Source organism: Achromobacter sp. 18P8.1.1 (assembly GCF_057799415.1).
Map to the genome: position 1 here is coordinate 1 of NZ_JBYOKH010000035.1, position 55556 is coordinate 55556.

Below are 55556 nucleotides of genomic sequence, written 5' to 3' on the forward strand. Positions count from 1 at the left end.
CCGCCGCCAGGCGCCGTCAGACGACGATTGGGAATCTTTCTGATACCGGCGTTGCCGGTGAATAGGTAGGGTATGCGAGGCTATATACAACTTCTGGCGACTGCCGCCATCGCGGTACTGCTGGCCGGCTGCGCAGCGACGGGTCATAACTTCGACCCGGGCAAGTTGTCGACCCTGACGCCGGGTCAGACGACGCTGGAAGAGGCCTCGCGGGCGCTGACTGCGCCGCCGGACAAGTTATACAAGCAGACCGACGGCACGCTTCTGGCCCTCTGGTCCTTCAAGATCACGTTTGTCGCCGACGGCCTGTACAGCCGCAAGGAAGCCCTGCTGCAGTTCGGCCCGGACGGCCGTTTGATGCGGCTGGTCGACAGCACCAATATTCTGCTGGAACCTTGGGAACGCCAGAAGTTGTTGGGGCCGGCACCCGCGCCTGAGTTGAATCAGGCCTGGCCGCCGGCACCCCTGGCCGAGCCCGAGGTGCAAACCATCTACATACCCGGCCCGGGAGAGCCAGCCGGGTTGGCGCCTGCGAACAAATAGGTCTTGTTGTAGTTCGGCAGAGAGCATTGCGGCGCGAGCCGCAATGACCGTCGCCCTGAATGTACACCCCATGTAACAGGGCGTGTCGACAGGGTGGTTTTTCATTTGGTCAGAGCAGTTCCTGAGGGATGGGGAAAAAATATGGAAGCGAGTCTCGAATCCGGCGCGAAGGCCGGCAAAGGCGGCAAGAAAAAGGCCGCGCGCGCGCCTAAGGTGAAGCGCAAGCTCCGGCTGCGCGATGCCCGCGTCGGTACGATGCTGCTGTGGGTCATGGCGTTCTTCGCGATCTTGATCGCGGCGGTAGGCGGGCTGGCGGCGTTTTTCCTGCAGCACAATTACGAATCCATCCGCGAAGTCAACGCACTGACCGAGCGCGCCAAGCAGGTTGAAGTGATCAACAGCGACATGCTGCGCGCCCGCGTGAGCCTGATGGTGGCTGCACGCCACCTCCAGGAATCCGGTTGGGGCAGCGGCGAGAACTCCGCCCGCGACGCGGCTGCCGCCCTGAAGGGCGCAACCGACCTGCTGACGGGCGTGCGCGCTCGCTTCGCGGACTTCCAGAAGAACATGCTGCAGGACGACACGGGCCGCCAGCTGTCGATGAACCTGGTCCGCCGCTATCGCTCGTACATCGACGACGGCGTGGACACCATGGTGGAGGCCCTGCGCAGCGAAGACTATTCGACGTTCTACATGGTTAACAACGAATACGGCACGCCGCGCAGCGCCGCCTTCATCGAGGCGCTGAACGATTTCGGCAAGTACATCGGCGACCAGCAACAAGCGACGATCGACCAGGCCGAGGCGAACTTCAACCGCGCCATGGTGGCGGTGGGTGTTGCGGTCGGCCTGGCGCTGGTGCTGATGGTGTTCTGCCGCATCTTGTTCGGCCGCCTGGTCGTGCGCCCGCTGGTCGAAGCCGGCCAGCATTTCGACAAGATCGCCGCTGGCGACCTGACCAGCCGCGTTGAAGTCCGTTCGCACAACGAAATCGGCCAGTTGATGGCGGCGGTCAAGCGCATGCAGGAAAGCCTGACCCGCACGGTGGCGACGGTGCGCCGCGGCGTGGACGAGATCACGGTGGGCTCGCGGGAAATCGCCGCTGGCAACACGGACCTGTCCAGCCGGACGGAAGAACAGGCCGCGTCCCTTGAAGAGACCGCAGCCTCGATGGAGGAACTGGCCTCCACGGTGAAGCAGAACGCCGACAACGCGCGTCAGGCGAATCAGCTGGCGGCGAGCGCCTCGGACGTGGCCGAGCGCGGCGGTTCGGCGGTGTCTGAAGTGGTCAGCACGATGCAGGGCATTTCCGCCAGCTCGCGCAAGATCTCCGAAATCGTCTCCGTCATCGACGGCATTGCGTTCCAGACCAACATCCTGGCGTTGAACGCCGCAGTGGAAGCTGCACGTGCGGGCGAGCAGGGCAAGGGCTTTGCGGTGGTGGCGGGCGAAGTGCGCTCGTTGGCGCAGCGCAGCGCCCAGGCGGCCAAGGAAATCAAGGGCCTGATCGAAGACTCGGTCACGAAGGTGGGGGCAGGTTCGCAGCAGGTGGAACGCGCGGGCGCGACGATGCAGGAGATCGTGGCGTCAGTGAAGCGCGTGACGGACATCATGGGCGAGATCTCGGCGGCGTCCGAGGAGCAGTCCAGCGGCATCGACCAGGTCAACCGCGCCGTGTCGCAGATGGACGAGGTGACGCAGCAGAACGCAGCCTTGGTGGAAGAAGCGGCCGCTGCCGCAGGTTCGCTGCAAGATCAGGCTCACCGCCTGGCCGAAGCCGTCGCGGTGTTCAAGATCAATGCCGGTGAAGTGATTGAAGTGCCCGCGCATCAACTGGGCGGCTATGCCGCACCGACGTTGACGCAAGGCTGATGGTATCGGTGGTGCCCGGACCTGCCGCGCGATGGGCGCGGCAGGTTGGGCGGCTACCGGGGGCATGACCACGGCCGCGCCTGAGCGCGGCCGTGTTTCTTGTTGCGCAACGCCAATGGATGCGGCGTGCGATTCCTACGCACGTTAAGTTTTCGAAAATTTGGCCGTAAACAAAAATAACGCCTGAAATGGGCGGTGAACAGTGTTTGACGGCAGTGGATCCTGCCCGACAAACCGGGCGGGTACAGGTCGATGCGGGGCGTCAGGTCCGGTTGCTCGCTGCCATTCATTCGCTGCTCTTATGAAGTAACCGGAGACTAGCTGTGCGCGTGAACCTACCCGTCCATGACGTGGAAACCAAGCTGCGTGAAGATCAGTACCTGATCTCCCGCACCGACACCAAGGGCCGCATCGTCTACGCGAACCCGGCGTTCGTCGAAGTTAGCGGCTTCACCCGCGAAGAACTGATCGGCAAGCCGCACAATATCGTGCGCCACCCCGACATGCCGTCCGAAGCCTATGCGGACCTGTGGGACACGCTGGAATCGGGCGAATCGTGGTTGGGGCTGGTCAAGAACCGCCGCAAGGACGGGGGCTATTACTGGGTGCTGGCCAACGCCACGCCGATTGTCGAAAACGGCGAAGTCGTCGCGTATTCGTCGGTGCGCGTGCGTCCGTCGGATGAGCAGGTGGAGATGGCCGAGGAGCTGTACGCCCGCATCCGCGAAGGCAAGGCGCGCGGCGTGCGCATCCACCGCGGCCGCCCCGTGCGCGCGGGCTGGCGGCGCGGTCTGGATCTCGTAGCGTTTCCCTTCAAGCGCAGCGTGCGTAGCCGCATGCTGCGCCATGCGCTGCTGTCTGGCGGCATCGTCGCGGGCGCGGGCGCCTACGGGCTGCATGCCAACTGGGCCACTCTGGATACCCTGGGCGCCAGTCTCGGTTGCGGGGTTATCGCGCTGGGCGTGATCGCCATTTTCGGGATGGGCTGGAGCCTGTCGCGGTCTCTGCTGGATCCGATGGTGGATGCCGCCAACATGGCGCGCCAGGTCGCCGCCGGCAACCTGACCACGCAGATCGTGGCGGATTCCGACGATGAGGTGGGCAGCCTGAAGTTCTCGCTGGAAGTCATGCGCAAGAGCCTGATCGGCATTGCACAGGACGTCTACCGGGGCATCGAGGGCACGACGCACGCGGCCGTGCATATCGCCCGCGGCAACCAGGAACTGGCCGGCCGCACCGAAGGCCAGGCGGCATCGCTGCAGCAGACGGCCGCCAGCATGGAACAGCTGACCTCGACGGTGCGTCAAAACGCCGACAATGCCCGCCAGGCCAATCAGCTGGCCGCCAGCAGCATGGACGTGGCGCGCCGCGGCGGCGTGGCGGTAGGCCAGGTGGTGAATACCATGCACGGCATTTCCGACAGCTCGCGCAAGATCGCGGACATCGTCAGCATCATTGAAGGCATCGCGTTCCAGACCAACATCCTGGCATTGAACGCTGCGGTGGAAGCCGCGCGTGCAGGCGAGTCTGGCAAGGGCTTCGCGGTCGTCGCCGGCGAAGTGCGCAGCCTGGCGCAAAAGAGCGCCCAGGCCGCCAAGGAAATCAAGGGCTTGATCGAAGACTCGGTCGACCGCGTGTCGGAAGGGTCGGCACAGGCCGAGCAAGCCGGCGCCACGATGGAAGAGATCGTGGCCGCCGTGCATCGGGTTACGGACATCATTGGCGAGATCTCCCAAGCCTCGCAAGAGCAGTCCAGCGGTATCGAGCAAGTGGACTCCGCCGTGTCGCAGATGGATGTGATGACGGTGCAGAACACGGCGCTGGTGCAGGAACTGGGTGGGGCGGTGGTGCAGCTGGGCAACCAGTCTGGTGCACTGCGTGAAACGATCCGCGTGTTCCGGTTGACCGGTCAGCCCTGATCTGCCGGGGCGATCAACATCCCGCAAAAGAAGCGGCCGCTGAAAAGCGGCCGTTTTGCATGGTGCTGGCGGGTGGGGCTGGCGAGCCCTGGGTGCTATCGACCCGCCAACGCGTCGACCACCCGGCTCATGGCGCCCAGCCCGGATTCGAACAGCGATTCCAAAAAAGGCCCGGCATGCGGCAGCACCACGGTCAGCACCGTGACGCCGACGATGAGGGTGACCGGAAAGCCCACCGAAAACACGGACAACTGCTGCGCCGCGCGGTTCAGGATGCCCATCGCCAGGTTAATGGTCAGCAGCGCGCAGATCAGCGGCAGGGCCAGCAATAGGCCGGAGACGAAGACCGTCTTGCCCCATTCCACGACCACTCCCCAGCCGTTCTGATGCAGCTGGATCATGGCCACGGGCAATGTGTCGAAAGACCGCACCAAGGCGGCCAGAACGAGCAGATGGCCGTCCAACGCCAGGAAGGTCAGCATTGCGACGATGTTGAACAGGCGCGAGAGCACAGCGGTGTTAGCGCCGGAGCTGGGGTCGAAGAATGACGCGAACGACAGGCCCATCTGCAGGCCCACGAATTCCCCCGCCGTCTGCACGGCGGCGAACACCAGCCGCATTGTGAACCCCATGGCGATGCCGATCAGCACCTGCTGCATCACCATCCACAGGCCCGCGAACGACCCGGGCGCGATCGGCGGCATGGGGTCCAGCGCCGGGCTGACGGCGACGGCCAGCACAAAGGCCAGACCGACCTTGACCTTGACGGGGATGATGGATTCGGAGAACAGGGGGGCCGTGCCCACCAGCGCCAGGATGCGCACGAACGGCCAGAGGAACTGGCCGATCCAGCCGTTGAGCTGTTCGAGCGTGAAGGCGATCATGGGAGGAGCGTCTGGCGTCTGGCGGCGCGGGCCGCTCAGGACACCAGCATGGGGATCTGGCCGATCAATTGCCGGATGTAGTCGACCATGACGCCGATCAGCCACGGGCCCAGCAGCACCAGCACGCCGCACATCGCCAGCAGCTTAGGAATGAACGACAGCGTCATTTCGTTGATCTGCGTGGCGGCCTGGAAAATGCTGATGACGAGACCCACCACCAGCACGACCAGCAGCAGCGGGCCGGCCATTGCCAGGACGATCTTCATCGCCTGGTAGGCCATGGTCATGACGGTTTCGGCTGTCATGGCGATTCTGCTCCGGGCGTTATTGGTAGAAGCTCTGGGCGAGTGAGCCCATGAGCAGGTTCCAGCCGTCGGCCAGCACAAACAGCATCAGCTTGAACGGCAGCGCTACGGTGACGGGCGGCACCATCATCATGCCCAGCGCCATCAGCACGCTGGCGACCACCAGATCGATGATCAGGAACGGGATGAAGATGGTGAAACCGATCTGGAACGCGGTCTTCAGCTCGCTGGTGATGAACGCCGGCACCAGGATGCGCAGCGGCACTTGCGAGGGATCCTCCAGCGCCGGCTGCTTGGCCAGGTTGGCGAAGAGCGACAGGTCGTTCTCGCGGGTCTGGTGCAGCATGAAGGTGCGCAGCGGCCCCGCGGCCCGTTCGACGGCGGTCTCGAACGGGATCGAGCCCTCGGACAGCGGCTTGTAGGCGTCGGCATAGATCTTGTCGAACACCGGCGACATCGTATAGAAGGTCAGGAACAGCGCCAGCCCGATCAGCACGTGGTTGGGCGGCGACATCGCCGTGCCCATTGCGCTGCGCAACAAGCCCAGCACGATGATGATACGGGTGAAGCCGGTCATCATCAGCAGCGCGGCCGGCAGGAACGACAGCGAGGTCATCAGCAGCAGCGTCTGCATGCTGAGCGAGTACGTCTCGGAGCCGTTGGGGCCGGGGGTGGTGGTCAGCGCTGGCAGCGTGGCCTGGGCGACGACGCCGGCGGGAAAGAAGGCCAGGCCCAGCACCGCGGCGGCGGCCAGCAACGGCAGCGCGTTCTGGCGGGCGCGGGTGGAGGTCGTGCGGGTGAGCAAACTCATGGGTATCGCTTGGATCGCGCAGGTGGCGCTAGCGGCGCTTGAGCGCCTGGCCCAGCTTGGCCGCGAATGCTGCGGCGGGCAAGGGCGAACCCTCCGGCAACTGGCCGGCGGGCAGGGTATGCAGGGTGCTGATCTGGTTAGGGCTGACGCCCACCACCAGCCAGGTGTTGTCGATTTCGACGACGACGATGCTTTGGCGCGCACCGACCGGCAGGCTGGCGATCTGCTTGAGCAAGTTGCCGCCGCCGCGCTGGGTCAATCCGGCGCGCTTGGCGAGCCATGCCGAAACCAGGATGGCGGCCACCACCAGCACAAGGCCGATGATGACGCGCAGCAGGGAGGATTCGGTCATGGCGCCGGTGCCGTCAACGACGGTTGTTCAAGCGGTTGATCCGCTCGGACGGGGTGATGATGTCGGTCAGGCGGATGCCATACTTGTCTTCGACGACGACGACTTCGCCCTGGGCGATCAGGTAGCCGTTGACGAAGATGTCCATCGGCTCGCCGGCCAGGCCGTCCAGCTCGACCACCGAGCCCTGGCCCAGCTGGAGCAGGTTCTTGATGGTCAGTCGGGTGCGACCCAGTTCGACCGTCAACTGGACGGGCACGTCCATGATCAGGTCAATGTCGGTGCCGGCGCCGGCGGTGGCGCCGGCCAGGGGCTTGAACACCGACTGGGCCGCGGACTGCGCGGCAGGCTTTGCCGGCGCCGGTGCCGGGGCAGCAGGCGCGGCGGGCGCGGCCTGTGCAGGGGCTGCCGGCGTGGCGGCGGATTGTTCAGCCATCGCGGCTGCCCAGTCGTCCTGCGGCTTCAGGCCATCGGCCTGGGTGGGCGGATTGGCGCGGGATTGTTCGGCGAGCGCGTCGGCCCAGTCGTCGGCCGGGGACGAGCCGGTGCCGGGCTCGTTCTTGTCAGTCATGGTCGGGGGCCTCGTGTGAATCGGTATCGTAGGTAAACATGTTCTGTACGCGAAGCGCGTACTGGCCATTGAAGACGCCGTAGCCGCATTCCATCAGCGGCACGCCATCCACGTTGGCAATGATGGTTTCGGGCACGTCCACGGGAAGGACGTCGCCCACTTTCAAGCTCATCAACTCGCGGATCGACGAGGGGATGCGCGCGAATTCCGCGACCACGTCGATGTCGGCGCTGCGAACCTGGCGCGACAGCTGCTGGGACCAGCGCTGATCCACTTCTTCCAGCGTAGTTTCCTGCAGCGGGCGCGTCAGCAGATCGCGTACCGGCTCGATCATGGAGTAGGGCAGGCAGATGTTCAGGTCGCCGCCCGTCGCGCCGAATTCAATATGGAACGAGGTGACGACCACCACTTCATTGTTGCCGGTGATGCTGGCGAACTTGGTGTGCATCTCCGAACGCACGTACTCGAATTCAATCGGATAGACGGGGTCCCAGGACTTGCCGTAGCTTTCCAGGGTCAGGTTGAGCAGGCGCCGGATGATGCGCTGTTCGGTCGTGGTGAAATCCCGGCCTTCAACGCGAGTGTGATAGCGGCCATCGCCGCCGAACAGGCTGTCGATGACCAGGAACACCAGGTTGGGGTCGTACGTGAAGAGCGCCGTGCCGCGCAAGGGCTTCATCTGAATCATGTTCAGATTGCTCGGCACGGGCAGGTTGCGTTCGAAGTCGGCGTACTTCTGGATCTTGATTGAACCGACCGTGATGTCCGCGCTGCGGCGCATGAAGTTCAACAGCACGTTGCGCATATGGCGCGCAAAACGTTCGTTGATGAGCTCCAGCGTCTGCATGCGGCGGCGCACGACGCGTTCGGGCGAGCTCAGGTCATAGGCGCGCGCGCCGTCGTTGGTACTGGCCGCCGATGTCTTGCTATCGCTCTCGCCGGTGACGCCGGCAAGCAGCGCATCGACTTCGTCCTGTGAAAGGAATGCCTCGTAGGCCATGCTTATTGCACCACGAACGCCGTGAACAGTACGTCGGTGACATACTGGCCGTCCGGCAGGGGCGAGAAGGGACGGTTGACCGCCTGCTTGATCGCGGTGGCCATGTCGGTCTTGCCTTGTTGGGTCTGCACGCCGGTGGGCGATTGCGAGGACAGCACCATCAGAATGCGGCTGCGCACTTCAGGCATGTACTTTTCAAGGCGCGTGCGGGTCTGTTCGTCGCTGACGCGCAGGGTCAAGCCCACGTGCATGATGCGTTCGGTGTCGGCGTTCTGCAACGTGACGGTGAACGCTTCGATCGGCACGAAGATCGGTGCGGGAACGGCGATCGGACCTGCCGGCGGGGCGACGAAGGTCGTCGGCGTGGCTTGCGGGCCCTGGCCGGCTTGACCAGGTTGACCCGGCTGACCGGGTTGGCCAGGCTGGCCGCCCGGGACTTGGCCCACGCCCAGTTGCACTGCGGCGCCGGGTTGCGGCTGCTGCATGCGTTGGGTGATGAACCAGGTTGCGCCGGCGCTGGCGGCCGCGACGAGGAGCAGGACCAGTATGGCCAGGATCGGGCGAAGGATGCGGCCAGCGCCGCCGGAGGTCTTCGCGCCCGACGGCGCGGATAGGGTTTTGGAAGTCGCCATCTCGGTTTCGATGCGTATTGGGCCGCTGGTGAAAACGGATACTTAGTGGATGAAAGCATTCTGCCCCAATTCCCGCCTCGGCTTGGAGGCGAAAAACAGGGCGAAAGCCGCGTATCTCAAGCTATTGCTGCACTGCCCGCATCCATTGGTGGCTGCGGGCCGCCTGTTTGCTACGCGAAGGTGTCGACCAGGGCGTTGGCATTGCGCGGAGAGGGCGCGACGGGCGCGGGGTTGCCGGCCGCCGCATCGGCAACCGCCGATCCGCCGCCTGTCTGGCGTTGCGAGCCATTGCCGCCCTGCTGTTGCGCGAATTCCTGCTGTGCGGCCTGTTCGCCGACGCTGGTCTGGCCCAGTGAAATGCCGGCTTGCGCCAGGGCTTGTTGCAATTGCGGAATGGCGGTTTCGATCGCTTGGCGCACCGACGCGTGAGCCGACACGAACGAGGCGCTAGCCACGCCATCGGCCAGATTCAGACTGACGCGCAAAGGTCCCAGGTCCGGCGGATCCAGGCGCAGCTCGGCGGTTTGCATGCCTTGGCGCGCATTGGTGCTCATCATCACGACCTGCTGGCCCAATTCGGTACCCCAATGGGTGCCGCCCACGGGGGTGGCGATCTGCATCACGATGGGCACGACCGGCGCGGCAACCGCGGCTTGATTCACCACGGGCGTGACTTGGCGTTGGGTGGCGGCGGCCAAAGCTTGGGCCAGATGATCCTGTGCCGAACCGCTGTGTTGCGGGGCCTGGAATTGCTGCGCCGTGCTGGTCAACGCTGCGGTTAGTTCTTCTTCGGTGCGGGCCGGCAGCGTCGTCGTGTGTTCGGTCTCGGCGCGGGCATCGCGCGGTACGCGCGGCAGCGTAAGGTCGGTGGCAAGACGCAGCGACTCGGTCTTCGCCGCAGGCTTCGCGTTGGCGGGCGCGGCTTCCACGGCTGGGGCCACGGCGCTGCCCGGCTTGACGGCGGCGGTCACCACCGGCAAGGCAGCCTGGGCATCGCGCGTGGCAAGCGCGGCGGCCGCTTCGGCCTGTTCAGCCGTTGCTGGAATCGGCGTGCCCCGCGTGACGGCGGCGTTGGCGTTGGCGTTGGCGTCGACGTTGGCTGCGGTGTTGGCGGCGTTCAGCGTGGCGGTCAACACGGCCGCGCCGGAGCCCAGTGCCGCCGCGGCGGCTTCGGCGTTGCCGCGGGCAAGCTGCACCTGTTCGGCAGCCTGGGCGGCGATTTCAAGCGCTTGCTGCGGCAAGACCGGCGCGGCCGGTTGTTGGGTGGCGGCAACCGCCATTGCGCCGGCTTCCGCGGCGGCGGCGGTCTTCACCGCATCGTCGATCGCGCCGGCAGCGGCGTTTTCAGCCTTGCTGGCCGGGTCGTTGGCGGTGGTGTTCTTGCCGGGCGTCTTGGCGCCGTTGTTCGCGGGGCGCGAATCGGCGGACGGCTTCGGACGCTGCTGGGCCAGCACGTCGGAAAAGCTCGGGCCTTTCTTGTTCGCGGCCGCGGACTTGTTGGCGCCAAGCGCGTCAGCAATCGACGTCGGCGCGACGGGTGCGATCGTGGGCAAGGGCAGGGGAGCGGTCATCTTGGGCTTCCTGTGAGGTATTGCTTAATGCAGGCCGGCCTGGCGCTGGACCAGGCGGGCGGAGTATTCATCGTTGGCGCGCTGTTCGCGGCGGGACTCCACGACGGCGTGCGCGCGCATTTCGCGCTGCGCCAGGGCGTCGTAGGAATTGAGTTTGCGTTTTTCCTGCTGCCAGTACTGGCGGCCCTTGGCGAGGTTCTCGTCCGCCTGGCGCAGTACGGTCTGCTGTTGGCTGATCGCGTCGTCCAGGGTGCCGATGAAACGTTGGTAGTTATGGCAATCGCTGGCCGACATTCCCGTCGTCATCGCCTGCTGCAGGCGCTCCAGGTAGTCCTGGCGGTAATCATTCAGCATGCCCAACTGGCGCTCGGCATTGGTGCGCTCGGCACTGAGCCGGCCCAACAGGCGCGCGGCTTCATCCGTGCTTTCCTTGGCCAGGTTGATCAGCATGTCCAAGGGCAATTGGCTAGGCATAGGTGTCCCTTAACTCGAAACTGGCGCGCAACTGGTTGACGGCGTCGTCGTAGCCGACGTTTTCGCCGATATCCTGCTGCAAGAACGCCTCCAGACGGGGGTAGCGGGCGATGGCTTCGTCCAGCTGTGGATCATTGCCGGCGGCGTAGGCGCCCACGGCGATCAGGTCGCGGTTGCGCTGGTAGCGCGACAGGTTCTGCTTGAAGCGGCGCACCACGGCGAACTGCTGCGGCGTGATCAACGAGGTCATCGCGCGGGAAATCGACGCCTCGATGTCGATGGCGGGGTAGTGGCCGGCTTCGGCCAGATGGCGCGACAGCACCACGTGGCCGTCCAGGATCGCGCGCGCCGAATCGGCGATCGGATCCTGCTGGTCGTCGCCTTCAGCCAGCACCGTATAGAACGCGGTGATGGACCCGGCCTTACCCGACGGGCCGGGCGCACCCATCCCGGCGCGTTCGACCAGCATGGGCAGCTTGGCGAACACCGACGGCGGGTAGCCTTTGGTGGCGGGCGGTTCGCCGATGGCCAGCGCGATTTCCCGTTGCGCCATCGCGTAGCGGGTCAGCGAATCCATGATCAGCAGCACATCGAGGCCCTGGTCGCGGAAGTGTTCGGCCAGGCGGGTGGCGTAGGCCGCGCCTTGCAGGCGCAGCAGGGCCGACACGTCGGCGGGCGCCGCCACCACGACCGAGCGCGCCAGGCCTTCGGGGCCCAGATTGTGCTCGATGAATTCCTTGACTTCGCGGCCCCGTTCGCCAATCAGGCCCACGACGATCACGTCGGCCTTGGTGTAGCGGGCCATCATGCCCAGCAACACGGATTTCCCCACGCCCGAACCGGCGAAGAGCCCCATGCGCTGGCCGCGTCCTACGGTCAGCAACCCGTTGATGGCGCGCACGCCGGTGTCCAGCACGGTGTCGATCGGTGCGCGCGACAAGGGGTTGATGGGCAGGGCGGACAGCGGCGCCAGTTCAGCGCCCGTCAACGGACCCAGCCCGTCCAGCGGGCGGCCCGCGCCGTCCAGTACGCGGCCCAGCAGGGCGTTGCCCACGGGCAGGTGGCGGCCAAGCTGAGGCTTGGCGTTGCCGTTCAGTTCAGCCTTGCGTGGCAGCGGGATTTGCCGCTGCACGGGCGGTTCGCCGGGCACGACGCGCGCGCCGGGCGGCAGGCCGGAAATGTCTGCCTGCGGCATCAGGTACAGCGTGTGGCCGTCGAAACCCACGACTTCGGCGTCGGCCCAATGGTCATGGCCACGCGCGATTTCAATGCGGGCGGCCGCGCCGACGGGCAGGCGCAGGCCGGTGGCATGCAGCACCAGGCCGGTCGCGCGGGTGATCTTGCCACTGACCAGCCACGGGTCGGTCGACGCGGCGCGGATCGAGCCGATCTCCAGCTGCGTCTTCCAGCGGTCGATGACCGGGACGGCAGGTGGCGCACCGGCGGGCGCGGACGACGTCGGCGCGGCCGTCTGGCCGGGCTGTACCGGAGCCGGGTGGCTGTTCACGCCGGCTCCTCCCAGGAGACATTGCGGCCCAGCGAGGCCGCCACCCGGCGCCAGCGCGTCTGCAGCGTGGCGTCGATGTCGCCGTAAGGCGTTTCGGCGCGGCAGCCGCCGCGCGCGATGGATTCATCGGCCAGCACGCGCCAATGACCTTCTTTCAGTTCGTCCGCCAGGTGCAGGCGGATCAGCTCGATGTCGTCGGGGTTGGCCCACAAGCGCATCTGGCCGCCGGCCGACGGGTTGATGTGCAGCACGTCGCGCACGGCGGCGGCAACCGTTTCAGGCTGCTCGGCCAGCGTCGTGCGCACGACTTGCTGCGCGATGTCCAGCGCCAGCGTCAGCAGGCTCTGGCCCATCTTTTCTTCCAGCGAACCCAGCGACGCGGCGCACGCTTCGACCAGCGCGTGCAGGCGCTGCGCTTCGGCCGCGCCCTGTTCGCGCGCCTGGGCCAGGCCCTCGGCGAAACCGGCTTCGCGACCCGCGGCGAATCCTGCATCGTGTCCCGTTTGCTGGCCTGCTTCCATGCCGGCCGCGTGGCCGTGCGAGTAGCCTTCCTCGCGCCCTTCGGCCATCGCCTGGGCGCGCAGCTGCGCCATCACCACGGCGGGATCCGGACCCGGATCGGGTTCGGGCTCCGGCTCGACTTCGACGGCCGCCGGCTCGTCGAACGACAGCATCTGCCAGCGCCGCCAGGCGGCGCTGCGCGAGATGAGCGTCGTCGCGCCGTTGTCCGCTTCAGACATACGCATCGTCTCCGGAGTTGCCCAGGACGATCTGGCCGCTTTCGGCCAGGCGGCGGGCGATCTGCAGGATCTTCTTCTGCTCGGCCTCGACCTTCGACATGCGGATCGGGCCTTGCGCTTCCAGGTCCTCGCGCAGCATTTCGGCGGCACGGCTGGACATGTTGCGCAGGAACTTGGCGCGCAGCTCTTCCTGGGCGCCCTTGAGCGCAACCATGAGCGTGTCGTTGTCGATTTCCTTCAAGATGAGCTGGATGGCGCGGTCTTCGACGTCGAGCAGGTTGTCGAACACGAACATCTCGTCGATGATCTTCTGCGCCAGGTCGTTGTCGCGTTCGCGCAGGCTGGCCACGACAGTTTCCTCGTCCGAGGAATTCATCATGTTCAGGATCTCGGCCGCGGTGCGCACGCCGCCCATCTTGCTGCGCTTGGCGCCCTGGCCGGCCAGCACGGAATTCAGCACTTCAGTCAGTTCGGACAGGGCCGCGGGCTGCACGCCGCCGAAGGTGGCGATGCGCAGCATGACGTCGTTGCGCAGGCGATCGGTCAGCAAGGCCAGCACGCCGGCGGCGCGGTCGCGCTCCAGGTGGACCAGGATGGTCGCGATGATCTGCGGGTGTTCGTCGCCGATCAGCTCGGCCACGGTGTTCGGGTCCAGCCAGTTCAGCGCGTCGATACCGCTGCCGCCGTCGCCGGCTTCCAGGATGTCTTCGATCAGGCCGGCTGCGCGGTCGCTGCCCAGCGCCTTGGTCAGGACGCTGCGGATGTAGTCGTCCGAGCCCAGCGTGACGGCCATGAACTGATCGGCTTCCTGGCGGAATTCTTCCAGTACGACAGCCACGTCATTGCGCGTGACCTGCTTCAGGCTGGCCATCGCCGCGCCGACCTGCTGCACTTCACGGGCGCTGAGGTACTTGAAGACCTCGGCTGCCGCGTCCTCGCCCAGCGACATCATCAGGACGGCGCTGCGCGTCATGCCGTCCATCGGAGTGGAATCATTTTTCATCTTTGCTCATCCAGGTGCGCAGAACCATTGCGACGGCGCGCGGATCTTTATTGGCCATCGTGCGGGCGCGTTCCAGGTTGTCTTCGTAGCGGTTGACTTCCTTCGTGCGGGCGGCATCCTGGGCTTCGCGGGCCGCTTCGATGCGCTCGGCTTCAGCCATTTCCGGATCAACCGGCGGATACAGGTACTCGGTGACCGAGCGGCGAACCTTGCGGTACAGCCACAACGCAACCACCAGACCCACCAGCCAGGCCAGGATGGTCTTGAACAGGGCGATCATTTCCGGGTCGCGCCACATCGGCACCGGCGGCGGGCCATCGTTGAACTGGCTGTTCACCAGATTCAGGGAGTCGCCGCGCGTTTCGGAATAGCCCATGGCTTCGCGGACCAGGTTGGTCAGCTTGTTCAGTTCTTCGGGCGGCAGGGCTTGGGGCTCGCCGTCCTTGTCGCGGATGTAGTTCACCACCACGGCGACCGACAGGCGCTTCAGGTTGCCCACCGGTTGCTTGATGTGGCTGATGGTGCGGTCCACTTCATAGTTGGTGGTGGCGTCGCGGCGCTCGTTCAGATTGGTGGCAGCCGTCTGCGTACCCGTCTGCTGTTGCTGCTGTTGCTGCTGGGCATTGGCCGGCTGCTGCGGCTGGCCGGGACGGGGCGGTTGCGGCGCGGGCGGATTGGCGATGGGGGCCTGCGCGTTGGCCGGCGCCTGATTCGACAGCGCGCCGGGCACGCCCTGGGCGGGGTTCACGCCGCGCTGGGTGGAGTCGCTGGTCTGCTGGCTGCGAATGGCGGACTGGCCCGGCTCCTGGTTCGGGCGATAGACTTCGGAGGTCTCTTCGCGGCGGGCGAAGTCGACGTCGGCGCTGGCCTGGGCGTGGACGTTGCCCGGGCCGACCAGCGGATTCAGGATGGTCAGGATGCGTTCGACCGTGCGCTGTTCCATTTCGCGCACAAAGCGCATCTGGTCAGCGTCCATGCCGCGGCCTTCGCCCAGCGGCGCGGACAGCAGGCGTCCGTTCTGGTCGACGATCGATACGTTTTCAGCGGTCAGTTCGGGCACGCTGGAGGCCACCAGCCACGAGATCGCGGACACCTGGGCGTCGCTCAGGCTGCGGCCGGGGTAGACGTTCAGCAGCACCGACGCCGTGGGCGCCTGGCGTTCGCGCACGAACAGCGACTGGCGCGGCATGGCCAGGTGGACGCGGGCGTGCTGCACGGTGTGCATGGCTTCGATCGAACGAGCCAGCTCGCCTTCCAGGCCGCGCTGGTAGTTGATCTGCTCGGCGAACTGGCTGGCGCCGAAGCGGGCGTTGTCCATCAATTCGAAACCGACGGATCCACCGCGCGGCAGCCCCTGGGAGGCCAGTTGCAACCGGGCGTCGTACACGCGGTCGGCCGGAACCAGCAATGCGGTGCCGGTCTCGTTGTAGCGGTAGGGCACGTTCATCGTACCGAGCGCCGTCACGATCGCGCCGCCGTCGCGGTCGTCCAGATTCGAGAACAGCACCTTGTACTTGGGTTCACTGCTCCACATCACCGCGGCGACGATCAGCGCGACGACGGCGGCTGCCGCGCCAAGCAGGATAGGCTTGGGCAGCGCGCGTATCTTTTCCAGGGCGGGGAACTTCGCCAGCAGCGACGAGCTCAGAGTGGCCTGCTGATTCATCGATGGCTCCCGCTGGCTACGCGGAGCAGGGAAAAGGACTTCATGTCTGGGTAGGGCAGATTACACATGCAACGTGCTTCTGGTCTGGGGAGAGCCTGGATTATTGCCGTTGGTACGACAATCCCAATCGATGAAAACAGCCGGTTTTTGGCGTTACTTATCCTCTATGTCGACGGCAAGGCGAAAGCCGCGGCCATGGGCTTGTGCCTGATTGGCGGCATTCGAGGAAATGTCGGGGTTTTTGGTGGTTTTTATCGGCTATGGGCGCGCGCGAACGGCGTTACGCTCTGCTCCACAATGGCGTCACGCCCCACCAGCAAGGAATTAGGTAATGGCTGTATCAGGCTTGTCCGGCATCGAAAGCATGCTCCAGCAGATGCGCACCGTCGTGAGCAAGGCGGAAACCGGCAATCTCGCCGCAGGTGAAATGGTCGGCCAGCCCGACGGCTTTGCCGCCGAGTTGCAGCGCTCGATTCGCCGCGTGACTGCGGCGCAAAATGCATCGTCCGCCCAGGCGAAGGCCTTTGAAATGGGCGCGCCCGACATTTCGCTCAATGATGTGATCATCGATATGCAGAAAGCCAGCCTCGGCTTTCAGACGGCAGTGCAAGTGCGCAACAAACTGGTTGCCGCCTACAAGGAAATCTCTTCGATGGCCGTTTAAGGCCGAAGAAGGAAACGGGGGCTTTCCTGCTGTAGGGAAGGGCCCCCACGCATGCGCAAGCTGCGCATGCTTGCTGCCCGCTCGGGCGGGTCAGTCGCGTTGCGCGCCTTTCTCAAGGCGCCACACCACTTTTTGCAGCCAGTTCTCCTGGCGTGCGTCCAGATTCAGGAACACGGCGCCCACGTGGCTCATCGGCGGTTCGCCGGTCAGCGACACGTGCCTGGGCGCCTCGTCCGCCGGCGTTCCGGGTTGGATCATCGGTTGGCCCGAAATCGGATAGACGTTGCGCACTTCCAGATCGGCGCTGAGTTTGCCCAATTCACCGAAATCCAGTTGCACGGCTTCCATCACCGTGCCGCGCTCTGGCAGCACCGGCACCGCCAGTCCGACCCGCAGGCCCACGCCATCGACCGACAGGTCGCGCACCGTGAAACTGTAGGGCTTTTCTTTGGGCGCGGGTTGCCAGCTGGCTTGGCACAGGTTGGCGCTGCCGGCCAGCGAGGCGCGGAACATCTTTCGCCGCTGGATGCGGGCGAGCCTATCGGGAAAGGGCGACACCAATGCCGCGCTGCCGTCGTCGAACTGGATCACCTCGGGCCGCTGCACGCGGAACCGGATCTGCACGCCGCCATAGGCGGTGGCGTGGAAATGGAAAGTGGTGCCGCTCAATAAGCCCATGCTGTCGGACTGTTCGAAGTCGGCGCCAGCGTAGTCGCGCGGCCGCCAGAAGAACTGGCGGGTGTGCTTGTCCGCGCCCAGGACGAGCACGGCCATCTCGCGGTCGGCGGCATCGCGCACGAGGATGTGGCTGTCGGGGTGCGTCAGTTCAAACAAGGCTGAGCGCATGTCTTCCGGCCGGGTCAGCAGGAATTCCGGGTCGCTGGCATCCAACACGATGGTGGTCCTTAGAGAGTGAGGTCAGGCGGGTGGCGCGGCTTCAGGAAGCTCGCGCGATTCCAGGCGATAGAGCCAGGCCAGCAATTCTGCCACTGCTACGTACAGTTGGGGGGGAATATGTGCGTCCAGGTCCACCTGCATGAGCAGCCCGACGAGTTCGCGGGACTCGTGTACGTACAGGCCGTTCTCTTCGGCGGCACGGACGATCGTGTCGGCCAACTGGCCGTAGCCCTTGGCGACGACGCGCGGAGCGCCGTCCTTGTCGTCATACGAAATGGCGACTGCCGCGTTGCGGTTGGCGTTGGGGCCGTTGTCCTCGGCGTAGGAGGTGGTGCTCATCAGAGGTCGTTCGGGTCGATGGCGCGGGGTTCCGTCACGCTGACCGCCAGGTTGCTCAGGGTCAGGCCCGCGGCCAGGAGGCGCGATCGCAGCTGGTCGGACGAGTCATTGATCTCGGCGGCTGCCAGGGGGGCAACCAGTTGCAGGACGATCTGGTCGCCGGCCAGGTTCAGCCGGGCGTCCACCAGGCCAAGCCGGGGCAGATCGAGCTTCAGGCGCGTGGCCCAGGTGGGCGTCGCGGACTCGGGGTCGCCACCGTAGGGGTCGCGTTCCACTTCCCATTCCATCGGCGTGCCGGGCCAGGCCTCGCCTTGCCAGGTCAGCGATTGGTTGGCCAGCACGTCCAGTTGCTGGCGCACCAGAACGTTCAGGTCCTGGTGGATGCCGGCGACCGGTGCGCCGGGTGCGGAAGTGCTGGGGGCGCCGGAACCGGACGGCGCATCGACGCTACCGCCAGAGCGCACCGTTGCGGACGCTTCTGGCCTGCTTCGGACGACGGCGGCATTTTGGGGGGCGGCGTCCTTGCTCAGCTTGGCCTGCGGCTCGTTTCGGAGTGCTGACGGGTTTGTCCGGCCGAACACCATGTCCGTGAGATGCGATTCGTAGAATAGACCGCTGGTCTGTAGTGCTTGGCGCAACGCCTGACCCAGCAGACGGGCCGACGGCCCACTGGCAGCCATTGATGCGTGGGCGGCCGCCTCGGCGCCGCGACCGGCATTGGCCTGGCCGGAGGGTGCGGCGGCCTTTGCCGCCGGAGCGGACGTACCGGCATCTTCGGCGGCAAGCAAGCTCGCTGCCGTGGCGGTCGGTGTCGGGGCGGGCGCAGGCGTAGTCGCAGCCGTAGCCGTTGATGGGGTGGGCAGCTGGCCGGATGGCGGCACTGGCTGGCTAGCGGCGGGTTGGCCGGCAGGCTGGCCCGGAGCGCCATTGGCATTCCACAGCGGGGCGCGTCCCTGCACGGCGGGGGCGGCCTCCGGAAACTGGGCGAGCAACGCAAGAATGGCACGAGCCGTGGTGCCCAATGTGGTCGGGGCGGAGGCAGTGGTGTCGCTGCTGGTGACCAGCCCGCGCGCGGCCAGCGCCAGGGCGGCGGCAGTCTTGGGGTCGACAACAGTATTCTGGCGGTCACCTCGGGTGCCGCCAGTCTGTATGCCTTGCCGAGGATCGCGGGTGGACCCGTCTGCCGAGCCGGGCTTCTCCAGGCCGCCGGGCTGGCTGACGGCGTCGGGCCGGGCGCCGGAGACCTGATTGGCGTTGGCGGCGGACATCGTCGTGCCAAGCACGGCGTCCAACCGTTGCACCAGGACGTTACCGAGTGCGGCGGGACCTACGCTCATTCTTTAGGCGCCTGATAGCCGTAGGCGGAGAGCAGGGTCTGCTGACGTTTCATGCGTCCCAGCAACTCGCCCAGGCGAGCCAGTTGAGGAAGCGCCAGGTCCCGAGTAAGGGCATCGTTTTCCAGGATGCGGACCAGCAGGTCGTACTTCATCGTGCGTGCGGCTTCGTCCAACGGGACTTTTTGCTCGTACTGGCGCAGAAGTTCGACGCGTTCGCAATATTGTTGTCCATGGACCATCGCCAAGTCCCAATCGCCCGCCTTGGCGGCGGCCAGCATTTCCCCTGTAATAGACGCGATTTCCTGGTAGTTTTCCAGGATGGAGGGGGTGGACTGGGTGAGGGACGTCATGGAAATCTCGGGCGTTCGCAGGCTGACTGCAGGCATATTCTGGGCCATTACGGCTCCAAGCCGCCAGCCGGCCGGTCGATGGAAGTCTGCCAGGCTTCGGCCAAGTCGGCCAGCAGCCGATCGGCAAGGTCGAGCTGCTCGGCATCTGCCTTCAGGTTTGCCGTCAGCAGCGTGCGGATGATGTAGTCATATAGAAGGGCGAGGTTGGCCGCGATGTCGCCTCCTGCTTCCATATTCAGCCCGGTCTTCAGACCTTCATCGACAATCTTGATCGCCTTCGAGATGGCCGCGCCGCGCTCGGCGATACGGCCTTCGTTCAAATGAATGCGGGCCTGCCCGATGGCTGCCCGGGCGCCCAGATAGAGCAACGTGATCAGCCGCTCCGGACTTGCGCCCAGGACTTGCGTTTCCAAGCCGATATCGGCGTAGGAACGAACAGAATAAGACCCTGAGGGCCGTCGGGCGGCATACGTCATTTAATGCATCTTCTATAAGTTACTTGGTGGACTTGTTCAGTGCCTCGAACTGCTGGGTCAGGTAATTACCCGTGCTTTGCATCTTCATGTAGAACGTGTCGAGCGCTACAAACTGCGCACGCATCCGCTCAATTTCCGCGTCGCTGGACGCTTTTGCGCGCGCCTTTTGTGCGTCCAATGCGCTGATCGTCTTGGCCAGGCCGTCCTGGCGCGTCTTCAACGAGCCCGTCGAACCCAGCACGTCTTTCAGGGCGGCGTCGATATTTTTGGCCAGGCCATTCTCGCCGGTCAGCAGCTTGGTGACGTCGCCGGGGTTGTCGGTCAACGCCTTGGTCAGCTTGGTCGTGTCCAGCTTCAATTCGCGGGCGGTGGCGTCAGTCGTGATGCCCAGATCCGCCAGCGAGCGCAGGGTGCCGTCGCCCAAAACGCTTTGCAACGCGCCAGCAAGCGCCGACTGGATCGAGCGCGTGGTGCCGTCGCCCGTCAGGGGCTGGTTGGTGGCAGCTTTTGCGTCGAACGACGTCAGGTTCTTGATCGTGGTTTGCAGCGTCTTGTACTTAGTGACGAAGTCCTGGATTGCCTTGCTGGCGACCGAGGTGTCGGCTTCCAGTTTCAGCGTGATGGGCTTGTCCGTTTCCGTCTTTTCAGCCAGGTTCAGCGTAATGCCGTCGATGGCGGTCGAAATGTTGTTCGAACCGCTCTTGACGGTAATGCCGTTGATAATGACCTCAGCGTCTTGCGCCTTGGTGGCCGCCATGCCGGTCGTGTTGCCGCCTGCGTCCGTGCTGAAGCTCAGGATGTTCTGAAGCGATGCGTCGCCGTTCACGGTGATGGACTTGACCGAGGCCTTTTCGCCGGTGTCCCGTGCCGTCAGCATCAAGTAGTTGTTGCCGTTGCCGTCGTTGATGACGGTGGCGCGCACGCCGCTCTTGTCGTCGGCGTTGATGGCTTTGACGATGCCGTTGAGCGACGTGTCGTTTTTCAGGTCGACCGTGTGCTTGGTGCCGTCGGCCAATTCGATTTCGAACTTGCCGGTCGTGCCGTTCTGGGCGGTACGGTCAGCGACCGCCGTCGATTGCAGGCTTTGTGCCCGCGCCAGGTTTTTCACTTCGATCGTGTATTGGCCCGTCACGGCGCCCTCGGCGGCCACGGTGGCCGTCAAGGCGGAACCGCCCGTGACGCTACCCTTGATGGCCCCCATCGTTTCTGCCTTGCCCAATACGGCGGCCGACGACTGCAGGGCTTCCAGCGCGCTTTGCAGCTGCGAGTAAGCGTCAATGCGGGTCTGATAGCTTTGTGCGCGCGTGGTGTAGACGGACAGCTTTTTCGTCTCGGCGTCTTGCAGGTCAGACAGGATCTTTTCCAGCGGCAAGCCGGAAACTGAGCCGAGGTTAGTGATGGAAGCCATGTGAAATTCCTTTCTTGCGAAGCGATTCTGTCAAAAATACGGTGTCGGCGATTGGCCGGGTAAGGGCATAAGGCGGGCCTAATTCGGCGCTTCCCTCAGGGAATGGCGCCAAAATAAGCGATAAACGCCGTTTTAAGGTCCGTATCAAGCTGTGGTTTTGATGCCATTGCCTTGCATGTTCACGATCATTTTGGCGATTTTCAGCACCGTTTCGCTGGGGATGGTGCGAAGTACGTCACCTGTTTCCGCATCCACCACCGACACCACGACCTGATGCACGTTGGGATCGATCTCAAACTGAAGTTGCGTGGACCAGGCCTTCATCTGGTCGTTGATTTCGTCCAGCGCCTTGTCTAGCGGCAGCTTCTGCGAGTCTGATTGATCCGACGTGGCGCTGTCGGAAGCGCTGCTATTGGTCGCTGCCGCCGCGGGCGTGACGATCACGGCCGGTTCGGCAACGACGTGCGCCTGCGTCATCGCAGCGGGTGCGTACGTAGCGGGTGCTAAGGGGGTTACGGCCATGATCACTCCAGCGGCGATGTGGGCGTCTCGGAGGAACGCGCTGTTTTCAGGGAATTCTCAGCTACCATAACGGCATGCCCGCAGGGAACTTTAGCCCTCGGCGAGGCAGATGTTTCACGTGCTAAATAGTTCGGATCGGGCAATGAGTGTCAAGACGGCGCTGCGAGTTATCGAAATCATCGAAACCTTTGCCCGCGAAAAACGCGCGCTGCCCTTGTCGGAACTGGCCCGGCTGCTTGACGTCCCGGTGTCCAGTTGCCTCGCGCTGATCCGCACCCTGACCGGCCTGGGCTACCTGTACGAAACCGGCCGCCGGCAGGGCTACTACCCCACGGGCCGTCTCTTGGCCATGGCCCAGCGCATTGCCCGGGCCGACCCCGTCCTGGACCGGGTCTATCCCAGCTTGGTCGAATTAAGGGATGCCACGCGCGAGACCGTCGTGTTCGCCAAGCTGACCCAGGACGGGCGCGTCGTGTACCTGGATGTGCTGGATTCCCCACATACCATCCGATATGCGCCCGTTGCCGGCGAGTTCAAAGACGTTCACGCCAATTCGTTGGGCAAGGCGTTGATGTCGCTGATGGACGAATCCGTGCGCGATACGATGCTGGCCGGCATGGCAATGACCCGCTACAACGAGCGCACGCTCGTCACGCCGCAAGCCTTGCAGGACGATATCCAGCGGTCGCGTCAGCGGGGCTGGTTCATGAATAGCGGTGAATCCATCGCGGACGTGGGCGCGATCGCCTGGCCCGTCACCCTGTCGGGCGAACACTACGCGATTTCGGTCGGCGGCCCGATCTACCGGATCGAGCCGCAGCAGGAAGCCTATGCGCGGATCCTGCGGGCGGCCTGCACCGGGCTGGAACAGCAGGCCTGAGGCGCTGCCGCGCCACGCGGCGCGGCGCCGATGGCGTCAGTACGACTTCGGCAGCCCCAGCACCTTTTCCGCGATGAAGCACATGATCAGCTGCGGGCTGACCGGCGCGATGCGCGGGATGAAGCTTTCGCGCAGCAAGCGCTCTACGTGGTATTCCTTGGCGTAGCCCATGCCGCCCAGCGTCATCACGGCGGTCTGGCAGGCGTTGTAGCCGGCCTCGGCCGCCAGGTACTTGGCGGTATTGGCATAGGGCCCGCAAGGCTGGCCGGCGTCGTACAGGCTGGCGGCCTTGAACACCATCAGGTCGGCCGCTTCCAGCTGCATCCAGGCCTGGGCAAGCGGGTGCTGGATGCCCTGGTTCTGTCCGATGGGCCGGCCGAACACGGTGCGTTCGCCGGCGTACTTCACCGCCCGGTCCAGCGCGGCGCGGCCGATGCCCACCGCTTCGGCGGCGATCAGGATGCGTTCCGGGTTCAGGCCATGCAGGATGTATTCAAAGCCGCGGCCTTCCTCGCCGATGCGGTCGGCCACCGGAATCCGCAAACCGTCGATGAACAGCATGTTCGAGTCCACGGCCTTGCGGCCCATTTTCTCGATCTCCCGCACTTCGATCTTCTCGCGATCCAGATCGGTATAGAACAGCGATAGCCCCTGCGTGGGCTTGTCCACCTCGGACAGCGGCGTGGTGCGCGCCAGCAGCAGCATCTTGTTGGCGACCTGCGCCGTCGAGATCCAGATCTTGCGGCCATGCACCACATACTCGTCGCCCTGGCGGACGGCCCGCGTGGACAGCTTGGTGGTGTCCAGCCCGGCGTCCGGCTCGGTCACGGCGAAGCAGGCCTTCTCGCGGCCGGCGATCAGCGGCTCCAGCCAACGCGCACGCTGCTCGTCGCTGCCGAACACGACGACCGGGTTCAGGCCGAAGATATTCATATGGACGGCGGACGCACCGGTAAACCCCGCGCCGGAGGCCGCGATGGTCTGCATCATCAGTGCGGCCTCGGTCATGCCCAGGCCGGCGCCGCCGTATTCCTGCGGCATGGCGATGCCCAGCCAGCCGTCGCGCGCCAGGTCGGCGTGCAGCGGCTCGGGAAAGCCGCCTTCGCGGTCGCGTTCCAGCCAGTATTCATCGGGGTAGCGGTTGCAAATGCGCGCAACGGCGTCGCGCAGCGCCAATTGATCTGGGGTGAAGGCAAAGTCCATCAGTTATTTCCATCTTGGGTAATGCCGCGGTCGACCAGGGCGTCGATCCGGGCGGCGTCATAGCCGGCTTGCTCCAGCACTTCGCGGCTGTGTTCGCCCAGCCTGGGCGCGTGCCGACGCAGGGATGTGGGCGTGCCCTGGTACTGGCCCAGCGGAGCGGTCGTGCGTATCCGGCCTTCGGAGGGGTGGTCCATTTCGCGGATGAAGCCGGTGGCGGCCAGATGCTCGTCCTGCAGCAATCCGTCCACCGTGTACAGCTGAGACGCGGGAATGTCCGCGCGCGCCAGATCGTCCAACCATGCCTGGCTCGGGCGCGAGCTGATCACCTCCGCCACAAAGGCGTAGACCTCGCTGATATGCGCGGCCCGCGCCCCGTGCGTGCAGAAACGGGGATCCTGCTCAAGCTCCGGCCGGCCAATCAGGCCAAAGAAATTGCGCCAGTGCTTATCGTTGTAGATCAGCAGGCAGATATAGCCGTCGGCTGTTGCATAGGGTCGGCGATGCGGCGCCAGCAGGCGCGCGTAGCCCGTCGGGCCCAGCGGCGGCTCGAAGGTGGCGCCGCCCAGGTGGTCCCCCAATACCAGGTGCGCCATGCCTTCGAACATGGGGATCTCCACCTGTTGCCCGCGTCCCGTCGCCCTGGCGTGCAGCACCGCCGACACCAGGGCAATGCCCACGTGCAGGCCTACGGCACGGTCCGCCAGCGTCAGCGGGGCATAACGCGGCACGTCGCCGCTTTGCTGGGCCGACAGCGCGGCGATGCCGGTCTGGCCCTGGATCAGGTCGTCGTAGGCGGGCCGCCCGGCGTACGGGCCGGCCTCGCCGAAACCGTAGGCGCCCAGATAGACGATGCGCGGGTTGCGCGCGGCCACCGCTTCATACGACAAGCCCAGACGGGCCATCGCCTGCGGCCGGATGTTGTAGAGCAGGGCGTCGCAGCTTTCGGCCAGTTTCAGGCAGGCGTCCAGGCCCTCGGGCGTCTTCAGGTCCAGCACGATGGACCGCTTGTTGCGGTTCAGGTGCAGGTACAGGTGGCCCATGCCGGGGTTGCGCATGGGGCCGACGGCCCGCATGTTGTCGCCCGAGGGCGGCTCCACCTTGATCACGTCGGCGCCCAGGTCGGCCAGGATCTGCGTGGCGTAGGGGCCCATCACGACCGAACTCAGGTCCAGGATGCGCACGCCGCTCAGCGGGCCGGCGCCGGATGTCGTCTCAGAGGGGTTGTGCTGCGTCATTGCTGTTCGATTCCCGCGTCGCGGATCAGCTTGCCCCACAGGTCGCGTTGTTCGCTGACGAACTGCGCAAACGCCTCGGGCGTGCTGGAGAAAGCGTCGAAGCCCAGGCCGGCCAGGCGCTTCTTCACTTCCGGTTTGGCCACGACCTGATTGATCGCGGCGTTCAGTTTGGCCACGACGTCGGGCGGCAGTCCGGCCGGGCCGAAGTAGCCGTTCCAGGAATTCAGGTCGAAGTCCTTCACGCCGGACTCGGCCATGGACGGCAGGTCGGGCACGATGGCGCTGCGTTCGGCGGTGGACACGGCCAGCGCGCGCAACTGGCCCGATTGCACGAAGGGCAGGCCGGAAGCCAGGTCGGTGAACATGAAGTCCACCTGCCCGCCCACGACATCGGTCAGGCCTTGCGGCGTGCCCTTGTAAGGCACGTGCAGGATGTCGATCTTGGCGCGGTCGGCCAGCGTGGCGCCCGCGACGATGCCGGTGCTGTTGCCGCTGGCGTAGGTGATGCGTCCCGGGTTCTTCTTGGCGTCCGCCACCAGGTCGGCGACGTTCTTCCAGGGGCGCTTCGGATTCGCGACCAGGATGAAGGGCAGGTTGCCGCCGCGCGCGATGGGGGTGAAGTCCTTGACCGGATCGTAGGGCACGTTCTTCATCAGCCAGGGGGCGGCCGAGTGCGACGTGTTGGTGGTGACGAAAAGGGTGTAGCCGTCAGGCTTGGCACGCGCCACGTAGCTGGCGGCGATGGTGGCGTTGGCGCCGGGTTTGTTCTCGACGACGATCTGCTGGCCCAGGATGGCCGACAGTTCGGATCCGAAGATCCGGCCGACGGCGTCGGTGCCCGAACCCGCGGGGAAAGGCACGATCAGGGTGATGGGTTTGTTGGGATAGTCGGCGGCGTGGGTGGCGGGGGCCGCCATCACGGCCGCTGCGCCAAGTAGGGCCGCGCCCAGCAGGCTCAGGTTTCGCATGGTTTGTCTCCAGTTTTTGTCGGGGCAAGCGCGGCTCTTCGTCCGCTGCCTGTCGCTGCGCCGTCAGGCGGCAGGGGGTGATGCCGGGAAATCGCGGATCACGCGATCGGGGGATTCTTCATAAGGCGGCGTGTAGATCACCAGCAGGCGGGCGGGCTCGTCGCTCGTCACGGTGAAGACATGCGGGATGTCGGGCGGGAAATAGCAGCAATCGCCCGGGCCCATATCGGCCCATTCGTCCTGCACCTGGGCGCGTGCCGTGCCCGAAATCAGATAACAGACCTGTTCGATGCCGGGGTGGGCGTGGGGCAGGGCGCCTTTGCCCTTGTCGATGACGCCCAGCAGCACTTCCACGCCGCGTGCGCCGACGGTCTCGGGGCTGATCAACCGGCGGTTGAGCGTGCCAGTGTGGTTGGCGGGGTGGTAGCCCGGGACGTCGGCCTCGCGGACCAGCCAGTTGGGGGTTTTCGGTTGCGTCATGGTCGTCCGTTTAAATTCTCATACATAAATTTATTTTCACGTATGAAAAAAACATCGGCAAGCGCTTTTTCGGCCGAGATACCGTGCCGCACCCTAGGGGATTAGGGAAAACACCGTGCGCGGACTGCTAAAATCCAAGGCTGATCTCACTTCGCGACCCCGCCATGTCCCCTGTTCGCCCGCCTGACGCCTCCGCCACCCTGTCCGATTGGCTGCGGTACCTGGAGTCCATCCACGCCACCGCGATCGACATGGGCCTGGACCGCGTCCGCGAAGTGGCTGCGCGCATGGGGCTGGAATTGTCCGGCGTGAAATTCGTCGTTGGCGGGACCAACGGCAAGGGTTCCACCTGTGCCATGCTGGAAGCCATCCTGCTGGCGGCCGGCTACAAGGTCGGGCTGTATACCTCCCCGCACCTGATCGACTTTAACGAACGTGCCCGCGTCAACGGCCAGATCGCTTCCGACGCCGCCCTGATCGAACAGTTCCAGGCCGTGGAAGCCGCCCGCGGCGAGGTCTCGCTGACGTACTTCGAATTCACCACGCTGGCCATCCTGCGCCTGTTCTCGCAATCGCGCCTGGACGCCGTCGTACTGGAAGTGGGCCTGGGCGGCCGTCTGGACGCCGTCAACATCGTGGACGCGGATTGCTCCATCGTCACGAGCGTCGACCTCGACCATACCGACTGGCTGGGTGACACCCGTGAAAAAATCGGCTTCGAAAAGGCCCATATCTACCGCGCCGGCCGCCCCGCCATCTGCAGCGACCCCGTGCCGCCGCAATCGCTCCTGGATCACGTCGAGCAGATCGGCGCCGATCTCTGGCTGTTCGGGCGCGATTACAACTATTCCGGCGACCGCCAGCAGTGGGCGTACGGCGGCCGTGAACAGCGCCGCAGCGCGCTGGCCTATCCGGCCCTGCGCGGCGCCAATCAATTGCTGAACGCCTCGGCCGCGCTGGCCGCGCTGGAATCCGTGCGGGACCGCCTCCCGGTGCAACAACAGGCCGTGCGGCTGGGCCTGCTGCAGGCCTCGCTGCCGGGCCGTTTCCAGATCCTGCCGGGCCAGCCTTCGGTGATTCTGGACGTGGCGCACAACCCGCATGCCGCAGCCGTGCTGGCGCAGAACCTGGATAACATGGGCTTCCATCCGTATACCCATGCGGTGTTCGGCATGCTGAACGACAAGGACCTGGCGGGCGTGGTGGCCAAGCTGGGCACCCGTATCGACCACTGGTATTGCGCCGGCCTGCCCGGGCCGCGCGGAACCGCCGGCCAGGCGCTGGCCGAACAGGTGGCCGCAGCCTTGCCACCGTCGCCCGCCGGGGCCGAAAGTCCCAGCATCGCCGCCTATGCGGATCCCGCGCAGGCCTTCGCTGCGGCGCGCGAACGGGCGGGCGAGAATGATAGAATCGTAGTGTTCGGGTCGTTTCTCACCGTGGCCTCGGTTTTGCAGGCTCTGGGTCGCAAGGCATAGGCAAATCGGGTCTTGGCGGCCCGCCGCCATATTGCCGCAAGGCGCCGCAAGGAATTCTCTTCCATGGGTTTTTTCAAACGCAAAGATCCTGCCGATCAGGCGCAGTCCTCCAAACGGGCGGCAGTGCCTAGCGAGGTGCAGGCTGCGGAGCTGCGCGGCCGCGCGCGGCGCAGGTTGGCAGGCGCCGTCGCCCTGGTGCTGGCGGCTGTCATCATTCTTCCCATGGTGCTTGATTCGCAGCCCGTGCCGGTTGCCGACAACATTCCCATCCGCGTGCCGGAACGCAATACGCCGTTCCAGCCGCAGGTAAGCGAGCCGCAGGCCTCCGCGCCTGCCACGCCGGAGTCTGGCACCCCGGGTGCGGCCCCCACGGATCCTGCCGCTGTCCCGACGCCGCCGCCCGTCACATCGGTGCCGCCCGTAGCCGTTGCGCCGACAACGCCGCCCGCCACGCAAGTGACGCCGCCCGCCACGCCGCCCAAGCCCGAAGTCAAGCCGAAGCCCGAACCCAGGCCGGAACCGAAGCCGGCCACGGCGCCCAAGCCCGACACGCGTTCCGACGACGGCGCACGCGCCCTGGCTCTGCTGGAAGGCCGTTCCGCGCCGGCTGCCGCTGCACCGACGCCCAAGCCCGCCGCAGCGAAAGGCAACTTCGTCCTGCAGATCGCGGCCTATACGACATCGGAAGACGCCCAGTCGCGCCGCACCAAGCTGCATCAGGCGGGCGTCACCAACGCATTTGTGGAACAAGCCTCCATCGGAGGCAAACAGCAGTACCGTCTGCGCGTGGGGCCGTTCCCTTCGCGCGAGGCGGCGCAGGCGGCCCAGGCGCGTTTGCGCACCTTGGGCTATGACAATGGTTTCATCGCCGCGCAATAGTGACCGGCTTCGACTTCGTCGTGCTGGCCATCCTGGCGGTCTCGGGTGTGCTGGGCCTGGTGCGTGGCCTGCTCAAAGAGGTGCTGTCGCTGGTCGCCTATCTGCTGGCCTTCGTGGCCGCGATATGGTGGGGCCCTACGGTCTACACGTGGCTGGAGCCCTATATTGAAACGACGCTGCTGCGCATGGGAGTCTCATACGCCGTGGTGTTCATCCTTGTGCTGCTTGGTGTGGGTTTGGTCAACATGACGCTCGCCGCCTTGATCCGCAGTACCGGACTCAGCCCCGCCGATCACGGCCTGGGCGGCATGTTCGGGCTGGCCCGTGGTCTGGTGATCGTCCTGGCGCTGGTCGCCGCCGCCGGCTATACGCCGCTGCCCCAAGAGCCGTGGTGGAAGGACGCCATGTTTTCGCATTCGGCCATCGAGGCCATCAAACATATCAAAACGTGGCTGCCGCCGTCTTTGGCGACATGGCTGCCGTATTGATTAGCTTCAAATCAACCAGGAAATCTCACCATGTGTGGAATCGTAGGGGTCATCGGGCGCGGGCCGGTCAACCAGCTGCTCTATGACAGCTTGCTGCTGTTGCAGCATCGCGGGCAGGACGCCGCGGGCATCGCGACGTCGCAAGGCAACCAATTCAATATGTACAAGGCTCACGGCCTGGTGCGCGACGTCTTCCGTACGCGCAACATGCGCTCGCTGCCGGGTACGTCTGGCGTCGGCCAGGTCCGCTATCCCACCGCGGGCTCCAGCGCCAGCGAGGAAGAGGCCCAGCCGTTCTACGTCAACGCCCCGTTCGGCATCATGTTCGCCCACAACGGCAACCTGACTAACTGGCGTGAACTGCGCGAATCGCTCTACCGGGTCGATCGCCGCCACATCAACACCAATTCGGATTCCGAAGTGCTGCTGAACGTGCTGGCGCACGAGCTGCAATCGTCGGCCAACGGTGTGTCGCTTGACGACGACGCCATCTTCCGCGCGGTGTCGGCCGTGCACAAGCGCGTGCGTGGCGCCTACGCCGTCGTGGCGCAGATTTCCGGCTACGGCCTGCTGGCGTTCCGCGACCCCAACGGCATCCGTCCGCTGTGTATCGGCCGCATGGAAACCGACGAAGGCACCGAATGGATGGTGGCGTCGGAATCCGTGGCGCTGGAAGGCAGCGGTTTCGTCTTCGTGCGCGACGTCGATCCGGGCGAAGCCGTGTTCATCGACCTGGACGGCCGCTTCGTCAGCCGCCAGTGCGCTGACAATCCGCAACTGGTGCCCTGCATTTTCGAATACGTATATTTTGCGCGTCCGGATTCGCTGATCGACGGCGTGTCGGTCTACGACGCCCGCCTGCGCATGGGCGAATACCTGGCCGACAAGGTTGCGCGCAACATGCGCCTGGGCGATATCGACGTCGTGATGCCGATTCCGGATTCGTCGCGTCCTGCCGCCATGCAGTTGGCTGCGCGCCTGAACCTGGACTACCGCGAAGGGCTCATCAAGAACCGCTACGTGGGCCGTACGTTCATCATGCCGGGTCAGGCCGTGCGCCGTAAGTCCGTGCGCCAGAAGCTCAATGCCATCGGCATGGAATTCAAGGGCAAGAACGTGCTGCTGGTCGATGACTCCATCGTCCGCGGCACGACCAGCCGCGAAATCGTCGACATGGCGCGCGCCGCCGGCGCCAACAAGGTGTATTTCGCCTCGGCTGCGCCTCCGGTCCGCTTCCCCAACGTGTACGGCATCGACATGCCCACGCAGTCGGAACTGATCGCCACCGGCCGCACCGACGAGGAAATCGCCCGCGCCATCGGCGCCGACTCGCTGATCTACCAGGACCTGGCAGACATGCAGCAATCGGTGCGTGACCTGAACCCCAAGATGTCGCGTTTCGAAGCCTCGTGCTTCGACGGTGAATACGTCACCGGCGACATCACCGCCGAATACCTGGCCCGCCTGGGCCAGTCGCGCGCGGAGCCGGGCCAGGAGGAAGGCGCCAGCGGCCTGCAGTTCAATATGGGTTACGCCGCTAACGACGCCTGATCCGTTACTGTCAGGCTGATTGAAAATGCCGTCCCGAGGGACGGCATTTTTTTCGCCGGGCCGTTTACCCCTTCGCCTCCCAGAGGGTTTCCCGCGTCGCCTCCAGATGCGTCAGATACAGGCGCAGGTCGAATTCGTATTGGTGATAGTGCGGTTCCATCCGCAGGCACATGTTGTAGAAGGCCTTGTTGTGGTCCTTCTCTTTCAGGTGTGCCAGCTCATGCACCGTGATCATCTTCAGGAATTCGGCAGGTACCGTCTTGAACAGCGTCGCCACGCGGATCTCGTGCTTGGCGCGCAGCTTGCCGCCTTGCACCCGCGAAATGTATGTGTGCTGCCCCAGCGCATGCTGGATCACGTGGATCTTGCTGTCGTAGGCAACCTTGTTGATCAGGTCGCCATTGCGCATATAGGTGTTCTTCAGGTCCGTCACGTATTCATACAGCGCGCGGTCGGTCCGCACGGCATGTGGACCGTCGGGGTAGCGCGACAGCAGTGCGGCGCCCAGCTTGCCTTGGTCTAGCAGTTTCTGGGCCTGGAGCAGCAGGGTTTCCGGGTAGCCGGTCAGGTATTTCAAAATGATCTTGCGCGAGGCGCGCCGCTTACTGGGAGCGGCCCCGCCCGAAGACGACGGGCAGTGCCATGAAGAACAGGATCACGAACAGCGCCAGGCTCCACAGGGCGTACTCGATGCCCAGCACCGGCACCTTGGCGTCCATGCAGGTGGCGAAGATGCCGAACAGCCAGGGAATCGCGCCTTCCAGGCCGATGCCGGTCATGAAGCGGTCGGCAAAGGTCTGGTCGCAGGACAGCATGTTGGCGGCGACGCTGTATTGATACCAGGCGGCGGCTACGCCGCCGAGGGACAGCAGGGCCGCCAGCGCTGCGGCGATGCGCGTCAGCGCGCGTCCGCCGCCGAAACCGCCGATCAGGGCGATTACACCGATCACCAGATAGATCAGGCGCTGCATGACGCACCAGGCGCAGGGCGGCATGTCGAAGACGTGCTGGGAGACGAGGGCCACGCCCACCGCGCCGAAGCAGAATAAGGCGATCAGGCGAAGCAGGCGTTCAGAGCGAGTAGTCATTGTTGTTGCGGATTCGGGTTGTTCGGGGCGGGATCCATGTCCAGCCAGGCTCAGGACTTAGGCCTTGGGAATCGGAATTGGTTGCATGACTTGCGTCAGCACGCCAAGCATCAGGTCGCGCGCGCCTTCCCAGAAGATCTGTACGCCCAGGCACAGCATGATGAACGCCGACAGCCGCATGAACACGGCGGTGCCGTTGTCGCCAAGGCGGTGCAGCATCTGGGCGGCAAAACGCAGGCAGATATAGAGCGTCAGCGACACGGCGATGATGCCCGGAATCGAGCCGCCCAGCCGCACCAGGCTCAGCACGTGGTTTTGGTCGCGCAGCGAAACGCCCACGGTGATGGCCGCCGCGATCGAGCCGGGGCCACAGCTGATGGGGAAGGTCAGCGGATAGAAGGCGCGGGCCTTGGCCATTTCCGGGGTAAAGGATTCGGCCATGCGCGCTACGCGTTCGGTATCGGCGTCAGGGGAATTCACCAGCCGCCAGGCGCTGGCGATCACCAGCATCCCGCCGCCGACGCGCACGATGGACAGCGAAATGCCGAAGAAACTCAGCAGCACGTTGCCGGCCACCATGGCCACGATCAGCATCAGGCAAACGTTGATCGCCACCCGCTTGGCCAGCACCATCCGCGTGGAGGATGACGCGCCTTCCGTCAGCGACAGGAAGATCGGCGCGATGGCCGGCGGGTTCAGGAAGGGCAGGAGCGTGGCCAGCGCGAAGAAAAAGCTGCCACCGAAAACGCGCAAATAGTCATTGAGCTGCATGGAGCGGGCGTCGCCTGGCCGAAAACCCGGATTGTATGCGGTCCGGGGTGGTCTGGCGATGCCTTGCGGTCGGATCAGGCGACGCGCTGCTGCGCCTCTTCGCCGGCCAGCGCGTCCAGGACGTCACGCTCGAACTGCATCTGGCTGCGGGGGCGCGCCAGCGCCGAGCCGTCCACGATGAACACGTCCTCTACGCGGTCGCCCAAGGTCATGATCTTGGCCATCAGCAGGTTGACTTCGTGCTGGGCAAACACGCGCGCCAGCGCGTGCAGCAGGCCGGGGCGGTCAGTCGCGGTGACCGACAGGCGCCACGAGGTGCTGCGCTCGTCGGGCTGCAATTCGGCTTGCGGCATGACGGGAAACACCCGGGACACCCGGGACTGTCGGCTGCGACCGAAATAGCCGCCGCGGCTGGGCTGCGTCTGGGCGGCCGCGTGCGGGTCTTTCAGGCGTTCCGCCAGTTCATGCTCGACCAGCGTGGCTTGCGCGCGCAGGTCGCTGGCGCCTTCGGGCAGAAGCACGATGAAGCTGTCCAGCGCCCAGCCGTGCCGCGTGGTGTGGATCCGCGCGTCCTGAATGGATAGGCTCTTGGCGTCGAAATAGCCGCAAATGGCCACGAACAGGTCGGGCGCATCGCGGGTATAGACCATGATCTGCAGGCCTTCCCCTTGTTCGGTGGGGCGAGCCTTGACGACCGCTTGGGCGGGCGCGACCTGGTGATACAGGTGGCGCGTGTGCCAGGCGATGTCCGAGGCGTCGTGACGCAGGAAATAGGCCACGTCCAGCTGATTCCAGAAGGCCTCGCGGGCATCATCGCGCAAGCCGACCAGCCGGGTCAGGCGGGCGGCTTCTTCCTTGCGTTCCGTCAGCACCGTGTGGGCGTCGGCATGGGCGCCGCCCAGGGCCGCCAGCGTCAGCTTGTACAGGTCTTCCAGCAGCTTGCCCTTCCAGGCGTTCCAGACTTTGGGACTGGTGCCGCGGATGTCGGCCACCGTCAGCAGGTAAAGCGCCGTCAGATGGCGTTCGTCTTTGACGGTGGCGGCAAATTCCTGCACCACGGCCGGGTCCGACAGGTCGCGCTTTTGCGCGACGGCCGACATCAGCAGATGCTGGCGCACCAGGAACTCCGCCAGCTTGGCGTCCTCGGGATCCATGCCATGGTCTTGCGCAAACTTGCGCACTTCCCGAGCGCCAAGCTCGGAGTGATCGCCGCCGCGGCCCTTGGCGATGTCATGGAACAGCGCCGCTACATACAGCACCCAGTGCCGGTCCAGGCCCGCGATCAACTGACTGGCCAGGGGATATTCCTGAGCGTGCTCGGGCATGGTGAAGCGGCGCAGGTTGCGCACGACCGCCAGCGTGTGCTGGTCCACCGTATAGGCATGGAACAGGTCGTGCTGCATCTGGCCCACGATGCGGCGGAACACCGGCAGGTAGCGCGGCAGGATGTTCAGCATGGTCATGCGCCGCAATTCGTGCACGATGCCACGCGGCTGCTGCAGGATCTGCAGGAACAGCTTGCGGTTGACCGGGTTGCGGCGGAACTGCGCGTCGATGCGGTGGCGCGAATGCCAGATGGCCCGCAGCGTGCGGGCCGACATGCCTGTGAGCTCAGGGTGCTGTTGCATCACCAGGAAGGCGCGCAGCAGCAGTGTGGGATTGCGTTCGAAACCGTCGTCCCGAATGATGTCCAGGCGGTCGCGCAGATTGCGAAAATCATCGTCGATGTCGCGCGCATCGCTGTCGGGGCGCGGGAACAGGCGTTCTTCGATGTTCTGCACCAGAATGCCGTTCAACTGCGTGACCAGGCGCGCCGCCCAGTAGTAGCGCTGCATCAGTAGTTCGCTGCCGCGCCGCGTGGCGGTGGCATGAATGCCATAGACCTCGGCCAGCGCCGGCTGCAGGTCGAACAGCACGCGGTCCTCGCGGCGGTTCGACAGCAGATGCAGTTCGATGCGCAGGCGCTTGAAGGCTTGTTCGGCCTTGCGCAAGTCGCGTGCCTCTGACGAGGTCAGCAGGCCCGCCTGGGCCACCGACCGCCAGCTGTCGCCGAAACCGGCCGCGCGCGCCATCCACAGGATGACCTGCAGGTCGCGCAAGCCCCCCGGCGACTCTTTGCAGTTCGGCTCCAGCGCATAGGGCGTGTCGTGATAGCGGGCGTGGCGTTGCTGCATCTCCACGCGCTTGGCGCGGAAGAAGGCGCGCGGGTCCAGTCGGGATTTGGTCGCGGCGTCGAACTTCTTCATCAGGGAGCGGCTGCCGGCCAGCCAGCGCGATTCCAGCAGCGCGGTTTCCACCGTGATGTCGGCGTCGGCTTCGCGTTCGCAGTCTTCGATGGTCCGCACGCTGTGGCCGGGCTCCAGGCCCAGGTCCCACAAGGACGCCACCAGTCGTTCGATGGCGGATTCGTCTTCACGTGTCGGGACGTGCGGCAGCAGGATCAGCAGGTCGACGTCGGAATGCGGAAAGAGTTCGCCGCGGCCATAGCCGCCCACGGCCGCCAGTGTGGCGCCCGCCGGCAGCGGGCAATGCTTGACCAGGTCGCGCAGGGCGGCATCCACGATGCGGCGCAGCTCGGACAACAAGGTGTCCGGCCGTTCGTGTTCCCGGAACTGGGCCACCGCGGCCCGCCGGGATTGCTGGATGCGTTCACGCAGGGAACTCAGGATTTCGGCAGTCATGGCGGCGGGCGGCAGGGCCTCAGACGGCGGGAATGACGATGGGCTCGGTAATGAAGGCAGGCGGGGGAGGCATGCCGGGCGACAGGGTCAGGACTTCGTAACCGGTGTCAGTCACGCAGACAGCATGCTCCCATTGCGCCGACAGGCTGTGATCGCGGGTGACAACCGTCCAGCCGTCGGACAACTGGCGGATCTCGCGGCGGCCAGCGTTGATCATGGGCTCAATGGTGAACAGCATGCCCGTCACCAATTTCACGCCCGTGCCGGGTTTGCCGTAATGCAACACCTGGGGATCTTCATGGAAACGCTGGCCGATGCCATGTCCGCAGAACTCGCGCACCACGGAAAAGCCGTTCGATTCCGCATGCTTCTGGATCGCGTTGCCCACATCGCCCAAGGTGGCCCCGTTTTTCACCTGCTGGATGCCTTTCCACATGCACTCAAAAGTGATGTCCGTCAGGCGGCGCGACAGGATGGATTGCTCGCCCACGGCGTACATGCGGCTCGTGTCGCCAAACCAGCCGTCCTTGATGATGGTGACGTCGATGTTCAGCGAGTCGCCGTTCTTCAGCACCTTGTCGCCGGGAATGCCGTGGCAGACCTGGTGGTTCACGGACGTACAGATGGCGCCGGTGAAGGGAGGGTAGCCGGGCGGGGCGTAGCCCACGGTGGCGGACTTCACGTGTAGGACGTCAGTCAGGTATTCCAGGCAAAGGCGGTCCAGCTCTCCGGTTGTTACACCCGGCTTCACGTAGGGGGTGATGAAATCGAGGACTTTGGCGGCGTCCTGGCAGGCGGCGCGCATCTTGGCCAGGTCGGCCGGGTTGGTAATTGTGCCCATGAAGTAACTTGACGATCTCTCGCTTGAATGTCTGCTTGAAAGAATAGTAGAATTATAGGCTTCCCTAAAATTTTGGGGGAAGCTCGGCTGTGGCGCGGTAGCAATGCCAATCACTGCCGATAGTTGTAAATCGGGTAACGGCAAGAGCCGATCCCGGCGGAAGGTTAGGCTTTTGAAGCCGCTTTCTCAAGGCCGCAGTTGGCCCAAACGATCCTGACGTGTGATCGGCAACAAGCCCTGAAGTTTCACCGCAAGCGAAGGTTGTGGAGCGAAATCGGGCAGGTTGTCAGGTTCTGGAAGGGGCGGGCGGGGCGGCGTCGGTCATGGGGCAGGCGGGTAAAAGGGCTTTATCGAAGCTGGGGCGCGGCGTACTTGCAAACCTGGTCATGTTTTAGAGCGGCGATGCAGGTTCGGTATGGATGTCGGATTAAGTTCTTGAAAACCTTCGGGTTTTTTTTAAGAAATGCCCCGGTGGTCTGATGCGCGTGTCGGCGTTGAGCCGAAGCGCGAAGAGCTGGATTTCGCTGCCAACAAAACAAGTCCGGGGTGCGCTGAGCGGGAAACCGCCGGAAACTTCCAGGAATCTCCTGGAGTGTCCGGGTCAGCGCCAGGCAGGTGTGCGGTGCAAGGCTCTCGTCGTGACGGCCGTCTGGGTTTATCGCGGCAGCGTAGTTTGTTTATTGCGGCAGTGATCGGTCGGCCCGGTTAAAATTTTGTCCATCCCGCGTGTTGCGGGAAATCGCGCGCAACACCACCCAGGGTGTCAGCCAGATGCTGATGCAGGTGCGGCGCAAGAAATCAACCCTTGGAGAATTACATGTCTTTGATGCGCGAAATGCTGGAAGCGGGTGTCCACTTTGGTCACCAAACCCGTTACTGGAACCCCAAGATGGCTCAGTACATCTTCGGTCACCGTAACAAGATTCACATCATCAACCTGGAAAAGACGGTTGATAAGTACCAGGAAGCCACCAAGTTCGTGAAGCAGCTGGCTGCTCGCGGCGGCAACATCCTGTTCGTCGGCACCAAGCGCGCTGCACGCGACCTGGTTGCTTCCGAAGCTGCCCGTTGCGGCATGCCCTACGTCGACGCCCGCTGGCTCGGCGGCATGCTGACCAACTTCAAGACGGTCAAGACCTCGGTCAAGCGCCTGAAGGACATGGAAGTCATCGTCGCCGACGGCGGCGCTGAGCGCATGATCAAGAAGGAAGGCCTGCTGTTCCAACGCGAACTGGACAAGCTGAACAAGTCGATCGGCGGCATCAAGGACATGAACGGCTTGCCCGATGCCATGTTCGTCATCGACGTCGGCTACCACAAGATCGCCATCGCTGAAGCCAAGACCCTGGGCATCCCCGTGGTCGCCGTGGTTGACACCAACCACTCGCCCGACGGCATCGACTACGTCATCCCCGGCAACGACGACTCGGCCAAGGCCATCGCGCTGTACGCCAAGGGCATCGCCGACGCCGTGCTGGAAGGCCGCGAACAGAACCTGAACGGTCTGGTCGAAGAGCAGGGCGAAGGTCAGGAAGAGTTCGTCGAAGTGCAGGACAACCAGGCCTAAAGCCTGCTGTCATGTCCGGCGGTTAGTGTCTGGGAGCGGCTCTGAACAAGGTCCGCTCCCGCCTCGCCGGCACTGCGAAGGTGGGCTCCCATCTTCCGAACCCGCCACTCGCGGGCGTCCCATCGAATCAAATCACTGCCCCGGCGAGCCGGGGCGTGTCTTAGCAAAATTGGAGCAAACATGGCTGAAATTACCGCTGCCCTGGTCAAGGAACTGCGCGAGAAGACCGACGCGCCCATGATGGAGTGCAAGAAGGCCCTGACGGAAGCCGAAGGCGACCTGGTTCGCGCCGAGGAAATCCTGCGCGTCAAGCTGGGCAACAAGGCCAGCAAGGCTGCTGCCCGCGTCACCGCCGAGGGCCTGATCGGTCTGTTCATCTCCGCCGACGCCAAGCAAGGCGCCGTGATCGAAATCAACTGCGAAACCGACTTCGTCGCCAAGAACGACGACTTCGTCGGCTTCGTGAACAAGCTGGCTGAACTGGTCGCTACGCAGAACCCGGCCGACGTGGCCGCTCTGTCGGCACTGCCTTTCGGCGACAGCACGGTTGAAACGACCCGCACCGCCCTGATCGGCAAGATCGGCGAGAACATCTCGATCCGCCGCTTCGAGCGCATCCAGACCCCGAACTCGCTGGCCAGCTACGTGCACGGCGGCAAGATCGGCGTGCTGGTGGAATACACCGGCGCCGAAGAAGTGGGCAAGGACCTGGCGATGCACATCGCCGCCACCAAGCCCAAGGCCCTGAACGCCGACGGCGTGAACCCGGCCGACATCGCCGCCGAGCGCTCGGTTGCCGAGCAGAAGGCCGCCGAGTCGGGCAAGCCCGCCGAAATCGTCGCCAAGATGGTTGAAGGTTCGGTTGCCAAGTACCTGAAGGAAGTAACCCTGTTGTCGCAGCCGTTCGTCAAGAGCGACAAGCACACGGTTGAGCAGCACCTGAAGGAAAAGGGCGCTTCGATCAGCAAGTTCGTGCTGTTCGTTGTCGGCGAAGGTATCGAGAAGAAGACCAGCGACTTCGCCGCTGAGGTTGCCGCAGCCGCCGCCGGCGCAGCCTGACCTCGGGGTAGTGCTTAAAGGCCGGCACTAGATTAAATTCTAGTCCGGCCTTTTTCGCCGCAGGCCGTCCCAAAGCGCAAGCCGCCCAGGGGCAGCAAACCCGAGTAGCGGGTGCGGCGTTGGGGGTCTCCCCCATTCTTGTCTTACACTTTCGTCGGATTGTTCTTCGGGATATCACCTATGAGCAGCAGAGCATACAAACGGGTTCTTCTCAAACTTTCCGGCGAGGCGCTGATGGGCGATGATGCATTTGGCATCAATCGCGCCACCATCGTCCGCATGACCGATGAGATCGCTGAGGTCGCCGCCACGGGCGTCGAACTGGCCATCGTCATCGGCGGAGGTAATATTTTCCGTGGCGTCGCCCCGGGTGCGCAGGGCATGGACCGCGCCACCGCCGACTACATGGGCATGATGGCCACCATCATGAACGCGCTGGCGCTGCAAGACGCGCTCAAGCACAAGGGTATCGACACCCGCGTACAATCCGCCCTGAACATCGATCAGGTCGTTGAGCCCTACATCCGCCCGAAGGCCTTGCGTTACCTCGAAGAGGGCAAGGTAGTCATCTTCGCCGCGGGTACCGGCAACCCCTTCTTCACCACCGATACGGCCGCCGCCCTGCGCGGTGCTGAAATCGGCGCTGAGATCGTGTTGAAGGCCACCAAAGTGGACGGCATCTATAGCGCGGATCCCAACAAGGATCCCACCGCTACGCGTTATGCGCGCATCAGCTTCGATGAAGCGATCGTTCGCCGTCTGGAAGTCATGGACGCCACCGCGTTCGCGCTGTGCCGTGACCAGAAACTGCCGATCAAAGTGTTTTCGATCAATAAGTCCGGCGCGCTCAAGCGAGTCGTCAGCGGCGAAGACGAAGGCACGTTGGTACACGTTTAAAGAAAAGGAAATTCCATGAGCGCCGCAGAAATTCGCAAATCCGCCGAAGACAGGATGTCCAAGTCGCTTGATACCCTCAAGATCAACTTGGGCAAGATCCGTACGGGCCGCGCCCATACCGGCATCCTGGACCACGTGCAGGTCGAGTATTACGGTTCGCCGGTTCCGGTCGGCCAGGTCGCCAACGTGAACCTCGTGGACGCTCGCACCCTGAGCGTGCAGCCCTACGAAAAGCAGATGTCCGGCCCGATCGAAAAGGCCATCCGCGAATCGGATCTGGGTCTGAACCCCATCTCGATGGGCGACACCATCCGCGTGCCGATGCCGGCCCTGACGGAAGAGCGCCGCCGCGACCTGACCAAGGTCGTGCGCAGCGAAGGCGAAGATGCCAAGATCGCCGTGCGCAACCTGCGCCGCGAAGCGAACGAAGCATTGAAGAAGCTGGTCAAGGACAAGGAAATCTCCGAGGACGACGAGCGTCGTTCGCAGGACGATGTCCAAAAGCTGACCGATCGCGCCGTGGCCGACATCGACAAGATGGTCGTCCAGAAAGAAGCGGAAATCATGACCGTATAATTCTGGATCGCCCTGGAGCCAAGCGGCCTGGCCGTCTGGCTCCGGCGTCAGGATTTCTTGCCTATGCGCCGTCCTTTCCATTGCCCCGCAGCACCGTTATGCAGCAGCGATGGAACGACGGCGCAGGTTTTTCTCCCGCATTTTTGATTTTCGCCGGTCTACCGCGCATTTCCCGATCCATGGCAACCAGTTCGACCCAGGCGGTTCCCGATACTCGTGACATCCCCGAGCATGTCGCCATCATCATGGATGGCAATGGCCGGTGGGCAACGCGTCGGTTGCTTCCCCGCACGGCCGGACACGCCAAGGGTGTGCAAGCGGTGCGCCGCGTCGTCGAGGCCTGCGGCCGCGCCGGCGTGCGCTACCTGACCTTGTTCGCGTTCAGTTCCGAGAACTGGCGCCGGCCCGCCGAAGAAGTGTCGCTGCTGATGCGCCTGTTCGTGCAGGCGCTGGAACGCGAGATCGGCAAGCTGCAAGAGCAGGGCGTGCGCCTGCATGTGATTGGCGACCTGAGCGCGTTCGAGCCCCGCTTGCAGGAACTCATCGTCGCGGCCCAGGCGCGTACCGCTCACAATGACCGTCTGCATCTGACGGTGGCCGCCAACTACGGTGGCCGCTGGGATATCCTGCAGGCCACCCGCGCCATGCTGGCGGCTGAGCCGGCGCTTGCCACCCGCCCCGAGCTGGTGGACGAAGAGCGCTTGGCCAAGCACCTGTCCATGTCCTGGGCGCCGGAGCCCGACCTGTTCATCCGCACCGGCGGCGAACAGCGCATTTCCAACTTCCTGATCTGGCAGATGGCCTACGCGGAGTTCTACTTCACGGACCGCTATTGGCCGGATTTCGGCGCCGCGGAGCTGCAAGCGGCTTTTGACTGGTATCGCACCCGCGAACGGCGCTTTGGCCGCACCAGCGCGCAAGTCAGCGAAAACGGCGCGCAATAAGCAGACGGCGACAAGCGCGTCTTTCCAAAGCAGCACACGAGGAGACCGTCATATGTTGGGCCAGCGTATCGTTACCGCCGTCATCCTGTTGGCCATTCTGGCCGCGGCGATGATCAGCGCCAATCCCTGGTGGTTCGTCGCCTTGCTTGCCCTGGCTGCCGCGTGCGCCAATTGGGAGTGGCTGCGCCTGACGCTGCCGCAACCCCCGTCCCCCCTGATTTCCGTCGGCGTCGCCGTGCTGCTGTTCGGCGGCATGCTGGCACTGACTTCGGCCTGGCTGACCGGCGACGGAACCGGTGCGAGCGATCCTGCCTGGGTGCTGTACTACGTGGTGCCGGCCGTGGCCGCCGTGTGGCTGTTCGGCGGCGTGACCGCAGTGGTCCGCGGGCGCTCCGACGCGGCGCCCGCCAGCCTCGGCTGGTCGGTGTTTTCGGTGCCGGCGGCATTTGCGGCATGGGCGGTGCTGGCGCAGATGTTCATGGCGCGCGGTGCGGGCTTCGTCGTATCGCTGCTGGCCTTGGTCTGGGTTGCGGACATCGCAGCCTATTTTGCCGGCCGCGCCTTCGGCAAGCGTAAACTGGCTCCGCGAGTCAGTCCGGGCAAGACCATCGAAGGCGCCATCGCGGGTGTGCTGGGCGCCGTGGTCTGGATTGGTCTGTCCAGCTTGTGGTCGGGCTCGTTCGGCGCTGCCTTGGTCGAGCGATGGAGCTTCTGGCTGGCTTTGCCGATCGCCGCGTTGTTGGGCGTGCTGTCCATTGTGGGAGACCTGTTCGAGTCGCTGCTCAAGCGCCGGGCCGGCCGCAAGGATTCCAGTACGCTGCTGCCCGGCCATGGCGGGGTCTATGACCGTATCGACGCGATTCTTCCCGTCGCGCCGTTCGCGCTACTTTTGTCTGGAGTGTTGTTTTGAGGGCTTTTCAACGCGTCGTCGTGCTGGGGTCGACTGGTTCGATCGGTGAGAGCACGCTGGATGTGATTGCCCGCCATCCCGAACGGCTGGCGGTTTACGCGCTGTCCGCGTACAGCCGCATGGAACGCTTGGCAGAGCAGGCTGAGGCCAGCCGCGCCGCCGTCGTGGTGGTGCCCGACGACGCTGCCCGCAAACGGTTTGTGGCTGCTTGGGCTGGATCCCTGCCCATGCCTGAAATTCGCGTGGGCGCCCAAGCGCTTGCCGATACGGCCGCCGACCCGCAATGCGATTCGGTCATGGCCGCGATTGTCGGCGCTGCCGGCCTGCCGGCGGCGCTTGCCGCCGCCCGCACGGGCAAGCGTGTGCTGTTGGCCAACAAAGAGGCGCTGGTTGCCGCTGGCTCGCTCTTCATGCAGGCAATTCGCGACAACGGCGCAGAATTGCTGCCTATCGACAGTGAACATAACGCTATCTTCCAGTGCATGCCGCATGGCGGGCGGGCCGGCGCGCCCGACGCCCAGGCCCCTGGCGTCCGGCGCCTGCTGCTCACAGCCTCGGGCGGCCCCTTCCGGAACCATGATCTGGAAGACCTGCACGAGGTGACCCCGGACCAGGCGTGCGCCCATCCCAACTGGAGCATGGGCCGCAAGATTTCGGTCGATTCGGCCACCATGCTGAACAAGGGCCTGGAAGTGATCGAGGCGCATTGGCTCTTTGCCATGCCGGCCGAACGCATCGAGGTCGTGGTGCATCCCCAAAGCGTCGTGCATTCGATGGTGGAGTACAGCGACGGATCCATCCTGGCGCAACTGGGCCAACCCGACATGCGCACGCCGATCGCCTACGGGCTGGGGTTTCCCGAGCGGCTCGATAGCGGCGTGGGTCCGTTGGACCTGACCCGTCTGGGTCGCCTGGACTTCGAAAAGCCCGATCTGGCCCGGTTCCCGTGCCTGGCGCTGTCGTTCGCCGCGTTGCGGGCGGGGCAGGCGGCCTGCGTGGCGCTCAATGCCGCCAACGAGGTCGCCGTCGAGGCGTTTTTGGGCGGACGGCTTGCCTACACCTGGATTCCCCGAGTGATCGAGGCCTCCCTGGAGTGGCAGGCACGGCAAGCATCTGTTACGCTCAGCAGTCTTGACGATGTGCTTGCGCTGGATTCCGACGCGCGCCGCTTCGCAGGTAACCTGGGGCTGGCCTGATGGCCGGCCGCGCTTGCTTTCAGATTTTCTAGATCCCGATCCCGATGCTTTTCACCCTGCTGGCCTTTGCGGTTGCGCTTGGCTCCCTCATCATCTTCCATGAGCTGGGACATTACTGGGTAGCCCGCCTGTGCGGGGTGAAAGTGCTGCGTTTTTCGGTGGGCTTCGGCAAGGTCATCCTGCGCCGCACGGATCGCCACGGCACGGAGTGGGCGGTTTCCGCCTTGCCGCTGGGCGGCTACGTCAAGATGCAGGACGATCCCCCTCCGGGCGCCTCGGCTGCCGAGGTGGCCAGCGCGTTCAACAACAAGTCCGTCGGCAAGCGTATCGCCATCGTCGCCGCCGGCCCCATCTTCAACCTGATCCTTGCGGTCTTCCTGTATGCCGGCCTGAACATGGCCGGCACGGATGAGCCGCAAGCCATCCTCGCGCAACCTGCTGCAGACACGCCGGCCTCCCGGGCCGGCCTGCTGCCCGGCGACCGCATCCTGGCGATCGACGGCCAGGAAGTCAGCTCCTGGTCGGATGCCCGTTGGCGCCTGATGGACGTCATGGCCACGGGCGGCCGCGCCCAGATCGAGGTTACGACGCCGGCTGGCGCCGTCCAGCAGCGCGAACTGAATCTACCCGCCAACGCAATGGACCCGTCCGGTGGCGATCCGCTGGCTGCGGCCGGTATCCGCCTGGCCCAGCCCAAGCCTGCCGTGCGCGCCGTCAATGATGGCGGGGAAGGGCAGGCGGCGGGTCTGCGCCAGGGCGACCTCGTCATCGCGGTCAACGGCCAGCCCACGCCGGACACCGGCGCATTGGTCAAGCAGATCCAGGAAAGCGCGGGCAAGACGCTGTCGCTGACCCTGGTGCGCGACGGCGCCAATATCTCGCTGAACGTCACGCCGCGCCCTGAATTGGTCAACGGCCAGGAAATCGGCCGCCTGGGCGTGCAGCTCGGTGGCGATATTCCGATGGTCACCGTGCGCTACGGCATTTTCGAAAGCGTGTGGCGCGGCGCCGTCCGCACCTGGGATACCGCCTGGTTCTCGTTGCGCATGATGGGCCGCATGGTCACGGGCGACGTGTCGTGGCGCAATGTCAGCGGCCCCGTCACGATCGCGGATTACGCCGGGCAGACCGCCAGAATCGGCATTGTTGCGTATATCGCCTATATCGCGTTGATCAGTATCAGTCTGGGCGTACTAAATTTGCTTCCCATTCCTATGCTGGATGGTGGCCATCTGCTGTACTATCTCGTCGAAATTGTGCGGGGTAGCCCGCCGCCAGCGAGGTGGATCGATATCGGACAGCGCGCCGGCATAGGTTTATTGGCAGGCCTTATGGGGCTTGCGCTGTTCAACGATTTCACGCGTTTGTTCACTTAAACGCGATTTAGCATAAAATCCCCCGCCATTTGCACGACCGAGGATACTCAAGGATGTCTTTTCGCCGGATGTTTCATCACAAAAAGGGTGTACTGCCGGGTCTGATCGCCGCATTGCTGCTGCCGGCCATGGCCCAAGCCTTCGACCCTTTTGTCGTGCGGGATATCCGCGTAGAGGGTATTCAACGGACTGACGCCGGCACGGTGTTCGGCTATCTGCCCGTCAAGGTCGGCGAGAAGTTCACGGAAGAAGAAGCGACCGAAGCGATCCGCCGCCTGTACGGCACGGGTTTCTTCACCGACGTGCAGATCCAGACGGACAACAACGTGGTCGTTGTGGTCGTGCAGGAACGCCCGACGATCGCCTCCGTCAACTTCAACGGCATGCGCGAATTCGATTCCAAGGCCATCACCACCTCGCTTGGCCAGGTGGGATTCGCCGAGGGCCGCATTTTCGACCGTTCGATGCTTGAGCGCGCGGAGTACGAACTGAAGCAGCAGTACCTGTCCAAGGGCAAGTACGGCGTCGAAGTGACGTCCACCGTGACCCCGCTGCCGCGTAATCGCGTGGGCGTGAGCTTCGACGTGTTCGAAGGCTCGGTGGCGCGCATTCAGCAAATCCGCTTCGTCGGCAACAAGGCCTTCTCGGAAAGCGATCTGCTGGACGAGTTCAAGCTGACGACGCCGGGCTGGCTGACCTGGTACACCGACACCGACAAGTACTCGCGCGAAAAGCTCGAGGGCGATCTGGAACGCCTGCGTTCGTTCTATCTGGACCAAGGCTACCTGGAATTCTCGGTTGAGCCGCCGCAGGTCACGATCTCGCCGGACCGCAAGGACATCAACATCACGATCACCGTTCACGAAGGCGAACCCTACAAGGTCCGCAGCGTGAAGCTGGCCGGCAACCTGCTGGGCCTGGACAAGGAGATCAACGCCCTGGTGCAGGTCAAGGCGGACGAAACGTTCTCGGCCGCCAAGGCCAACGATTCGGCCAAAGCGATCACCGACTACCTGGGCGAGCTGGGTTACGCGTTCGCCAACGTCAACCCGAACCCGCAGCTGGACCGCGCCAAGCACGAAGCCGATCTGACGTTCTACGTCGACCCGAGCCGCCGCGTTTATGTGCGCCGGATCCAGATCGGCGGCAACACCCGCACGCGCGACGAAGTCGTGCGCCGCGAAATGCGCCAGCAGGAAGCGGCCTGGTACGACGCCAAGGACATCAAGACCTCGCGCGATCGCGTCGATCGCCTGGGTTACTTCAGCGACGTCAACGTCAAGACCGATCCGGTCCCGGGCTCGCCCGACCAGGTCGACGTCAACGTCGACGTGAAGGAAAAGCCCACCGGCATGATCAACCTGGGCGTGGGCTACGGTTCGTCCGAAAAGGCGATTCTGTCGGCCGGTATCAGCGAAGACAACGTATTCGGCAGCGGCACCAACCTGACGCTGCAGTTGAACACCAGCAAGACGAACCGCGCGATCGTGCTGTCGCACACCGATCCGTACTGGACCAAGGACGGCATCAGCCGCACGACGTCCGCGTACTACCGCGTGACCGAACCCTGGAACAACAACGACGGCGATTATCGCGTCAAGGCGATCGGCCTGGGCATGAACTTCGGCATTCCGATTTCGGAATACGACCGTATCTTCCTGGGCGCGAACTTCGAACACAACCAGATCGATTTGTTCTCGAATTCGCCGCAGGCGTACCAGGATTTCGTCAAGCAGTATGGCGATTCGACCAATTCGGTGATCTTCAGCACGGGCTGGTCCAACGACACGCGTGACAGCGCGCTGGCGCCGACCAAGGGTTCGTATACGCGCCTGAAAGCGGACGTGTCCACGGTGGATCTGCAATACACCATGCTGACCGGCCAGCAACAGTACTTCGTGCCGCTGGGCGGTTCCTACACCCTGGCGCTTAACGGCATGGTGGATTGGGGTCGCAGCTACGGCAGCAAGAACTACCCGGTCATCAAGAACGTCTATGCCGGCGGTATCGGCACCGTTCGCGGCTACGAAGGTTCGTCGCTGGGTCCGCGCGATACGCTCACGGGCGATTATCTGGGTGGTACGCGCCGCATTGTCGCCAACGCGCAGTTGTATCTGCCGTTCCCCGGGGCCTCCAAGGACCGCACGCTGCGCTGGTTCATCTTCAGCGACGCGGGCCAGGTCGCGGCAGGCAGCGGCTTGAGCTGCACCCGCGGGCGTGACAACACCGAGATCGAAGATCCTTGCGGCTGGCGCTTCTCGGCCGGTGTGGGCTTGTCGTGGCAGTCGCCGATGGGTCCGCTGCAGCTGTCCTACGCCCGTCCGCTCAATTCCAAGCCGGGTGACGACAAGCAAAGCTTCCAGTTCCAGATCGGGACGGGTTTCTAAGCGCGCCGTTACGCTTGAAAACAAGGGAGGGGCCTGCCGGCCCGGCTCCTTTGCTGTTTAGTGGCACAATACATACTTTGGCTTTGCCTTACTGGAAGGTGAGATTTTCATGATGTCTGATTTCGCACTTAAATCATCGAATACGCCGGGTGCCAAGCGCCGTGGCAAGCTGGGCGGCTCCATTGCCCTGGTGGGTGCGCTCATTCTCGGTTCGGCTGCTGCGATTCCCGCACAAGCTCAAAACACCAAGATCGGCTTCGTCAACACCGAGCGGATCCTGCGTGAGTCGGGCCCGGCGAAGACGGCGCAAAGCAAGATCGAAGCTGAATTCAAGAAGCGCGACGACGAACTCCAGCGCCTGAACAGCAGCCTGCGTTCGCAAGCCGAAAAGTTCGACAAGGACGCGCCTGTCCTGTCGGAGTCGGACCGCGTCAAGCGTCAGCGTGAACTGTCGAACCTGGATACTGACCTGCAGCGCAAGCGCCGCGAATTCCAGGAAGACTTCAATCGTCGCCGCAATGAAGAATTCTCGGGCATCGTGACGAAGGCTAACGAGGCCATCAAGCGCATCGCCGAGCAAGAAAGCTACGACCTGATCATCCAGGACGCCGTGACGGTCAACCCGCGCATCGACATCACCGACAAGGTGATTCAGAGCCTGGGCAAGTAAGCAGTACCCGTCGAGTTATGCCGGTTTTACTGGATCTTGCCCGCGCGCCGACGCTTGAAGCACTGTTGAGCGCTGCCAATACCCAGGGCATGGACTGGCGTATCAGCTCGGCCCCCGGCGCGGACCCCTTGCGGGTCTGCGGCATCGGGACCCTGTCTTCGGCAGGCAGCCAGGAAATCGCTTTCCTGGCGAACCCCCGCTACCAGAGCCAGCTTGGCTCGACGCAGGCAGGGGCGGTTATCGTCTCCGCCGACGTCGCCGAGGCCCTGGAAGCCGAAGGGGCCGCCCGGCCGCCGTTCGCGCTGGTCGTCTGCAAACATCCCTATCTGCTTTACGCGCGTGTGGCGCAGTGGTTCGATGCCGCCCGGCGGCCTGCGGAGCCTGCTGCGACGCATCCTTCGGCGGTCGTCGCGTCCGACGCGGTGATCGAGGAGGGCGTGCGTATCGGCCCCAATTGCGTCGTGGAAGCCGGTGCACGCATCGGCCGCGATACGGTATTGGGGCCGGGTTGCGTCATCGGCGCCGGATCGTCCGTCGGGCCGGGAAGCCGGCTGCATGCGCACGTCACGCTGTACGAAGGTGTGAAGGTGGGCGCGCGGGCGATCATCCACAGTGGTGCCGTGCTGGGCGCGGACGGATTCGGCTTTGCGCCGGATCCCACGCTGGGCAAGGGCGCCTGGGGCAAGATTCCCCAACTGGGCGGAGTGACGGTCGGCGCCGACGTTGAAATCGGGGCCAACACCACGATCGACCGCGGCGCGCTGGACGACACCCTGGTGGCGGACGGCGTCAAGCTGGACAACCAGATCATGGTGGCGCACAACGTGCGCATCGGCGCGCATACCGCTGTGGCGGCGTGCGTCGGGATCGCGGGTTCGACCACCATCGGCGAACGCTGCACCATTGGCGGCGCGGCGATGCTGTCGGGCCACCTGGTCCTGACCGACGACGTCCACATATCGGGTGGCACTGCGGTGACGTCCAGCATTTCGAAGCCTGGCCGCTATACCGGGGTGTTCCCGTATGCGGAACATGGCGAATGGCAGCGCAACGCAGCCGTGATACAACAGTTGGCGCAACTGCGCCGCCGCGTGCGGACGCTGGAAAAAGACTAGGGCGCGCGGTTGCCGCCCTGGCGTGCACGCGCCAAAATTATTTCATTTCGCAGGAAAGCATAGAAAAATGGAACTCGACATCAAGGGGATCATGGAGAGGCTGCCGCATCGTTACCCGATGCTGCTGATTGATCGCGTCGTTGAAATGGTGCCCGGCAAATCCATTGTCGCCATCAAGAATGTCTCGATCAACGAGCCGTTTTTCAACGGTCACTTTCCTCACCACCCGGTGATGCCGGGCGTGCTCATCGTGGAAGCCATGGCGCAAGCCTCGGCTTTGTTTTCGTTTACGGACGAGAACGGCGGCTTGAAGTGCGAAGGCTCCAAGACGGCGTATTACCTGGTTGGCATCGACGGCGCGCGTTTCCGCCGCCCCGTGGTGCCGGGCGACCAGTTGCGCATCGAAGTCGAAGCCGAACGCCTGAGCCGCAGCATCTGTAAATACGCCGCGCGCGCGACAGTCGACGGACAGGAAGTGGCGTCCGCCAAGCTGATGTGCGCGATTCGCAGCCTGGAAGAGTAAATGGCAGGACATATCCATCCTACCGCTGTCGTTGACCCGGCGGCAAAAATCGACCCGACTGCCGTGATCGGACCGTTCGCGGTGGTGGGGCCTGATGTGACCATCGGCGCGGGAACCGAGATCGGCCCGTACTGCATGGTCGACGGTGTCACGACCATCGGGCGCAACAACCGCTTCTACCGCTACTGCTCCATCGGCGGCATGCCGCAGGACAAGAAGTACGCGGGCGAAAAGACGCGCCTGACGATCGGCGATGGCAACACGGTGCGCGAATTCGTCACGCTGAATACCGGTACCGTGCAGGATGGCGGCGAGACGACGCTGGGCAATGACAACTGGATCATGGCCTATGTGCACGTCGCGCATGATTGTCACATCGGCAGCCACACGATCCTGGCCAATTCGGTGCAACTGGGCGGCCACGTTCACGTGGGCGACTGGGCCATCATCGGCGGCTTGACCGGCGTGCACCAGTTCTCGCGCGTGGGCGCGCACACCATGACGGGCGGCAATAGCTCGCTGATGCAGGATTCGCCGCCGTTCGTGCTGGCGGCCGGCAACCCCTGCCGTCCGGTAGGTATCAACGTCGAGGGCCTGAAGCGCCGGGGCTTTACCCCGTTGATGATTTCGGCCCTGCGCGAAGCCTACAAGATCATTTACCGCCGCGGTTTGCCGCTGGATGCGGCGCGCGCCGAATTGCGCAAGCGCCAGCAGGAAATCCCCGAGGCGGCCGAGCATCTGCAAACGCTGCTCGAGTTCCTTGACGTCGCATCGCGCGGCATCATTCGTCCATGAGCACGCGGATCGGCATGGTGGCCGGCGAGCCTTCGGGCGACTTGCTGGCCGGTCGTATCATTGCCGGTCTGCAAGCGCGCGATCCCGGCGTCCACTGCGAAGGCATCGGCGGGCCGCAAATGCAGGCCCGCGAATTCGATACCTGGCATCCGATGCATGCCCTGACGGTGTTCGGCTACGTGGACGCCTTGAAGCGCCTGCCCAGCCTGCTGGCCACCTATCGCGACGTCAAGCGCCGCTGGCTGGCGGAACCGCCGGCCGTATTTGTCGGTATTGACGCGCCCGATTTCAACCTCCGGCTGGAGCATCAACTGCGCCTGGCTGGTACCCCTACGGTGCATTTCGTCGGACCCTCCATCTGGGCCTGGCGCTACGAACGCATCCACAAGATCCGCGAATCGGTGTCGCACATGCTGGTGCTGTTCCCGTTCGAGGAAGAGATCTACCGCAAGGAAGGCATTCCGGTCACGTATGTGGGCCATCCGCTGGCCGGCGCCATTCCGATGGAGCCGGACCGCGCTGCGGCGCGCGCGCGGTTGGGCATCGATCAGGATGCCCGGGTGCTGGCGATTCTGCCCGGCAGCCGCTCGTCCGAGATCCGGCTGTTGGCGCCGCGTTTCCTGCAGGCCGCGCAACGGCTGCTGAAAAAGGATCCGGCCCTGCAATGCGTCGTGCCCATGGTCAATGACCAGCGGCGCGCAGAATTCCAGGCCATCCTGGCCGAGCACCCGGTGCCCGGCCTGCGCTGCATTACAGCGGATGATCTGCATGGCGCGGGCGGCGACCGCAAGGCGCCGGTGGCCTGGTCGGTCATGGAAGCCGCCAACGCGGTGCTCGTCGCCAGCGGCACCGCCACGCTGGAGACGGCGCTGTACAAGCGGCCGATGGTGATTTCCTACGTGCTGTCGCCCTGGATGCGCCGCATCATGTCGTGGAAATCCGGGCAGCAACGGCCGTACCTGCCTTGGGTGGGGCTGCCGAACGTGCTGTTGCGCGACTTCGCGGTGCCCGAGCTGCTGCAGGACGACGCCACGCCCGAAAAACTGGCCGAGGCCACGTGGGCGTCGCTGACCGACGATGCGCTGATTGCGCGCGTCGAGGCCCGCTTTACCGCCATGCACCAGGAGTTGCTGCGCGACACGCCAGCCCTGGCGGCTCAGGCGATCCTGGAGGTGGCCGGTGGAGCAGCCTGACCTGTTCGCGGCCCCCGAACAGCCGGCGATGCTGACGGCCGGCGTCGACGAGGCAGGCCGCGGTCCGTTGGCCGGCGCCGTCTACGCGGCGGCGGTCATTCTGGACCCGGATCGGCCGATCGAGGGGTTGGCGGACTCGAAAGTGCTGAAGGCCGCCCGGCGCGAAGCGCTGGCATTGCAGATCCAGGAGCGCGCGTTGGCCTGGTGTATCGCCAGCGCCAGCGTCGGCGAGATCGATTCCCTGAATATCCTGCGCGCCACCATGCTGGCGATGCAACGGGCCGTCCAGGGCCTGTCCATGCCGGCGCAACTGGCGCTGGTGGACGGCAACCAGGCGCCCAAGCTGGCCTGCACAGTGCAGACCGTGATCAAGGGCGACGCCCTGGTGCCGGCGATTTCCGCTGCATCCATTCTGGCCAAGACCGCGCGCGATGCCGACCTGATGCGCCTGCACGCGCTGTATCCGCAATACGCGTTCGACCAACACAAGGGATACGGCACGGCGCTGCATCTGCAGCTGCTGCGCGAGCATGGGCCCTGCGCCGAGCATCGCCGCAGTTTCGCTCCCATCAAGGCCTTCGGCCTGGTCTCATGAAGCACATCAGTTCCCGCGATAACCCCGCGGTCAAGGCGCTGGCCAAGTTGGCGGGCACAGCGGGCAAGCGCGGCGCGCCTGTGCTGCTGGACGGGGTGCACCTGTGCCAGGCCTGGCTGCAGCATCATGGCGCGCCCGATCAGGCCGTCTTCGATGTTGACCGTCTGTCCCAACCCGATATTGCCGCGCTGGCGGCGGCCGTCCCCGATTCGCGTTGCCTGGCGCTGGACGCCCGGTTGATGCAATCGGTGGCCAGCGTGGAAAGCGGGCAGGGCGTCGCGTTCCTGGTGACGCCGCCGACGCTGGAACTACCGGCGGCGGTCGAAGAAAACTGCGTGCTGTTCGATCGTATTCAGGACCCGGGCAACGTCGGCACGCTGTTGCGCACGTGCGCGGCAGCCGGCGTCAAGCGGGTGTTCCTGGCGACGGGCACCGCCGCCGCCTGGTCGCCCAAAGTGGTGCGTAGCGGCCAAGGCGCGCATTTTGCCCTGGCGATCCACGAGCACGTCGATCTTGCCGGCTTGCTGCCGCGGCTGCGGGTGCCGTTGGTGGCTACCGCGCTGGACGGGGCGCAAAACCTGTATGCCGGGCGCTTGCCCGCGCAATGCGCATGGGTGTTCGGCCATGAAGGGCAAGGCGTCGCGCCGGCGTTGCTGGCCGCGGCGAGACTGAAAGTCTGGATTCCCCACGACGCCGTGGCGGTGGAGTCCTTGAACGTCGGCGCGGCGGCCGCCATCTGCCTGTTCGAGCAACGGCGGCAAGCGTTGGGAGAACGTGCATGAAAGCGTTTGGTTCACTGGTTCCGGCGGCTTGCCTGGCGGCGTTGCTGGGCGCGTGCGCCTCAACGTCGCCGGTGAGCGCCGTATTCGTGCCGGTCGTGGCGAGCGAGGCGTCCAGCGTGTCGCAACTGTCGCGCGACGTCATCGCGCATGTGCCGGATGGCGAGGCCTACACGTTGCCCGAGGGCTCTCGGTGGCGGCGAGTCGGGGCCTTGGTGCAGGGCGACGTCTATCGGCCCCTGGGCGAACCGCTGCGGGTCGGCAAACGCGGCGGGTCGGATGCCTATCTCGTGGCGTCTTCGGGCAAGCTGCTGGGCTTTTATTTGCCTAGCGGCAGCATGTTCATGCCACTCAACAAGCCGGTCGTGCTGCCATTCTCGCAGCGCCAGTGATCAAATAAAAAAGGGCCGCTTCTTATGCGGCCCTTTTTTCATGTGCAGCGTTTGGGTAAGGACGGGGCGTCAGCCGCGGTCCAGGCCCACTTCCTGCAATACCGTCGTCGCGATTTCTTCGATCGACTTGGTGGTGCTGGACAGCCAGGAAATCCCTTCGCGGCGCATCATGCGCTCGGCTTCCGCGACCTCGTAACGGCATTGCTCCAGCTGCGCGTAGCGGCTGTTGGGGCGGCGTTCGTTGCGGACTTCGGCCAGGCGCTCGGGTTGGATCGACAGGCCAAACAGCTTGGCGCGGTGTGGCGCGATGGTCGAGGGCAGGGTGCCGCGCTCGAAATCGTCGGGGGTCAGCGGGAAGTTGGCCGCCTTGATCGCGTATTGCATGGCCAGGTACAGGCTCGTCGGCGTCTTGCCGCAGCGGGATACGCCGACCAGGATCACGTCGGCCTGATCCAGCTGGTTCACGAACTGTCCGTCGTCGTGCGCCAGGCTGAAGTTGATGGCGTCGATCCGGTTGCGGTATTTTTCCGAATTGGCCTGCATGTGCGAACGGCCGATGGAATGGCTGGACTTCAGGCCCAGTGCCTGCTCGATATGGCTGACGAAGGTGCCAAACAGATCCATGAAAATCCCGTTCGCCTGGCGAACACGGGCCAGGATCTCGGGGTTGACCAGGGTGCTGAACACAATGGGGGGAACACCGGCTTCCAGGGCGCTGCGGTCGATGCGCATGGCGACCTCGGCGGCTTTCTCCAGGGTGTCGACGAAAGGCAGGCGGATCGGCTTGAAATCGACCTCTTCGAACTGGGAAAGCACCGACTGGCTGAAGGTCTCAGCGGTGATGCCGGTACTGTCGGAAACGATGTATACCGTGCGTACGATCGGGGGAGATGTCATGTGTAAAAAATTCCAACCAGTCAGATAGCCGAGGGTACTCCACCGAGTACAATCAGGCCCCTATAAGTCACCCCAAGGGCGGTCCAAGGCCAGTTTGGTCAGCGTTTGGAAAGGCGGTTTTCTACGCCTCTTCATGCATTGACCAAACTCGCTTTCATTCCATTGTAAAAGGTGACTTCAATGTCGTACGTTGTTTTGTTCGAGCAGCTCCGCATGACGGACGTGGACTCGGTAGGAGGCAAGAACGCATCACTAGGCGAAATGATCAGCCAGCTGTCTGGCGCGGGTGTCCGCGTACCGGGCGGCTTTGCCACGACCGCTGACGCCTTCCGCGACTTCCTGAAGGCCTCGGGCCTGGACAAGCGCATCGCTGAACGCCTGACCACGCTGAACCCGGAAGACGTCCGCGAGCTGGCCAACGCCGGTGCGGAAATCCGCCAATGGCTGGTCGAGGCCCCGTTCTCGGCCGAATTCGAAGCCCAGATCCGTGAAGCCTTCGCCAAGCTCGACGCTGACGGCAAGGGCTCGTTCGCCGTGCGCTCGTCCGCCACGGCTGAAGACCTGCCCGACGCTTCGTTCGCCGGCCAGCAGGAAACCTACCTGAACGTCGTCGGCATCGATGACGTGCTGGACAAGATCCGCCACGTGTTCGCGTCGCTGTACAACGACCGCGCCATCTCCTATCGCGTGCACAAGGGCTATGCCCACGCCGACGTCGCCTTGTCGGCCGGCATCCAGCGCATGGTGCGTTCCGACAAGGGTAGCGCCGGCGTCATGTTCACCATCGACACCGAATCGGGCTTTGAAGACGTCGTGTTCATCACGTCGTCTTACGGCCTGGGCGAAACCGTTGTGCAAGGCGCGGTCAACCCCGACGAGTTCTACGTCTTCAAGCCGACGCTGGCCCAGGGCCACTACCCGATCGTCGGCCGCCGCATCGGCTCCAAGCTGATCAAGATGGAATTCGATCCCGAGCGCCCCGAAGGCCGTGCCGTGCGCACCGTCGACGTGCCGGTGTCCGAGCGCAACCGCTACTCGCTGACCGACGACGAGGTCAATGAACTGGCCCGCTACGCCGTCATCATCGAAAAGCACTACAAGCGCCCGATGGACATCGAGTGGGGCCGCGACGGCGTCGACGGCAAGATCTACATCCTGCAAGCGCGTCCGGAAACGGTGAAGTCGCAGCAGGGCGCCAACGACGTGCAGCAGCGCTACCGCCTGAAGGCCACCGGTCAAGTCCTGATCACCGGCCGCGCAATCGGCCAGAAGATCGGCGCCGGCCCGGTCCGCGTCGTGGGCGAC

The 55556-nt window shown here is 64.6% G+C and carries 57 protein-coding genes (1 of these 57 running past the window's edge); 27 read left to right on the forward strand and 30 right to left on the reverse strand.

All coding sequences use genetic code 11. The features are described from left to right. The first annotated feature begins 72 nt into the window (after positions 1 to 72). From AC27VE_RS20585 to AC27VE_RS20595, 3 genes are all read left to right on the forward strand, one after another. On the forward strand, positions 73 to 543 hold the full coding sequence (locus AC27VE_RS20585; protein WP_488704838.1) for a hypothetical protein: 471 nt from the start codon (positions 73 to 75) through the stop codon (positions 541 to 543). A gap of 141 nt (positions 544 to 684) precedes the next feature. Beyond that, positions 685 to 2415, forward strand: a complete 1731-nt coding sequence (locus AC27VE_RS20590; RefSeq protein WP_315131151.1) for a methyl-accepting chemotaxis protein — start codon at positions 685 to 687, stop codon at positions 2413 to 2415. Positions 2416 to 2738: 323 nt separating this feature from the next. Beyond that, positions 2739 to 4334 (forward strand): methyl-accepting chemotaxis protein, encoded by a 1596-nt coding sequence (locus AC27VE_RS20595; protein ID WP_488704839.1) that lies wholly within the window; start codon positions 2739 to 2741, stop codon positions 4332 to 4334. Positions 4335 to 4429: 95 nt separating this feature from the next. Here AC27VE_RS20595 and fliR read toward each other — a convergent pair whose 3' ends face one another. The 13 genes from fliR to fliF form a co-directional block, all read right to left on the reverse strand. Beyond that, complete coding sequence (gene fliR / locus AC27VE_RS20600) at positions 4430 to 5218, reverse strand: flagellar biosynthetic protein FliR (RefSeq protein WP_488704840.1); 789 nt, start codon at positions 5216 to 5218, stop codon at positions 4430 to 4432. Positions 5219 to 5253: 35 nt separating this feature from the next. Further along, positions 5254 to 5523 (reverse strand): flagellar biosynthesis protein FliQ, encoded by a 270-nt coding sequence (gene fliQ, locus AC27VE_RS20605; RefSeq protein WP_006219058.1) that lies wholly within the window; start codon positions 5521 to 5523, stop codon positions 5254 to 5256. A gap of 19 nt (positions 5524 to 5542) precedes the next feature. Next, on the reverse strand, positions 5543 to 6334 hold the full coding sequence (fliP, locus tag AC27VE_RS20610; protein ID WP_488704841.1) for a flagellar type III secretion system pore protein FliP: 792 nt from the start codon (positions 6332 to 6334) through the stop codon (positions 5543 to 5545). 28 nt (positions 6335 to 6362) lie between these two features. Continuing rightward, the gene (gene fliO / locus AC27VE_RS20615) at positions 6363 to 6686 is read right to left on the reverse strand and encodes a flagellar biosynthetic protein FliO (protein WP_488704842.1); all 324 of its coding nucleotides are present in this window, start codon (positions 6684 to 6686) and stop codon (positions 6363 to 6365) included. 13 nt (positions 6687 to 6699) lie between these two features. After that, positions 6700 to 7254, reverse strand: coding sequence for a flagellar motor switch protein FliN (gene fliN / locus AC27VE_RS20620; protein ID WP_006224611.1), 555 nt, complete (start codon positions 7252 to 7254; stop codon positions 6700 to 6702). Continuing rightward, on the reverse strand, positions 7247 to 8254 hold the full coding sequence (fliM, locus tag AC27VE_RS20625) for a flagellar motor switch protein FliM (RefSeq protein ID WP_488704843.1): 1008 nt from the start codon (positions 8252 to 8254) through the stop codon (positions 7247 to 7249). Before fliM ends, fliN begins: the two co-directional genes overlap by 8 nt. 2 nt (positions 8255 to 8256) lie before the next feature. After that, positions 8257 to 8886 carry a flagellar basal body-associated protein FliL gene (gene fliL / locus AC27VE_RS20630; protein ID WP_488704844.1) on the reverse strand — a complete coding sequence of 210 codons (630 nt, stop codon included), beginning with the start codon at positions 8884 to 8886 and terminating at the stop codon, positions 8257 to 8259. Positions 8887 to 9056: 170 nt separating this feature from the next. Further along, the gene (locus tag AC27VE_RS20635; protein WP_488704845.1) at positions 9057 to 10457 is read right to left on the reverse strand and encodes a flagellar hook-length control protein FliK; all 1401 of its coding nucleotides are present in this window, start codon (positions 10455 to 10457) and stop codon (positions 9057 to 9059) included. A gap of 24 nt (positions 10458 to 10481) precedes the next feature. After that, the gene (gene fliJ, locus AC27VE_RS20640) at positions 10482 to 10931 is read right to left on the reverse strand and encodes a flagellar export protein FliJ (RefSeq protein ID WP_488704846.1); all 450 of its coding nucleotides are present in this window, start codon (positions 10929 to 10931) and stop codon (positions 10482 to 10484) included. Continuing rightward, positions 10924 to 12348, reverse strand: coding sequence for a flagellar protein export ATPase FliI (gene fliI / locus AC27VE_RS20645; RefSeq protein ID WP_315131237.1), 1425 nt, complete (start codon positions 12346 to 12348; stop codon positions 10924 to 10926). Before fliI ends, fliJ begins: the two co-directional genes overlap by 8 nt. Before the next feature lie 86 nt (positions 12349 to 12434). Next, on the reverse strand, positions 12435 to 13178 hold the full coding sequence (gene fliH, locus AC27VE_RS20650; protein ID WP_088588350.1) for a flagellar assembly protein FliH: 744 nt from the start codon (positions 13176 to 13178) through the stop codon (positions 12435 to 12437). Next, positions 13171 to 14181: a flagellar motor switch protein FliG gene (gene fliG, locus AC27VE_RS20655; RefSeq protein ID WP_088588349.1), complete on the reverse strand. Its 1011-nt coding sequence runs from the start codon at positions 14179 to 14181 to the stop codon at positions 13171 to 13173. Before fliG ends, fliH begins: the two co-directional genes overlap by 8 nt. Next, the gene (gene fliF / locus AC27VE_RS20660; protein ID WP_488704847.1) at positions 14171 to 15847 is read right to left on the reverse strand and encodes a flagellar basal-body MS-ring/collar protein FliF; all 1677 of its coding nucleotides are present in this window, start codon (positions 15845 to 15847) and stop codon (positions 14171 to 14173) included. Before fliF ends, fliG begins: the two co-directional genes overlap by 11 nt. A gap of 331 nt (positions 15848 to 16178) precedes the next feature. Here fliF and fliE point away from each other — a divergent pair, with 331 nt between their 5' ends. Next, a complete protein-coding gene (fliE, locus tag AC27VE_RS20665; RefSeq protein ID WP_105560508.1) occupies positions 16179 to 16511 on the forward strand; it encodes a flagellar hook-basal body complex protein FliE in 333 nt (110 codons plus the stop codon). A 90-nt stretch (positions 16512 to 16601) separates the two neighbouring features. Here fliE and AC27VE_RS20670 read toward each other — a convergent pair whose 3' ends face one another. The 7 genes from AC27VE_RS20670 to AC27VE_RS20700 all read right to left on the reverse strand — a co-directional run bounded on the left by AC27VE_RS20670 (position 16602) and on the right by AC27VE_RS20700 (position 21840). After that, positions 16602 to 17405, reverse strand: a complete 804-nt coding sequence (locus tag AC27VE_RS20670; RefSeq protein WP_488704848.1) for a flagellar brake protein — start codon at positions 17403 to 17405, stop codon at positions 16602 to 16604. 24 nt (positions 17406 to 17429) lie between these two features. Continuing rightward, the gene (locus tag AC27VE_RS20675; RefSeq protein WP_006223462.1) at positions 17430 to 17747 is read right to left on the reverse strand and encodes an EscU/YscU/HrcU family type III secretion system export apparatus switch protein; all 318 of its coding nucleotides are present in this window, start codon (positions 17745 to 17747) and stop codon (positions 17430 to 17432) included. After that, complete coding sequence (gene fliK, locus AC27VE_RS20680; protein WP_488704849.1) at positions 17747 to 19084, reverse strand: flagellar hook-length control protein FliK; 1338 nt, start codon at positions 19082 to 19084, stop codon at positions 17747 to 17749. Before fliK ends, AC27VE_RS20675 begins: the two co-directional genes overlap by 1 nt. Beyond that, positions 19081 to 19434: a flagellar protein FliT gene (locus AC27VE_RS20685; protein WP_488704850.1), complete on the reverse strand. Its 354-nt coding sequence runs from the start codon at positions 19432 to 19434 to the stop codon at positions 19081 to 19083. Before AC27VE_RS20685 ends, fliK begins: the two co-directional genes overlap by 4 nt. Positions 19435 to 19481: 47 nt before the next feature. Further along, positions 19482 to 19910 (reverse strand): flagellar export chaperone FliS, encoded by a 429-nt coding sequence (gene fliS / locus AC27VE_RS20690; protein ID WP_488704851.1) that lies wholly within the window; start codon positions 19908 to 19910, stop codon positions 19482 to 19484. 19 nt (positions 19911 to 19929) lie between these two features. Then, positions 19930 to 21318 (reverse strand): flagellar filament capping protein FliD, encoded by a 1389-nt coding sequence (gene fliD, locus AC27VE_RS20695; RefSeq protein WP_488704852.1) that lies wholly within the window; start codon positions 21316 to 21318, stop codon positions 19930 to 19932. Positions 21319 to 21462: 144 nt separating this feature from the next. Further along, the gene (locus AC27VE_RS20700) at positions 21463 to 21840 is read right to left on the reverse strand and encodes a flagellar protein FlaG (protein WP_488704853.1); all 378 of its coding nucleotides are present in this window, start codon (positions 21838 to 21840) and stop codon (positions 21463 to 21465) included. Between the two features lie 142 nt (positions 21841 to 21982). Between AC27VE_RS20700 and AC27VE_RS20705 the strand changes: the two genes are divergently transcribed. Continuing rightward, complete coding sequence (locus AC27VE_RS20705; RefSeq protein ID WP_088588342.1) at positions 21983 to 22720, forward strand: IclR family transcriptional regulator; 738 nt, start codon at positions 21983 to 21985, stop codon at positions 22718 to 22720. 36 nt (positions 22721 to 22756) lie between these two features. Here the strand turns inward: AC27VE_RS20705 and AC27VE_RS20710 are convergent, their stop codons facing one another. From AC27VE_RS20710 to AC27VE_RS20725, 4 genes are all read right to left on the reverse strand, one after another. Continuing rightward, positions 22757 to 23923, reverse strand: a complete 1167-nt coding sequence (locus AC27VE_RS20710) for an acyl-CoA dehydrogenase family protein (protein WP_488704854.1) — start codon at positions 23921 to 23923, stop codon at positions 22757 to 22759. Continuing rightward, complete coding sequence (locus AC27VE_RS20715) at positions 23923 to 25158, reverse strand: CaiB/BaiF CoA transferase family protein (protein ID WP_488704855.1); 1236 nt, start codon at positions 25156 to 25158, stop codon at positions 23923 to 23925. Before AC27VE_RS20715 ends, AC27VE_RS20710 begins: the two co-directional genes overlap by 1 nt. Next, entirely contained in the window at positions 25155 to 26126 is a 972-nt protein-coding gene (locus AC27VE_RS20720) for a Bug family tripartite tricarboxylate transporter substrate binding protein (protein ID WP_488704856.1), read from the reverse strand. Before AC27VE_RS20720 ends, AC27VE_RS20715 begins: the two co-directional genes overlap by 4 nt. A 63-nt stretch (positions 26127 to 26189) precedes the next feature. After that, complete coding sequence (locus AC27VE_RS20725) at positions 26190 to 26606, reverse strand: cupin domain-containing protein (RefSeq protein WP_035212692.1); 417 nt, start codon at positions 26604 to 26606, stop codon at positions 26190 to 26192. Positions 26607 to 26770: 164 nt separating this feature from the next. Between AC27VE_RS20725 and folC the strand changes: the two genes are divergently transcribed. The 4 genes from folC (at position 26771) to purF (ending at position 30999) form a co-directional block, all read left to right on the forward strand. Continuing rightward, on the forward strand, positions 26771 to 28081 hold the full coding sequence (gene folC / locus AC27VE_RS20730; RefSeq protein ID WP_488704857.1) for a bifunctional tetrahydrofolate synthase/dihydrofolate synthase: 1311 nt from the start codon (positions 26771 to 26773) through the stop codon (positions 28079 to 28081). A gap of 63 nt (positions 28082 to 28144) precedes the next feature. Continuing rightward, positions 28145 to 28960: an SPOR domain-containing protein gene (locus AC27VE_RS20735; RefSeq protein WP_488704858.1), complete on the forward strand. Its 816-nt coding sequence runs from the start codon at positions 28145 to 28147 to the stop codon at positions 28958 to 28960. Next, positions 28960 to 29448: a CvpA family protein gene (locus AC27VE_RS20740; RefSeq protein WP_088588337.1), complete on the forward strand. Its 489-nt coding sequence runs from the start codon at positions 28960 to 28962 to the stop codon at positions 29446 to 29448. Before AC27VE_RS20735 ends, AC27VE_RS20740 begins: the two co-directional genes overlap by 1 nt. 30 nt (positions 29449 to 29478) lie before the next feature. Next, the gene (gene purF, locus AC27VE_RS20745; protein WP_088588336.1) at positions 29479 to 30999 is read left to right on the forward strand and encodes an amidophosphoribosyltransferase; all 1521 of its coding nucleotides are present in this window, start codon (positions 29479 to 29481) and stop codon (positions 30997 to 30999) included. A gap of 64 nt (positions 31000 to 31063) precedes the next feature. On the opposite strand, the gene AC27VE_RS20750 is transcribed toward purF, so the two are convergent. The 5 genes from AC27VE_RS20750 to map form a co-directional block, all read right to left on the reverse strand. Next, entirely contained in the window at positions 31064 to 31576 is a 513-nt protein-coding gene (locus tag AC27VE_RS20750; protein ID WP_315131092.1) for a YgjP-like metallopeptidase domain-containing protein, read from the reverse strand. 25 nt (positions 31577 to 31601) lie between these two features. After that, on the reverse strand, positions 31602 to 32087 hold the full coding sequence (locus tag AC27VE_RS20755; protein WP_488704859.1) for a disulfide bond formation protein B: 486 nt from the start codon (positions 32085 to 32087) through the stop codon (positions 31602 to 31604). A gap of 57 nt (positions 32088 to 32144) precedes the next feature. Then, entirely contained in the window at positions 32145 to 32858 is a 714-nt protein-coding gene (locus AC27VE_RS20760) for a MarC family protein (protein ID WP_006223445.1), read from the reverse strand. A gap of 74 nt (positions 32859 to 32932) precedes the next feature. Further along, positions 32933 to 35539 carry a [protein-PII] uridylyltransferase gene (locus AC27VE_RS20765; RefSeq protein ID WP_006223444.1) on the reverse strand — a complete coding sequence of 869 codons (2607 nt, stop codon included), beginning with the start codon at positions 35537 to 35539 and terminating at the stop codon, positions 32933 to 32935. Between the two features lie 19 nt (positions 35540 to 35558). Beyond that, complete coding sequence (map, locus tag AC27VE_RS20770) at positions 35559 to 36380, reverse strand: type I methionyl aminopeptidase (protein WP_088588333.1); 822 nt, start codon at positions 36378 to 36380, stop codon at positions 35559 to 35561. Between the two features lie 817 nt (positions 36381 to 37197). On the opposite strand from map, the gene rpsB reads away from it, so the two are divergent. From rpsB to AC27VE_RS20855, 17 genes are all read left to right on the forward strand, one after another. Further along, a complete protein-coding gene (gene rpsB, locus AC27VE_RS20775) occupies positions 37198 to 37947 on the forward strand; it encodes a 30S ribosomal protein S2 (RefSeq protein ID WP_006223442.1) in 750 nt (249 codons plus the stop codon). A gap of 180 nt (positions 37948 to 38127) precedes the next feature. Then, positions 38128 to 39006: a translation elongation factor Ts gene (gene tsf, locus AC27VE_RS20780; protein ID WP_488704860.1), complete on the forward strand. Its 879-nt coding sequence runs from the start codon at positions 38128 to 38130 to the stop codon at positions 39004 to 39006. A 180-nt stretch (positions 39007 to 39186) separates the two neighbouring features. Next, positions 39187 to 39903, forward strand: a complete 717-nt coding sequence (pyrH, locus tag AC27VE_RS20785; protein WP_006223440.1) for a UMP kinase — start codon at positions 39187 to 39189, stop codon at positions 39901 to 39903. Positions 39904 to 39918: 15 nt separating this feature from the next. After that, positions 39919 to 40479 (forward strand): ribosome recycling factor, encoded by a 561-nt coding sequence (gene frr, locus AC27VE_RS20790; protein ID WP_006223439.1) that lies wholly within the window; start codon positions 39919 to 39921, stop codon positions 40477 to 40479. Positions 40480 to 40658: 179 nt separating this feature from the next. Beyond that, positions 40659 to 41423: a polyprenyl diphosphate synthase gene (gene uppS / locus AC27VE_RS20795; RefSeq protein WP_488704861.1), complete on the forward strand. Its 765-nt coding sequence runs from the start codon at positions 40659 to 40661 to the stop codon at positions 41421 to 41423. 52 nt (positions 41424 to 41475) lie between these two features. Beyond that, positions 41476 to 42333: a phosphatidate cytidylyltransferase gene (locus tag AC27VE_RS20800; RefSeq protein WP_488704862.1), complete on the forward strand. Its 858-nt coding sequence runs from the start codon at positions 41476 to 41478 to the stop codon at positions 42331 to 42333. Next, positions 42330 to 43529 (forward strand): 1-deoxy-D-xylulose-5-phosphate reductoisomerase, encoded by a 1200-nt coding sequence (locus AC27VE_RS20805; protein ID WP_488704863.1) that lies wholly within the window; start codon positions 42330 to 42332, stop codon positions 43527 to 43529. The genes AC27VE_RS20800 and AC27VE_RS20805 overlap by 4 nt, the downstream gene beginning before the upstream one ends. Before the next feature lie 44 nt (positions 43530 to 43573). Beyond that, positions 43574 to 44905, forward strand: coding sequence for an RIP metalloprotease RseP (gene rseP / locus AC27VE_RS20810; protein ID WP_488704864.1), 1332 nt, complete (start codon positions 43574 to 43576; stop codon positions 44903 to 44905). A 53-nt stretch (positions 44906 to 44958) separates the two neighbouring features. After that, positions 44959 to 47292, forward strand: a complete 2334-nt coding sequence (bamA, locus tag AC27VE_RS20815) for an outer membrane protein assembly factor BamA (RefSeq protein ID WP_488704865.1) — start codon at positions 44959 to 44961, stop codon at positions 47290 to 47292. Between the two features lie 109 nt (positions 47293 to 47401). Continuing rightward, entirely contained in the window at positions 47402 to 47962 is a 561-nt protein-coding gene (locus tag AC27VE_RS20820) for an OmpH/Skp family outer membrane protein (RefSeq protein WP_488704866.1), read from the forward strand. A gap of 17 nt (positions 47963 to 47979) precedes the next feature. Then, a complete protein-coding gene (lpxD, locus tag AC27VE_RS20825; RefSeq protein ID WP_488704867.1) occupies positions 47980 to 49077 on the forward strand; it encodes a UDP-3-O-(3-hydroxymyristoyl)glucosamine N-acyltransferase in 1098 nt (365 codons plus the stop codon). A gap of 67 nt (positions 49078 to 49144) precedes the next feature. Continuing rightward, positions 49145 to 49600, forward strand: a complete 456-nt coding sequence (fabZ, locus tag AC27VE_RS20830; protein WP_006223429.1) for a 3-hydroxyacyl-ACP dehydratase FabZ — start codon at positions 49145 to 49147, stop codon at positions 49598 to 49600. After that, positions 49601 to 50395 carry an acyl-ACP--UDP-N-acetylglucosamine O-acyltransferase gene (lpxA, locus tag AC27VE_RS20835; RefSeq protein ID WP_488704868.1) on the forward strand — a complete coding sequence of 265 codons (795 nt, stop codon included), beginning with the start codon at positions 49601 to 49603 and terminating at the stop codon, positions 50393 to 50395. Continuing rightward, on the forward strand, positions 50392 to 51588 hold the full coding sequence (gene lpxB / locus AC27VE_RS20840) for a lipid-A-disaccharide synthase (protein WP_488704869.1): 1197 nt from the start codon (positions 50392 to 50394) through the stop codon (positions 51586 to 51588). Before lpxA ends, lpxB begins: the two co-directional genes overlap by 4 nt. Further along, complete coding sequence (gene rnhB / locus AC27VE_RS20845; protein WP_390882035.1) at positions 51575 to 52183, forward strand: ribonuclease HII; 609 nt, start codon at positions 51575 to 51577, stop codon at positions 52181 to 52183. The genes lpxB and rnhB overlap by 14 nt, the downstream gene beginning before the upstream one ends. Beyond that, positions 52180 to 52965 (forward strand): TrmH family RNA methyltransferase, encoded by a 786-nt coding sequence (locus AC27VE_RS20850; RefSeq protein ID WP_488704870.1) that lies wholly within the window; start codon positions 52180 to 52182, stop codon positions 52963 to 52965. Before rnhB ends, AC27VE_RS20850 begins: the two co-directional genes overlap by 4 nt. Further along, positions 52962 to 53354 carry a hypothetical protein gene (locus AC27VE_RS20855; protein ID WP_006223424.1) on the forward strand — a complete coding sequence of 131 codons (393 nt, stop codon included), beginning with the start codon at positions 52962 to 52964 and terminating at the stop codon, positions 53352 to 53354. Before AC27VE_RS20850 ends, AC27VE_RS20855 begins: the two co-directional genes overlap by 4 nt. A gap of 69 nt (positions 53355 to 53423) precedes the next feature. Here the strand turns inward: AC27VE_RS20855 and ppsR are convergent, their stop codons facing one another. Next, on the reverse strand, positions 53424 to 54251 hold the full coding sequence (ppsR, locus tag AC27VE_RS20860; protein ID WP_427955577.1) for a posphoenolpyruvate synthetase regulatory kinase/phosphorylase PpsR: 828 nt from the start codon (positions 54249 to 54251) through the stop codon (positions 53424 to 53426). 180 nt (positions 54252 to 54431) lie between these two features. On the opposite strand from ppsR, the gene ppsA reads away from it, so the two are divergent. Then, positions 54432 to 55556, forward strand: the start of a protein-coding gene (ppsA, locus tag AC27VE_RS20865; protein WP_427955580.1) for a phosphoenolpyruvate synthase. It continues 1239 nt past the right edge of the window; only the first 1125 of its 2364 coding nucleotides appear in the window; it begins with the start codon at positions 54432 to 54434; the stop codon falls past the right edge of the window.

What these genes read in the sequence shown, in the direction of transcription:
- AC27VE_RS20585 (WP_488704838.1), top strand. Translation starts at nt 73, where the DNA reads ATGCGAGGCTATATACAACTTCTGGCGACTGCCGCCATCGCGGTACTG.
- AC27VE_RS20590 (WP_315131151.1), top strand. Translation starts at nt 685, where the DNA reads ATGGAAGCGAGTCTCGAATCCGGCGCGAAGGCCGGCAAAGGCGGCAAG.
- fliR (WP_488704840.1), bottom strand. Translation starts at nt 5,218, where the DNA reads ATGATCGCCTTCACGCTCGAACAGCTCAACGGCTGGATCGGCCAGTTC.
- fliQ (WP_006219058.1), bottom strand. Translation starts at nt 5,523, where the DNA reads ATGACAGCCGAAACCGTCATGACCATGGCCTACCAGGCGATGAAGATC.
- fliP (WP_488704841.1), bottom strand. Translation starts at nt 6,334, where the DNA reads ATGAGTTTGCTCACCCGCACGACCTCCACCCGCGCCCGCCAGAACGCG.
- fliO (WP_488704842.1), bottom strand. Translation starts at nt 6,686, where the DNA reads ATGACCGAATCCTCCCTGCTGCGCGTCATCATCGGCCTTGTGCTGGTG.
- fliN (WP_006224611.1), bottom strand. Translation starts at nt 7,254, where the DNA reads ATGACTGACAAGAACGAGCCCGGCACCGGCTCGTCCCCGGCCGACGAC.
- fliM (WP_488704843.1), bottom strand. Translation starts at nt 8,254, where the DNA reads ATGGCCTACGAGGCATTCCTTTCACAGGACGAAGTCGATGCGCTGCTT.
- fliL (WP_488704844.1), bottom strand. Translation starts at nt 8,886, where the DNA reads ATGGCGACTTCCAAAACCCTATCCGCGCCGTCGGGCGCGAAGACCTCC.
- AC27VE_RS20635 (WP_488704845.1), bottom strand. Translation starts at nt 10,457, where the DNA reads ATGACCGCTCCCCTGCCCTTGCCCACGATCGCACCCGTCGCGCCGACG.
- fliJ (WP_488704846.1), bottom strand. Translation starts at nt 10,931, where the DNA reads ATGCCTAGCCAATTGCCCTTGGACATGCTGATCAACCTGGCCAAGGAA.
- fliH (WP_088588350.1), bottom strand. Translation starts at nt 13,178, where the DNA reads ATGTCTGAAGCGGACAACGGCGCGACGACGCTCATCTCGCGCAGCGCC.
- fliG (WP_088588349.1), bottom strand. Translation starts at nt 14,181, where the DNA reads ATGAAAAATGATTCCACTCCGATGGACGGCATGACGCGCAGCGCCGTC.
- fliF (WP_488704847.1), bottom strand. Translation starts at nt 15,847, where the DNA reads ATGAATCAGCAGGCCACTCTGAGCTCGTCGCTGCTGGCGAAGTTCCCC.
- fliE (WP_105560508.1), top strand. Translation starts at nt 16,179, where the DNA reads ATGGCTGTATCAGGCTTGTCCGGCATCGAAAGCATGCTCCAGCAGATG.
- AC27VE_RS20675 (WP_006223462.1), bottom strand. Translation starts at nt 17,747, where the DNA reads ATGAGCACCACCTCCTACGCCGAGGACAACGGCCCCAACGCCAACCGC.
- fliK (WP_488704849.1), bottom strand. Translation starts at nt 19,084, where the DNA reads ATGAGCGTAGGTCCCGCCGCACTCGGTAACGTCCTGGTGCAACGGTTG.
- AC27VE_RS20685 (WP_488704850.1), bottom strand. Translation starts at nt 19,434, where the DNA reads ATGACGTCCCTCACCCAGTCCACCCCCTCCATCCTGGAAAACTACCAG.
- fliS (WP_488704851.1), bottom strand. Translation starts at nt 19,910, where the DNA reads ATGACGTATGCCGCCCGACGGCCCTCAGGGTCTTATTCTGTTCGTTCC.
- fliD (WP_488704852.1), bottom strand. Translation starts at nt 21,318, where the DNA reads ATGGCTTCCATCACTAACCTCGGCTCAGTTTCCGGCTTGCCGCTGGAA.
- AC27VE_RS20700 (WP_488704853.1), bottom strand. Translation starts at nt 21,840, where the DNA reads ATGGCCGTAACCCCCTTAGCACCCGCTACGTACGCACCCGCTGCGATG.
- AC27VE_RS20705 (WP_088588342.1), top strand. Translation starts at nt 21,983, where the DNA reads ATGAGTGTCAAGACGGCGCTGCGAGTTATCGAAATCATCGAAACCTTT.
- AC27VE_RS20710 (WP_488704854.1), bottom strand. Translation starts at nt 23,923, where the DNA reads ATGGACTTTGCCTTCACCCCAGATCAATTGGCGCTGCGCGACGCCGTT.
- AC27VE_RS20715 (WP_488704855.1), bottom strand. Translation starts at nt 25,158, where the DNA reads ATGACGCAGCACAACCCCTCTGAGACGACATCCGGCGCCGGCCCGCTG.
- AC27VE_RS20720 (WP_488704856.1), bottom strand. Translation starts at nt 26,126, where the DNA reads ATGCGAAACCTGAGCCTGCTGGGCGCGGCCCTACTTGGCGCAGCGGCC.
- AC27VE_RS20725 (WP_035212692.1), bottom strand. Translation starts at nt 26,606, where the DNA reads ATGACGCAACCGAAAACCCCCAACTGGCTGGTCCGCGAGGCCGACGTC.
- folC (WP_488704857.1), top strand. Translation starts at nt 26,771, where the DNA reads ATGTCCCCTGTTCGCCCGCCTGACGCCTCCGCCACCCTGTCCGATTGG.
- AC27VE_RS20735 (WP_488704858.1), top strand. Translation starts at nt 28,145, where the DNA reads ATGGGTTTTTTCAAACGCAAAGATCCTGCCGATCAGGCGCAGTCCTCC.
- purF (WP_088588336.1), top strand. Translation starts at nt 29,479, where the DNA reads ATGTGTGGAATCGTAGGGGTCATCGGGCGCGGGCCGGTCAACCAGCTG.
- AC27VE_RS20755 (WP_488704859.1), bottom strand. Translation starts at nt 32,087, where the DNA reads ATGACTACTCGCTCTGAACGCCTGCTTCGCCTGATCGCCTTATTCTGC.
- AC27VE_RS20760 (WP_006223445.1), bottom strand. Translation starts at nt 32,858, where the DNA reads ATGCAGCTCAATGACTATTTGCGCGTTTTCGGTGGCAGCTTTTTCTTC.
- AC27VE_RS20765 (WP_006223444.1), bottom strand. Translation starts at nt 35,539, where the DNA reads ATGACTGCCGAAATCCTGAGTTCCCTGCGTGAACGCATCCAGCAATCC.
- map (WP_088588333.1), bottom strand. Translation starts at nt 36,380, where the DNA reads ATGGGCACAATTACCAACCCGGCCGACCTGGCCAAGATGCGCGCCGCC.
- rpsB (WP_006223442.1), top strand. Translation starts at nt 37,198, where the DNA reads ATGTCTTTGATGCGCGAAATGCTGGAAGCGGGTGTCCACTTTGGTCAC.
- tsf (WP_488704860.1), top strand. Translation starts at nt 38,128, where the DNA reads ATGGCTGAAATTACCGCTGCCCTGGTCAAGGAACTGCGCGAGAAGACC.
- pyrH (WP_006223440.1), top strand. Translation starts at nt 39,187, where the DNA reads ATGAGCAGCAGAGCATACAAACGGGTTCTTCTCAAACTTTCCGGCGAG.
- frr (WP_006223439.1), top strand. Translation starts at nt 39,919, where the DNA reads ATGAGCGCCGCAGAAATTCGCAAATCCGCCGAAGACAGGATGTCCAAG.
- uppS (WP_488704861.1), top strand. Translation starts at nt 40,659, where the DNA reads ATGGCAACCAGTTCGACCCAGGCGGTTCCCGATACTCGTGACATCCCC.
- AC27VE_RS20800 (WP_488704862.1), top strand. Translation starts at nt 41,476, where the DNA reads ATGTTGGGCCAGCGTATCGTTACCGCCGTCATCCTGTTGGCCATTCTG.
- rseP (WP_488704864.1), top strand. Translation starts at nt 43,574, where the DNA reads ATGCTTTTCACCCTGCTGGCCTTTGCGGTTGCGCTTGGCTCCCTCATC.
- bamA (WP_488704865.1), top strand. Translation starts at nt 44,959, where the DNA reads ATGTCTTTTCGCCGGATGTTTCATCACAAAAAGGGTGTACTGCCGGGT.
- AC27VE_RS20820 (WP_488704866.1), top strand. Translation starts at nt 47,402, where the DNA reads ATGATGTCTGATTTCGCACTTAAATCATCGAATACGCCGGGTGCCAAG.
- lpxD (WP_488704867.1), top strand. Translation starts at nt 47,980, where the DNA reads ATGCCGGTTTTACTGGATCTTGCCCGCGCGCCGACGCTTGAAGCACTG.
- fabZ (WP_006223429.1), top strand. Translation starts at nt 49,145, where the DNA reads ATGGAACTCGACATCAAGGGGATCATGGAGAGGCTGCCGCATCGTTAC.
- lpxA (WP_488704868.1), top strand. Translation starts at nt 49,601, where the DNA reads ATGGCAGGACATATCCATCCTACCGCTGTCGTTGACCCGGCGGCAAAA.
- lpxB (WP_488704869.1), top strand. Translation starts at nt 50,392, where the DNA reads ATGAGCACGCGGATCGGCATGGTGGCCGGCGAGCCTTCGGGCGACTTG.
- AC27VE_RS20850 (WP_488704870.1), top strand. Translation starts at nt 52,180, where the DNA reads ATGAAGCACATCAGTTCCCGCGATAACCCCGCGGTCAAGGCGCTGGCC.
- AC27VE_RS20855 (WP_006223424.1), top strand. Translation starts at nt 52,962, where the DNA reads ATGAAAGCGTTTGGTTCACTGGTTCCGGCGGCTTGCCTGGCGGCGTTG.
- ppsR (WP_427955577.1), bottom strand. Translation starts at nt 54,251, where the DNA reads ATGACATCTCCCCCGATCGTACGCACGGTATACATCGTTTCCGACAGT.